Source organism: Legionella lansingensis, from assembly GCF_900187355.1.
Classification (GTDB): domain Bacteria; phylum Pseudomonadota; class Gammaproteobacteria; order Legionellales; family Legionellaceae; genus Tatlockia; species Tatlockia lansingensis.
In genome coordinates this window covers 1485001-1542671 of the sequence record NZ_LT906451.1, presented here as the reverse complement: position 1 = coordinate 1542671, position 57671 = coordinate 1485001, and the positions used below count along the sequence as shown (strand labels likewise).

Genomic DNA, 57671 nt, shown 5'->3' with positions numbered 1-57671 from the left:
GCTCATTAATTTTGCATTCTTTAAACAAAAAATTAGCAAGATTTATTATTTAGCACTCATTGTGATTCTTGTTGGCATGTTATTTTTGGTTAATGGTAGCAAACTACACTTTGATCTTATGGGGGTTGGATTAAGTCTGGTCTCGGCACTTCTCTATGCCTTTTATATTATTGTAAGTAAAAATAATACCACTCCTGCACTTGTATCTACCTTATTCATTTCTATGGGCGCCATGCTTGTTTCCTTGGCTGCCGCTTTGCTCGAGAAAACCTTTCTGCTTCCCTTAGGCACGAATGTTTGGTTCAATATTTGTGGCATTGGCATCATTTGTACAGCTCTGCCGATTGTCTTTCTGCTGGAAGGATTAAAACACATCAGCTCGCTGCAAGCGTCCATTTTATCTGTATTAGAGCCCGTGTTTGTTGTGATTTTCGGTATACTTCTCTTAGGAGAAAAAATTAATCTTATCCAGGCCTTAGGAGTAATTATTCTTCTTGCGGGAGCATTGATGTCCTTATTAAGTCATCGGTTTGAGTAGATTCACTGCAAAGTCTGTACTGCATGCAAAGCTTCATCAATGTGATTCTCATCAAACACCATCACACCATGCTTCCTTAACAAAGCAGCAGTGACGCCTTCTCCCTGCATCAATGTTCGTGTAAATGTGCCGTCATAAATCATATCCGATCCGCAAGATGGACTTTTGGCTTTTAGAATAGCAACACGAATATCATGTTTTTTAGCTAGCTCAAGTGCTTTTTGTGCCCCTTTCAGAAAAGCTTCAGTGACATCCTGATTATTATTCATTTTCACAAAAGCCATCCTATTCAACACCGCAAGGCCTGATCTTTGACCTTGAATTTCGGCCGGCGATCTCGGGGTAGGTAGGCCTCCAGCCACTTCAGGACAAACCGTGATGATTCGTTTCTCATTAGACCATTGCAGCAAAAGCGGATGGTTTTGAAAACAATCACCGCCATCATAACGAACTTTTTGCCCTAAAAGGCAAGCACTCATAAGTATTTTAGGCATTTATATTCAAGCTCTAGAGAAACATCGTGGTTTTATCCGTGCTATCAACCTCGGAGGAAGTACTTTCCTGACTGAATTGAATTTGAGTCTCATCCATTTTAGAAAAATGACTTGCCACTTGATGGTATCCCAAGACAGGTAAAGCAAGCGCCAACATCAAAGATAAACCCACAATCGTTTTGCCCAGCAAAATGGGGGCTGCAACAGCACCTGCCGCCACTCTGAGAGAAGCATGAAGATTCTCATTGACAGCAGCTCGCCATAAATAAGAAGCCATAACAGTAACCAAACTAGCATCTAATAATCCAAAAGCAAACAATCCTCTGTATTCGGAATCAAACTGTTTTCCCATAATGAGATGGTAGGCACTCTCATAACGACATCCTAAGCTTGACGAAGGTGAGAAGAATAAACTCACATGACGATAACGATTTTCACGGATAAATTCCGCTATAGTCTTTACTTTAAAATGGGTGATATCGTTTTTACTCAAAAGCTGAGACTGAATACTCTGCTCGTCTCTACTCATACGAAGCAATGCGATAGGCTTTTCATCGCTACTGGAATCAATTTCCGGAAAAGTATACTCAACCGCCTTGGCGATGAGTCGACCCATAATGGTAGAGCCTCGTTCATTAGGCTCAATTTGCATCGTATGCTTACCCCCTAAGGGATTCATAGATGAAGTTACATCAGCAAAAACAACCTCTTTACCTTTCGTGGCTACATACGTCATCAATTCTCGGTAAAGCTCTTCCATGGTGTCTTGGACTGCAGTAAAGGGATCTTGCCCTTTTCCTTCTGCACGTGCGACATGAGAAAACCCTGTGTATATAACATAAGGGGTGAATTCTGTGATTGAAGGATAATATTGCGATAGCAAGACAATGCGACTGAGTTGAGGGTTTTCCTCAACGAGCTTATCGATTATTTGTTTATACTCTTCTAATAAAGTTGCTTTTACTCGCGTAAACACCTTTTTAATCTCTGGTTTGGCATCTTTTGGTGTTATTCTTAAAAGAAGTTGCAGGTAGCTTAATTGGCTCATTAGCGTGCCTAACAAAGCTTCCCGATAATTATTACCGCCCACACTCAATACAGCGACATCCGGCCTCCATTCTTTAACAGCATCAAGTTGATGAACTATATTATCAGTGTGATCAGTATCTGTAGGTAACACTTTATTTAAATAACAATAGTGCATCAAATCATTTGTGGTAGCTCCGTCAACGGCAAAATTTCCAATCTCGTATGAACAAGATTTAGCATTGTTCGCGAGTGCTACAGCGGTTTGATGAGTTACGGTATGCGTTTTCTTGTCGTAAGGGGTCTTTTTTTGTACCCAATAACCATTGTCTAGGGTAGAGTCTCCAAGTAATGCGACCTTTTTCGTGGGCACCTCAGATGTTTCAACAATGACCTGTTTTAGCCTGCCAGTTGCGCTAGAGTACCGTGCTCCAATAGGTTGTGAAGCGTTTCGAATAAATACCATGATATATACTAACTATTGAATATAAAAAATGTGCATTCTGATTGATATTGTTTATGACGTCAACAATTACTCTTTAGGGGTAAGCCCTCGGTGAAATACACCTGCCACCCAAAAATAAAATTGCAAAATAATATAACTACCAGAGATTATAATTTCCGTTTCTCCCTCTAGCGATGTCCCTAGCTCATTCAGTGCCTCCGCATTTAATAGAAAAGACTCTTACCGAAAAATTTCCACCCAGGCAAGTTATAAGAATTTTGAAGACTACAAAAATTCATATAAACCAAGCTCCCCAACCCCGTTTAAATTGACTCCTAATCCTGGGGATATTTAAGAATTGTTTTCTATTTTAGTAAACCAAGCAGAATCTCAATAGGGTGCTGAGCTTTCAAACCAGTGAGACGTTTTACTTGCGCTCGACATGAATAACCATCAACCAAGGTATTGGAGAAACTGGTATTGTCTTTAAAGTAATTTCTCCATGATAAATCAAACAAACCATGTGACTCTAATTGATGGATCGCCTCATGCCCATAAGACCCAGCCATTCCACAACATCCTGTCTTCTCGAGAGTCAGGGTCAATCCAAAGAATTTAAAAACATCCTTCCATTGCTCTAATGCTTCACTACAATTTGCCTGTTCTGTGCAGTGACTTAGTAATAGATAATCATTAAAACTTTCCTTAGTCTGTATTTGCAGTTCCTTAGCTTCTTCACTAGCGATAACTGCAGATAACCACTCTTGAATCAACAAAATTTTACTATTGTAGCCTTTATGTGAATATTCGGGATACTCATAGCGGTAAGTTAGTACCATGATGGGATCAAGACCTACCATAGTTAACCCATGATCCGATATTTTTTGGAACAGTAGCGCATTTTTGCGTGCATTTTTTGCAAATGATTTGAGCATACCAGTGACATGTAGGGTTTTGCCATTTTCAAGCCAAGGTAATACGTAAATATCAAAACCCATTTTTTTTATAAATAAACACACTTTGCTCACAAGTTCAGCTTCATAAAAACTGGTAACCCCATCCTGCACATAAACTATCGATTTATTCTTAGAAGGTAAATGATTCAAATCCAGCCACGGTATATTTTCCTTTTTTAAGAGTGAATGAAGATTCGGATTACTGAATAATGGTGGATCAACAAGTCCAATGTATTTGCCTAAAAACCACCTCACCCACCTATGGGAGAGAACGTAATTGTTTAATTTTGGAAATAGACTTTGAAGATAACCCACGCGTTCGCTATAGGCAATGAGTAAATCTTTTAATGAGCGAGCATATCTTGTGTGGTAGGCTTGCAAAAATTTTGCTTTAAAAGAAGGTACATCAATATTAACTGGACATTGTGATTTGCATGCCTGACAACCTAAACATCCTTCCAAGGCTGCATATACTTCATGAGAAAAATCATATTGATTATGATGCTTTTTATAAGTATTTATTTGTTTTTCCAGTGGCCATGACCATCCCTGAACCTCTGAGGAGAGGCTTAATTGTCTTAGCCACTCTCTGACTAAACTTGCTCTTCCTTTAGGCGAATGAATTCGATTCCTGGTCATTTTATAAGAAGGACACATGACATCTTGGTAGTTATAATCGAAACACGCCCCATTGCCGTTACAGCTTAAGGGTAAGTGATAAGGATCCAGGAATTGATTATTAATTTGACCGTCTGAAGCAGCACGCGTTTTTTCTGAGCGTATATTTATTAGAGGCTCATCACTATTAAGTGGAATAGCTATTTTTCCAGGATTTAATTGATTATAAGGATCACAGCTGGATTTAATTTTCCTGAGTTCGGTATAAAGTTCATCCCCAAAAAACATCGGTACAAATTCGCTGCGAAATCCTTTGCCGTGCTCACCCCATAGTACACCACCGTATTCCTGGGTTAGTTTTGCAACCTTTTCTATGATTTCGTAATAGATTTGCCTATCTTTTTCTTCCATTAAATTAAATTCAGGCCGAACGTGCAGACAACCCACGTCGATGTGACCATACATCCCATAAGACAAACCATGAGAATCCAGCAACTCCCTAAATTCTTTGACATAGTTTGCCAAGTGAACAGGCGGAACAATGGTGTCTTCAACTCCAGATATCGGTTTTCTTGCACCTTTTACTTTTCCTAACAAACCAACACTGCGTTTTCTCAGTTCCCAAAGATTGGCGATATCTTCATTGTTAGTTACAAAATGAAAGTCATACCCTGTTAACGTTTGCTTAAAAGATTTTTCATATTGAGACAATGCCTTTTCTTCATGCGCAACAAATTCTATCAAGTTTATGGCGTTTATCTTGTTATCATGTCTAGAGGTTAGGAAAGACTGTACGTAATAATAAATAATATCGGTTTTAGCCAAATTCAAAATGGTTCCATCCATTGTTTCAATCGCTTCTGGCTCAAACTCAACTAAATGTTTTGCATGATCAAGAGCATCACTAAAAGAAGAATAAAGAACGACAAACAAACATCTATATTTTGGTATTGCCGTTAATTTTAATTTGATTTTGCTGACATAGGCTAAAGTGCCTTCAGAGCCGGTTAAAGCATAATTAGCATTGAACCGCTTTCCATCGTCTGAATAAATTCGGGTTAAATTATATCCCGTTATAAACCGGTGCAATTGAGGCAATTGTTTATTAATGGTCTTTTGATGCTCCTGGATAGTCTGCTCCAATTGCGCATAAAATTGACCTACAAAACCGGGCAACCTTTTCATCTTTTCCACTAAAATGACATCAATCTCTTCACTCGTATGGATTTGTCCGTCTAGATAAACTGCTGTAATTGCCAACACATGTTGACTGGTTTTGCCATATAATTTTGACCCCTTGCCACTAGCATCCGTATTTACCATGCCACCAATTGTTGCACGATTGCTTGGAGACAACGTAGGAGCAAAGAACCTGTCATATGGCTTTAAGTATTCATTTAACTGATCCAGGACCACCCCAGGCTCAACCAAAACCCACCCCTCATCAAGATTCACTTCAAGAATATGATTCATATGGCGAGAGCAATCTATAACGATGCCAGCATGCAATGATTGGCCATTAGTCCCAGTACCTCCTCCTCTTGGAGCAAAAGACAAATCACGGAACTGCTCAGTAATAGCCAATTTAAAAATCAGAGAAATATCCATTTCAGTTCTAGGGAAAATGATTGCTTCAGGGAGAACTTGATATACACTATTATCCGTTGCTAAAACAACACGACTACTTAAAGCTTCATCAATTTCTCCCTGAAAATCGGATAGTTTTTCAAGTTCTTGTAAAAAGGTTCTAACTTTGTTGGATACTGCTGTAGAAGAGGTAAGACGTGGGATCATGAGCTTGTCTCAGCTTTGTTAGTCCATTAATTGTCTTTATTGTAGTAGACAATCAGATTGCCAACACATCCTAAGCTTCAATCGCAGGTTTTTGTAGTACAATGACACACTGATTTTGACAGGTAACGATCTTGAACGAGGGGTGGCGCGGAAGGAGGGCTCCTACCTGTCTAGGCGGGCCACCGTACTAGTTGGCAAAACGATAAGCGAAGCCTAATTTTGCTTAAGCAATTCAATAATCTTAAGGTTTGCTTCTGGGAACTCATAGCTAGATAAGTCATCAATATTTGCCCAACATAAATCCATTTGTGACTCAAGACAGGCGGCAATTCCGTTGTACTCTTTGGTGCTAAAAACAAGTAGATGGACCGTTTTAGTGCCATAAGAGTGCGTAATTTCACCTAAAAAGGAATACGTCAGAATATTGAGTCCTACCTCTTCCTCTACTTCTCTCAGGAGTGCTTCCGCAGGGCTTTCGTTAAGCTCAAGTTTTCCGCCAGGGAATTCCCACATGCCCCCATGAGAAACATGCAGGGGCCTGCGAGTGATTAAGACTTTGTCTTCTGCATTAAAGATAACAGCAACGGCTACCCTCAAGCTAAACTTCCATGACATACTTTATATTTTTTGCCTGAACCGCAAGGACAAGGCTCATTGCGGCCAATTTTTTTCTCAACACGCCTAAACGTTGTATCACCAGTTTGTTGGGTGTCAGTGACCGAATCATCTTGATGAAGGAATTGCATTTTTTGCGCTTGCTCTGCACGGCGTTGCTCCTCTGCCGCATTCACGTCCGCCTCGGTTTGTACTTCAACCGAAGACAGCAAGCGGATAATGTCATACTTCAAATTATCCAGCATCATTGAAAACAACGTAAATGCTTCACGCTTATATTCTTGTTTTGGATCCTTCTGGGCGTAACCACGTAAATGAATACCCTGCCGCAAATGATCCATGGCGGCTAAATGTTCACGCCAATGATTGTCTAACGTTTGCAAAATTACAGATTTTTCGAAATTGGCAAGAATTTCTCTGCCAGTTAATTTTTCTTTTTCTTTATACCGATCGCTACAAAGAGCATAAATCCTGTCCCTAATCTGCTCTGGCTGTAAACTGTGATCGCTTTCAATCCATTCATTAATGTCGGCTTTAATTTTGAAATCTTCGAGTAAAGCTTGTGACAGTCCTTGCAGATCCCATTGATCTTCTAAGCTTTGTGGGGGAATAAAATTATCTACCAAGCTATAAATGACATCTTGACGCATCGCTTCCACGGTCTCTTGTGGATCCTTAATTGCCATGAGACCAGCACGTTGTGTATAGATAACCTTTCGTTGTTCATTAGCCACATTATCATAATCCAGCAACTGTTTCCGAACATCAAAATGATGCCCTTCAAGCTTACGCTGAGCATTCTCAATTGCTCTGGTCACCAGGTTATGTTCTATAGGCTCGCCCGGCTTCATCCCCAATCGACGCATCATTGATGCTACACGTTCTGAGGCAAAAATTCGCATGAGGTTATCGTCTAATGATAAATAAAATCGACTACTACCTGGATCCCCTTGACGGCCAGCGCGACCTCGCAGCTGATTATCAATGCGACGAGACTCATGACGCTCTGAACCAATGATCCGCAAGCCACCTGCTGCGATGACTTCTTCATGGCGCTTCTGCCAGTCTGATTTAATCGCTTGGCGTTCAATATCAGTTGCCTCTTCTGATAACGATGCGAGCTCTGCGGCTAGACTACCTCCCAACACGATATCTGTTCCTCGTCCTGCCATATTGGTTGCAATGGTCACAACACCGGGTCTACCTGCTTCAGCCACAATTTGTGCTTCTTTTTCATGAAATTTGGCGTTTAAAACCTGGTGTTTAACGCCGGCTTTTTTTAGTAACTGACTAAGTAATTCAGAAGCTTCAATAGATGCAGTTCCCACTAGGACAGGCTGCTTGCGCTTCACACAATCTTTGACATCTTCAATGACTGCTTCATATTTATCCTTTTGTGTCAGATAAACCAAATCCGGTTGATCATGACGAATCATCGGTTTGTTTGTAGGAATAACGACAACTTCGAGATTATAAATTTGTTGAAATTCATAGGCTTCCGTATCTGCAGTTCCAGTCATCCCGGATAGCTTATTGTAGAGTCTGAAATAATTCTGAAAAGTAATGGATGCCAATGTTTGGTTTTCATTTTGTATAGCAACATGTTCTTTTGCTTCAATGGCTTGATGTAACCCTTCTGACCAACGCCGACCAGACATGGTACGGCCAGTATGCTCATCCACAATAACAACTTGATTGTCTTTAACAATATAATCAACATCACGATGAAACATTGCATGCGCACGCAAAGCTGCATTCACATGATGCATCAAAATGATATTACCTGCATGATAAAGACTCTCACCTGGATCAAGTAAGTTCTTTTCAATCAGTAAATCCTCGATAAACTGATGACCTGTTTCTGTTAAATGAGCCTGCTTTTGCTTTTCATCAACAGTGTAGTGTCCACCATCCCCCTCTTCCTGTTGTTTTTTCAATTGTGGGATTAACTCATTTACTTTTCTATAAAGCTCGGAACTGCCCTCAGCTGCTCCTGAAATAATTAATGGGGTGCGGGCTTCATCGATGAGAATTGAATCCACTTCATCGACGATGGCAAAGTTCAACTCACCCTGAACCTTATCTCCTAGACTAAAAGCCATATTGTCGCGCAAATAGTCAAAACCAAACTCATTATTAGTTCCATAAACAATGTCAGATCGGTAGGCAGCTTGCTTTTCCGCATGTGGCATATCGGGATAAATCACCCCAACCGTCAAGCCTAAAAATTCATAAATAGGTTTCATCCATTGGCTATCGCGCTTTGCTAAGTAATCGTTAACAGTGACAATATGAACACCACGGTCAGTTAAAGCGTTTAGATAGGCAGGAAGTGTTGCGACCAATGTTTTACCTTCCCCTGTACGCATCTCTGCAATATTGCCCTCGTGAAGAACCATTCCACCCATTAATTGGACATCAAAATGCCTTAATCCTAATGTACGAACCGCAACTTCGCGTACCGCAGCAAATGCCTCGGCTAAGAGCTCATCCAATGTTTCACCGTCAGCGAGACGGGATTTAAAATGAGCTGTCTTAGCAGCCAATTCTTCATCAGACAGTGCTTGCATTTGCGGCTCAAATGCATTTATAGCTTGCACTGTTTTTTCCATGCGTCGCAAAGTACGTTCATTGCGGCTACCAAACATTTTTTTCATCAGGGTATTTAGCATAGCCTTGATAATCCTCTAGACAATTCGAGCTTTTAAAACCGCTTAATTTACTAAAAAATTGTTAAAAATGCCATGTAAAGCTATGGAAATAGCTTTTCAGCGGGCAATTTTAAAAACATTTTGATTGTATAATTTGTAAGTTGGACCTTGGCCCAACAACTTTAGAGCATCATATCACTTAAGTGGGGCCAAGGCCCCAACCTACTTTTCTATTGATCCGCTATACAATAATAGTGATAAATTAAGCCATAGTAACATTCTATATTATAGGTTCTGTTGTACACCTTTTCATCGATTAAAATCACAACCCCACTGTCACTTCACGTAATTCCGCAAGTTGCCGAGTTTGTTGAACTCTCAAAAGGCTCTCTTTCCAGCGTTTTGATCCCGGTAAGCCATGGGCAAAATTAAACAACGGTTTGAGTAGGATACTCAATGCTACTCCCTCAGAAAATTTTTCCTCAACATAATTTAGATATTTTTCTAAAATATCATAGCGACTAGGAAGAGCAAGGTTTGGATAATAGTAATGGTGTATAGCCGCTAACGCATAAGGATTTTGGCAAGCAAGTCTTCCAAGCATAGCACCATCTACATGTGAAAGGTGCTCCTTAATTTCCTCAAGACTATTAATATTGCCATTGATTACAATAGGTATATTGGGCAATTCTTGTTTAATTTGGTAAACAAACTGATAATGCAAAGGTGGAATGGTACGATTTTGTTTGGGGCTTAAACCATGAAGCCAAGCTTTTCGTGCATGCACAATCAATTTATCACAACCGGCACTCACTAATTTATGGGCAAATGATGCAAAGAACTCATAATTGTCACAATGATCTATTCCGATTCTCGTTTTTGCTGTCACAGGAATAGCAACAGTATTTTTCATAGCATTGATACACTCCGCTACTCGCTCAGGTTCCGCCATTAAGCAAGCCCCAAAACGCCCAGCTTGCACTTTGTCGCTGGGACAACCTAAATTTAAATTAACTTCGTTAAATCCTCGTTCCTGAGCCATCTTTGCGCATTCAATCAACTTTTCTCTATCAGCGCCACCCAATTGCAGCGCTAAGGGGTGCTCTGATGCATCAAAAAAAAGGGTCCGTGGATTGCTAATGACCGCCCCAATGGTCTGCATATCCGTATAAAGCAGCGCGCGAGGCGCAATCAAGCGCATAAATACGCGGAAATGTGTGTACGTCCAATCAATCATTGGCGCAATAGATATGGGCGAAATTAGTGCTGAAGATAACAACGAAAATACCTGATATTCTGGTCAGTTGACCTTAAATTATACAAATTAATTATACAACTGCAAAGCTTCAATCACCAATTGCAATCGGGTTCGGCCTTGATAAGTATTGATATCCAACTTATAAGCTGCATGAATCTGCTTCGCACGATAATTTGGCCAAAGGTTCACATCAATATTAAAGGCAATGGCATCAAATAGGCCACCCTCTGGATGAGCCAACGTTAATTTCAAGTGGTGTTGCCCCACCAAACGTTGGTCAATCACCTCAAAAATGTTATCGAAACAAGGCTCAGGAAATTGTTGACCCCAAGGACCTGCTTCTTGTAAAACCATCGCCGTTTCAATGTTCAAATCAGCAGCGCCCAAAGGACCATCCGTCCAAAGTTCCCCATGACATTGGGATATATCAATGTGTTTCTCTACTTCAGCAATAAAAGCCTGCTGAAAATCACTAAAGTTTGCAGGGGAGATGCTTAAGCCAGCGGCCATGGCATGCCCTCCAAATTTTGTGATTAAACCAGGATTATCTTTGTCGACAGCTGCAAGAGCATCACGGACATTTAATCCCTGTACTGAACGCGCGGAGCCTTTTAACTCAGTCTCACTTACTTTGGCAAACGCTATCACAGGCCTGTGATAGCGCTCTTTCAGACGACCCGCAAGGATCCCAATGACACCCTGATGCCAAGAGGCATCAACCAGACACAAAGCAACAGGTAACTGATGAGAGTGTTCCATTTTTTTTGTTAATTTCTCGACAGCTACCATCGCTTGCTCTTTCATCTCAGCCTCAATCACTCGTCGCTCTTGATTTAGTTCATCCAAATGAGAGGCTAACATCTGTGCTTTTTCCAAGTTGTCACTAAGAAGACATTCGATCCCTAATGACATATCATCTAATCTTCCCGCGGCATTCAACCTTGGAGCTACAGCAAAACCTAAATCACTTTCACGTAGTCGAGAACAGACGCGACCAGATATCTCAATTAACGCTTGGATTCCGGGACGACACTGACCCTGACGAATACGAGCCAGACCTTGATTAACCATAATACGGTTATTTTGATCTAAGGGAACAACATCAGCAACGGTACCAAGAGCAACTAGATCGAGGAACTGAGCCATATTGGGCTCAGTTAATCCTTGCGATGCAAACCAATTTGTTGTAATGAGCTTTCGCCTTAAAGCAAGCATGACATAAAAAATCACCCCTACCCCAGCGATGGATTTACTGGGAAAAAGATCACCCGCTTGATTAGGATTAACGATCGCACACGCTTTAGGTAAAGTGTCTCCTGGTAAATGATGATCAGTAATTAGTACATCGATACCGTGAGCGTTTGCTGCCTCAACGCCTTCAATGCTGGCGATACCATTATCAACGGTGATGATTAAATGAGGTTGCCACTTTTTTGCTATATCAATAATGGCAGGAGTTAAACCATAACCAAAATCAAAACGATTAGGCACCAGAAACTCAACCTGTGAAGCCCCCATGATACGTAATGCCGAAATGGCAAGTGCTGTTGAAGTGGCACCATCCGCATCAAAATCACCAACAATCAAGATCTTCTCTTGCGCACGTAGCGCTTCTTCTAAACGAGAAGCTGCTTTTTCGATATCAATCAATGATTGAAAAGGCAACAGGGCCTTAAGACTTCTGTCTAGCTCGACTTCATGATGAATACCACGGGACGCATAAATTCGTTGAAGGAAAGCAGGATAACTCGACAAAGAGGGAAGTACAGGTGGAACTTCTCGTTGTTTAATCCGCATATTATTATTTTCTCCATAGTCTCGACCACCACCTACGGGGTTGCTGGGAGTAACCCAAGTTATTCCAATACCAATTAACTTTATTCTTTTGCACTGTTTGCTGTAGAGCAGATAGGTCAATGTGATTGGGATATTTAATCAAAATTAGGTTATCTTTTTCCAATATTGAAAATGAAGATATCCTTTCGAATTGACCCAGTTCTCCAGCAAGATTAAGAAATACTTCATCGTCAGTAAGGATTGTTTGTTGAGTTTTAGGATAGAACTCCCCTTCCCCCCATAGCCAAAGCCCATTAATGGTTGGCTTGTTTTCGCGTTCCATGTTGAGAGGACATGAACTTAAATACATTTGGAGTTCAGTGAGCAGTCGTTGCCAAAATAGGGTTTTATCAAGAGCATTTAGGGTAGGCATTATCGATTGGTGAAGAATTGAGTAAACGGATTTACTTGTAATTCCTGGTTTACCATCTAGCTTTAGAAGCCAAGTACAAGCATCATGATAAAAGCACTCAATGTCACTCGCTTTTAAAAATTCAGCTACCCTTGCAAACCATAAATGGGACTCTTCCTTATCCAAATGAAGATCGGCATCTGCGGCCACAATCATTGCATCATTATGAGTTGCCTCCCAATGAACAGGGGAAGCAATTAACCATTGACCATCCAATTGGTGAAACAGGCGTAATACATCTGCTAAAGGTGGATTGGTTGCCTCACAACCCAAGCAAGTCAAAGCGTTGGGATAATACCCTCCATGACTCGCGAGTTGCTTACTGCCGGCGGGGGCTTGTGTTTCTCCATTGACTACGATTTGCATTTAAACAGCCTGCAAATAACCGTCTCGTTTAAATAGTGCCTTTAAATTACGTAGCGCTTGGCGTGTGCGTTGGTGATTCTCAATTAAACCAAACCGTACGTAGTTATCACCTTGTTGACCAAAACCGATACCTGGTGATACAGCTACACATGCTTCTTTTAAAAGATACTTAGAAAACTCAAGGGATCCTAAATGTCGGTAAGATGCAGGAATTGGGGCCCAAACAAACATCGTTGCCTTAGGTTTTTCAACATACCAACCCATATCTTGTAAACCATCACATAAAATATTGCGTCGCTGCTCATATAAGTTTCTAATTTCATGGATGCAATCATCAGGACCCTCAAGTGCAGCAATTGCTGCTACTTGAATAGGAGTGAATGTCCCATAATCCAGATAGGATTTAATGCGCGTAAGAGCTGCCACCAACTCTTCATTGCCACAAGCAAATCCCACTCGCCAACCAGGCATGTTATAAGATTTAGACATGGAGTACGTCTCAACTGCGACATCAATCGCACCAGGAACTTGTAGGATAGAGGGGGCCCTATAACCATCAAAAACGATATCAGCATAGGCTAAATCGTGAATAATCCATATTCCGTGGCGATGAGCCAGAGCGACGACACGCTCAAAAAAATCGTATTCAACACAATGAGTGCTGGGATTTGCGGGGAAGTTAATCACCAAAGCTTTTGGTCTTGGCCAAGTTTGTTCTATAGCTACCTCAACAGCCTCTAAGAATTGATTTTCATCAATCAAGGGAATCTGTTTAACATTCGCACCAGCAATAATAAAACCATAGGTGTGTATAGGATAAGCAGGATCGGGAACAAGAACGGTGTCACCAGGACCACTAATTGCCAATGCCAGATGGGCAAGTCCTTCCTTTGAGCCAATGGTCGTTAGAACTTGTGTTTCACTATCCAAGGTAACATCATAATTTTTCTTGTACCAAGTCGCCATGGCACGGCGCAGACGAGGAATTCCTTTCGACATGGAGTAACGATGAGTATCTGGACGTTGGACCGTTTCTATTAATTTATCAACGATGTGCTGCGGCGTTGGCTGATCAGGGTTCCCCATGCCAAAGTCAATAATGTCCTCGCCTCGCGCCCGCGCCTCAGATTTTAATTGATTTAGAGTATTAAACACATAAGGTGGCAAGCGCTTGATGCGGGGAAATTGACTCATGTTTTTCGCCTCTATGGTATACTAAACAAATAGTATAAATTATCACTCAATTAAACACCATGCATATCAACCTGGAAGCAAACGACAAATATAGCATCCAAGCTTATAGTGAACGAGAAATTCAGATTGATTCAGTCGCTTACCAAAGTAGCTTAATTATTAGCAGTCAGGAGATCATCAAAGATTGGCCCATTCGCGCTGTCAATGAGCTCGATGAAGAATCCGTATGGCCTCTTTTGCGATACCAACCAAAGATTATCATTATCGGTCATGAAAAGCAGGGCCATTTCCCTTCTTCTTTAATAATACAAACGTTAGCCAAGCGTGGAGTTGGGCTGGAGTCAATGTCCATTGGTGCAGCTTGTCGCACATTCAATGTGTTACTTAATGAACAACGCGAAGTGGTATTGGGAATAATTTTGTAGTTATTTTTTGCTTCAACCGCGGCTACAGTGAATCCCAGGGGGAATTATGCGGTTGCTAGATTGCTTTCAAGCCCATACTCTTTAGGCAAACGCTTTAAGACAATAAGTAACGAAACCAGAGCACAAAAGATAACATAATAAGCGATCATCATTGTATTAAAACGGTTAATCAACCAGGTGTTAATTGCCGGGGAAAAACCACCAACAAGTGCCATACAGATATTGTAGGCAATTGAGATCCCAGTATAACGTCCTTTGCCTGAAAACATTTCAGCCATGACAACGGGAGTAACAGCTTGTTCGGCACTATAAAAAATAATTAATGGCACCAGGACCCACCACGCTGGAATATGCTGTAACAACCAAAAGCTTGGCAGCGCAAAAATTAAATAACCGACAATAGAGAATAGTAAAACATTTTTGCGACCAACCTTATCAGAAATATAAGCAAACAAAGGTACAAACAGCAACGTAAACACAATAAATAGAGTCTGTATTTGATAGGCTTGATTAAGTGGTATATGCAGAAACTCATGCAGATAAGTAGAAAGATACCCCATTAACGTATAACTTCCACACGCACTAATGAAAAGTAATAATATGATGTGAATGACACGATGAAGCTGATGGGTGAGCACGTACTTTATTGGAAGATATCTTTCTTTAATATTTTCTTGCAGTTGTAGGAAAATATCAGACTCTGAGAGATCACGTCTTAACCACAATCCTATAATTCCCAAGAAACCACCAGAGATAAAAAGAATCCGCCAACCATAAGCAGATAAGAGATCATTACCGAACAGGTTGCTAAAAATTGTACAAGCCACAATAGCCGTCAAAACGCCTATATTGGATCCATTATTCGTCATGCTACTAACGAATGCGCGATGTTTAGCATCTGCCGACTCGGATAGATAAATCATGGAGCCTGCGAATTCACCGCCAATGCAGAATCCCTGAAGTAACCGGCAAATAATCAGCAAAACAGGAGCCAACAGCCCAGCCTGTTGATAGGTGGGTAAGAAACCGGTTAACACTGAAGAAATTGACATCAACAGGATAGTAAATTTAAGTGTTTTTGCACGACCGAACTGATCACCTAAATGTCCTAAAACAATAGAGCCTAGAGGACGTACAACAAATCCTGCAGCAAATACCAACAAGGTTGCTAATAAACTGGCGATTTTATTTGCATTTGGAAAAAACAAGCTGGCAATAACAGGGGATAAATAGGCAAATAGGCTAAATTCATACCATTCAAGGGCATTACCGATAATACAAGCTGTGATGTTGCGATACTTGTGCACTACACTTACTCGGGCCTTCCAAAAACGGCATTAAGTATACTTTCTACAATGAAACTGCAAAGGCGACATCACTACTTAATGTAGCCCGCATTAGCATAGCGTAATGCGGGAGCCATCCTGGATTACGACTTCGTCTAATCCAGGCTACTTATCTTGAAGTTAGTGCTTATTGCTTTTTCAATACACCATTAAATACGACTGCACGCTCACCTGACTCCAAATAAATTACGTGGATTTCTCCGTTCGCTTGTGGTTTTACCTTGAGAAAAGAGTGTTCTGTTGTTTCAACTAAAAAATAGGTATTACTCTTTTCATCATAAGTACCTATAAACTTTTCGTTTGCAGCACCGTGGTGCTCTTTCCCAACAGAATATTTTTTCCCTTCCTCAGCCTTCCAACTGGCAACACCGGTTACATAATTATTTTTCATTTCAGTAAATTTAAGTTGATAATCAACAGTTTCATGCTTGCCTTCCCAATTGATTAGGTCTGATTTTCCTGACCATGTGCCTATAATGGATGGCGTGGCTGCTATTGTTAATGAACTGAATGCACAGGATAAGAGTAATGCTATTGCAGTCTTCATAGTAAGTTCCTTTATGTATGTATGCGGATTCCTAAATCAAAATGGCCGTTGCTTGCGACATTTTGGTTACCAATAAAGCTCAAAGCACATTTTGCTATAACACCAATGCACTACTGAGAACTTCATTGTATATTGGGATACTCCATTCAGAAAGAGCAAAGGTTATGCAAGGAGCTAGCGCTCATCAAAAAATTGCGTATTTACTCCTCCACAAACGATTACGAGTATGGATTGTGCGTCTTTTAGCACAGAATGATTCTGGTACACCAAAGAAAGAGGAGCGCCAGCAGATAACTCCACCAAAATTCGCTTGTCTTTAGCGAAGGCTCTCGCCCCTGCTTCAGCATTTTCGTCACTTACCACGATATTTTTTATTGGGTGTTCGGCTGTCCATTGGAATAACCGTTCCGCGATTTGCTTCGCACCTAAGCTGGTTGCTTTAGAAGTAATTGTTTTTAAGACAACACGCTGTTTGGCCAGCACAGATTGGTGAAAAGCATCTGCACCTATTGTTTCAACCGCAATTAAGGGGACAGCCTCCCAATGCACTTGGTGCATGCCTTGCAATACACCACAAGCAAGCCCCCCACCGCCAACCGCTACGATGACAAGATCGGGATGCAAACCGGTGGCGCTCACTTCAGAGATCATCGATGCATGTCCCGACCATATGATTGGATGATCAAATGGAGGAATATAAGCCGCTTTATGTTCATTAACAAAAGAAAGAGCGGCTTGATGAGCATCATCCCACACAGCTCCTTCCACTATGACTTGTGCACCGTAGGATTGAATTTCATTGACATAAATTTGATGGCTACTTGTGGGAATAAAAACCGTCGTGGGTATTCCTAGTTTCATCCCAGCATAAGCCACAGCGATGCCTGCGTTACCACCAGAAGACGCAACAAAATGTGTATAACCTTGTTGCGTGTAATGTTGACATAATTTACCAATCCCCCGAATTTTGAATGAGCCTGTAGGCTGTAAAGCCTCCACCTTGAAATAAACATCTTTGCCCATCTTGTTCTTAAGATACTGCGAATAAATTAAGGGTGTTTGATGATGAAGCACTTGCGTGACCATGTGTTCTCCAAATTAGAGATTCATGAGGATTAAGTGTTTTAATTTTATATAATATACTAATAAATAGCAAGCTATGTTTTGTGTGCAATAGGATAAATGTATTATGGCCTGCTCTCATACTTTCGGTTAAGATGGATGGCTCAAACTTCAGGATCACTGTTTTTGGAGATAATGAATGAAACGGATTTTAATGGTCTTCTTTTTTCTTTTTTCAACCACATCGATGGCAACCGTCTTTAGCCCTGCCGAAGTAGAGATTTTAAAGCAAAACTTTCTCGCCAATATCACCGATGTGGGAGCTGTGATTGCTTCTCCTTCGCGATATTATCCTGATTATTATTACGATTGGGTACGTGATTCTGCTATCGCTATGAATCTTATCGAAACATGGTACGAAAAAGACAGATCCCCTGAAGATAAAGCTAGACTGTTTAATTATGTTTATTGGGTGGAAAAAACTCAGCAGCAAATCGATACCATTCCAGGACAAGATATTTTAGGTGAGCCGAAATTTTATCTGGATGGACGTGTATATGATGGAGCTTGGGGACGTCCCCAAAATGATGGACCTGCTCTTAGAGCACTAACCTTAACCCGTTTTGCAAACTCACTTCTCAAAACAAACGAAGCCGGCTATGTCCGCAAGCATCTCTACGGTGGTGGTTTAGATTCAAAAACGATGGGAGCGATTAAACGCGATCTCGAATACGTTGCTCATCATTGGCAAGATAGAAATTACGATTTGTGGGAAGAGGTTTATGGAGATCACTTTTTTACTGCCATGGTCCAAAGAAAAGCGTTGATTGAAGGAGCAAAATTAGCTCGAGGCTTAGGTGAGCCATCTGCCGCCATTTATTATGAAAGCCAAGCCGAGTTAATCAACGATCGTCTGCAACAGCATGTTGATAAAACCAATGCAATCATTCAGGCGACCTTGCCCCCTCATCCGGGCCCGCAAAAAACCTTGGAATTGGATTCTGCCGTGATGCTAGCGATATTATTAGCCCGCACGGAAGATACCCCTTTTAGCCCTCAAAATAAATATATACAAAATACTGCCGCTGCTTTAAAACAACAATTCAAAATGCTCTATCCCATTAATGACAAGCATCATCAAGCCTTGCTGTTTGGACGTTATCCTGGTGATACTTATGATGGTTATCGTAACGATAGTATAGGCAACCCTTGGTTTATTTTAACAGCGACCATGGCCGAATATTATTACACCTTGGCAGCAATGCTCCCACACTCTCTCGCTTATCAAAATGCGATCAGAAGTTATGTGGAGGAAGGAGATAGCTACTTAAAACTGATAAAACTTTATGCCCCAAACCTAAATATGAGCGAGCAAATCAATCTTAATACGGGCATCCAGCAAGGAGCCATTTCATTGACATGGAGTTATGTCGCTGTACTGCGAGCTATTGGAGCACGAGAAAAAGTGACAGTACATTAGTTCACTCCGATTAACTTAAGCGATCTCGAATTACCGGCTTGATCTAGACAGAGATGATGGACCCCGCGGTCAATGCCGCGGGGATTCGAAAAGGCAGTAGCCTCCATTAAAAAAGATAGAATATCAGGCAGCTTGCGTTGCCTGCTTTCTTATAAGGCTTCTTTATAAACCAAACTTGATTCTGGCACGTGCGTCCTGCTATCTTGCTGCCGACCAAGATAGCGTAATGGCTTTCCTTTCATTAAATAGTCTTCGATCGCTTCAAGGCTAATGTTTTTGGTTTCCGGCATGTAGTAATAGGTGTAAAACAGGCCTAGCAAACAGATGAAACCATAGAGAGCAAACGTCAATTCAATCCCAAATTCATGGTGTAAAATGGGGAAACTAAACACAGTAAGGGTATTAAAACCCCAGTTACTAATTGAAGACATCCCCATCCCCATGCCCCGAACATGTAAGGGAAAAATTTCTGACATTGCGATATGAGGAACAGGCCCGATGCTAATTGCGAAAGAAAAAATATAAGCTGTAAGGCATATGACAGATAGATAAGCCAGTAAGGCTGCATGATAGAAAGAAAAAATACTTAAAGCAGCTAAACTTATTGATGCCCCTGTGAAGCCGATTAACAGTAGCTTTCGTCTTCCGGCCTTATCAATATAAATTATTGCTGCGATGGTAACGAGGAGATTAACTACACCAATGCCCATAGTGGCTAGCATTTGTCCCACCGCATTGGTAAACCCTAAATTTTTAAAAATTTCTGGTGCAAAGTAAATAATGATATTAATTCCGCTGAGTTGTTGTAAGCAAAAAAGCATCATCCCCAATACTAAAACAGGTAATAAAGGCATCCTAAATAACAAGCGCCAATTATGGTCTTTGGGCTCATTTGCCAAGGTCGTTTGAATATCTCTAAGTTCTTCATTTGTGGATTGATTTTTACGCAATCGCTTTAAGGCTTGAGCTGCAGCATCTTCCTTCCCCACACTAACTAACCAGCGCGGCGATTCTGGCAAAAAGAAGATACCTAGAATGAGAATGAATGCCGGAACAGCGCTTGAGGCAAACATAGTACGCCATGCATGATGTTCGATGAGCAAACAATTGGCTGAGTAAGCGCAAACAATCCCAACAGTAATGGCCAGTTGATAAATAGCGACCATAGCCCCCCTAAGCTGCATAGGAGCCGTTTCTGCAAGATAGAGCGGTGTAGTAACAGCCGCAGTACCAATAGCAACCCCTAAAACTAAACGAGCCAAGATCAGTATCCATTCCTCCTCTGCCGAGGCTGTTCCTAGAGCTCCCACAAGGAAAAGAAGACCTGCCCAAAACAAAATAGACCGCCTGCCAAAGCGCTTAACAAAACGTGATGCCAACAACGCGCCGATAAACATGGAGCCAATTAAAGCGCCGAACGGTAGCGCAGAAGCGATGATTCCTACGTCGGTATGGGTGAGACCAAAATAATTTCTTATGAGACCTAAAGAACCTGCAATTATCCCTTCATCATAACCAAATAAGAAACCCGTTACTGATCCAATGATTGCTACTAACCAAGCCATGTTTTGTCCTTAAAATATGTAAATCCTAGCTTTTCCCACAGAAGCTACCACCCGAGTCCTGAGGTGCTTAGAAAGAAGTCACTTGTGCTCTCGCGTCTATAGCCAACTCCGTAATGCGATACCAAGATTTCTGTTTAATTGCCTCATTAGGTACTATCCAGGAACCTCCGACACACTCTACATTAGGTAAACTCAAATAGTCCAGAAAGTTTTTCTCATTGACACCTCCCGTTGCGCAAAAGCACAATTCTGGAAAAGGACCATGGATAGCCTTTAACATCGTTAATCCTCCCAAGGCTTCCGCGGGAAAAAATTTAAAATGTCTATAGCCTACAGCCATGCCTTCCATCAACTCCGATATGCTGGCAGCGCCAGGAATAAAGGGAATATCTTCTTCCCAAGCTGCTTGCAATAATTCTCGAGTTAATCCAGGGCTAATGGCAAACTGCGCTCCGGCTTCAATACACTGACGAAGTTGCAAAACTGAAGTTACTGTTCCCGCTCCCACCAATGCCTCTGGGATTTCCTGTCTCAACAACCGAATCGCAGCGAGCGCCGCTGGCGTTCGTAACGTAATTTCCAAGACGTTAATTCCTCCCGAAATCAAAGCCTTCGCTAGCGGCAATGCCGAAGCCAAGTCGTGAAGTACAATAACGGGAATGATGGGGCTTTGAGAGAATAAAGCACCTGGTTGCAACAACCAACGATTAGTCATGATGCTCCTTTAAGGTCTCCCTAGTTATAATTTGTTTTAAATAAACCGCCGCACCGATTAAACCAGGCTGTTCTGCAACGATCACATAGGTAGCAATTTGACGATTAAAGTAACTGGATCGCCCTTTTGCTTCGAAACGAACTCTAAACTCACTGTCTTCAATTAAGGGCAGTATTTTAGGAACGATACCTCCAGCAATGTAAACACCTCCCAAAGCCCCAAGAGTTAACGCTAAATCTCCAGCAACACTACCCAAGCAAGCAAAAAACTGCGCAACGGAAGCCTCTGCTAACTCGCACTGACCTGTTAAAGCCAGCTTAGCGATCTCTGCTGCAGAAAGAGAGCGCGCTTCTTTTTTCTGGTAAGTCGTTAGGGCTAAATAAAGACTTTCCAAACCAGGCCCTGATAACAAGCGCTCACATGACACATGACCATAGCGATCGGCTAAAAAACGCTGAATAAACCATTCTTGCTCAGTCTGGGCAGCCCACGTGGTGTGCCCTCCTTCCCCAGCTAAAGGAACAAAGCTTGTCGTCGTGGGGATTAAATGCGCCACGCCTAAACCCGTTCCAGCACCAAGAACCACCATCGGTTTGCTAGTATCAACAATACCACCACCCACTTTAGTTTTTTCATGTTCTTTTAGAATAGGAAGACTCATGGCTATCGCGGTAAAGTCATTTAGAACTTCAAGATGAAGTAACTCAAGTTCTTGTTTCGTTTGTTTGATAGAAAACTGCCAGTGAAAATTGGTCATACGCACAAAATCATTTGTAATAGGACAAGCGATAGCTATTACCACATGCTTAATGTCCCTAAGACCCTGTGATTCTTGATAAAATATTAATGCTTCAAGAAACGTTGAAAAATTGGCACAAGGATATATCGTCATGCAATCAACAACCAGATTATCCAGATTTACCCGACAAAAGCGGGCATTTGTGCCACCAATATCCATGACAATCGCATAACGATTTACGTTAGACAGATAGGGCTGACTTATCATCTACATATTCCTCAGCAAAGAATAAACCTGAAGCCCCCTGTTCTGCTCCAGTTAATTGCAAGCGAAATTTATGGAAAAGCTCTCTTCCCATTCCATATGAACACTCAGGGAACATCTGTTTTGCTGGCAAACGTTGAGCTAACTCATTCTCAGGGACCAGCACCTCAAGGAGGCCGCTTTGACTATCCACAAGAATCAAGTCACCTGTTTTAATCCGGGCAATCATTCCTCCGTCCACTGCCTCTGGTGTTACATGAATCGCTGCCGGTATTTTACCTGAAGCACCAGACATACGACCATCTGTCACCAAGGCCACTTTAAAACCACGATCTTGTAATACACCAAGTAGTGGTGTCAGTTGATGCAACTCAGGCATACCACAAGCTTTTGGTCCTTGAAAGCGTACGACAACGATGCAGTCTTTATCTAATTCACCCGCTTTAAATGCCGCATCTAACTCATGCTGACTAGAGAAAACAACGGCTGGGGCCTGAACAACTTCGGCACCTGGTGGTAAAGAGGACGTTTTAATGATGGCCCTGCCCAGATTTCCTGACAATACCTGTAACCCACCCTGCTCTTTAAAAGGTGTCGAGACAGCGGTCAGTACATCCGGATCAGTAGATTCTATTGGTCCATCTACCCACTCTAACTCGTTATCTTTTACCAGGGGTTGTTGCGTGTATTGTCGCAAACCAGACCCTACCACGGTATGAACATCGTTATGTAGCAGATGGTTATCCAATAGAGTACGAATTAAATAGGCCATACCACCAGCATTTTGAAATTGGTTGATATCTGCCTGTCCATTTGGGTAAATTCGTGCGATGAGTGGCACTGCTTTGGATAACTCTGCAAAATCATCCCAATCAATGATGATGCCGGCTGCGCGAGCTACAGCGACTAAATGCATTGTGTGGTTAGTTGATCCTCCTGTTGCTAACAAAGCAATCATGCCATTGACTATAGCTTTACTATCTATAATTTTGCTAATGGGTAAATAATTATTATCCAAATGGGTAAGAGAGCTAATCTTTCGCCCAGCTGCCTTTGTTAGCGCCTCTCGTAACTTGGTTTGAGGATTAACAAAAGACGCACCAGGTAAATGCAACCCCATCACCTCAACAATTAATTGATTTGAGTTCGCTGTGCCATAAAACGTACACGTTCCAGGAGCATGATAAGAGGCTGCTTCCACTTCAAGTAGTGCCTCCCTGCCAACGTTGCCTTGTGCATACAGTTGCCGCACCCGCGCTTTTTCTTTATTTGGAATACCCGAGGGCATAGGACCAGCTGGGACAAAGATGAACGGTAAATGCCCAAAACGAAGGGCAGCTATTAATAAACCAGGAACAATTTTGTCACAAATTCCCAGCATCAAACCACCATCAAACATATTGTGCGCTAGGGCAAGTGCCGCTGACATAGCTATAATATCACGACTCATGAGGCTAAGCTCCATGCCTGGCTGTCCTTGAGTAATGCCATCACACATAGCGGGTACGCCACCTGCAAATTGGGCTACACCTCCTGCTTCACGAATAGCTTCTTTGAGTATTAATGGGTAATTTTCATAAGGTTGATGAGCTGACAACATATCATTATAGGCAGAGATGATGGCAATATTTGGCTTGCTCATAGCGCGCAAATCTGCCTTTTCTCGAGCATGGCAAGCTGCAAATCCATGGGCTAAATTTCCACACTGAAGAACACTTCGATGAGGTCCCTTGAGACGTGCTTCTTCCATGTGTTTTAAATAATGTCCGCGAGTCTTTTTGCTACGAACAGTAATTCTTTCTGTAACTTGTTTGATAATGGGATGCATGACTTTACCTCTACTAGGGTGCAAACATCACTTGCAGATCAATCATGGGGTGATGCAAAAAGGCGCGGATAGGCATTTCTAATGCATTATTGCCACTTATCGCTTTATTCAAAACAATAAGTTTATTCTCACCCAATAGATGCAAGAAAATTGTCCTGCTATTGGCTAAACGTGTCTTAGTTAATGAAACCCGCTTATAAGGTGCCTTGGTGGGTTTTACTACTACAAAAGAAGCCTTCGTCTCCAAACCAGCACCGATCTCGGCACTACAAGGGAACAAAGAAGCAGTATGTCCATCTTCACCCATTCCAAGAATAACGACATCGAACGTAGGCAATGCGCTCAAACGATGTTCGAGAATAGTTTCACCTTCCTGCTCACAAGCTTTTTCATGATATAGACTGATAAATCCAGCTTTAGCAGCGTTATGCTGCAATAAAGTCTCTTTAACAAGCCGCTCATTACTATCCTTCTCTGTAGGTGTCAAAAGACGCTCATCTGTTAAGATGATGGTAATCTTCTCCCATTGCAAATCAGCGCGAGCTAATATGTTGAATAAACCTACCGGAGTTTTGCCGCCTGAGACCACGAAAAAAGCATGTCCACGCTTATCGATGGCTTGCGTGAGTAAAACTGTTATTTTTTGAGCAAAATGCTGGTTTAGCAGATGACTGTTTTCAAAACGATGGATTTTCATTATTCGTCCCAGTTACGCCCGTCTCTTGCTAATAAAGACGTTGCTGCAGTAGGTCCCCATGTTCCAGCCTGATAAGCCGCTGGAGGCTCATGATAGTGCCGCCAGGCTTCTAAGATACCATCTACCCATTTCCAAGCATGCTCAACTTCATCTCGACGAACAAATAGATATTGATTCCCCAACATCACTTCTAGTAAGAGGCGCTCGTAAGCATCAGCAATGCGCTGTGATTTGAAGGTTTCATCAAAACTCAAATCCAATTTGGATTGCTGCAATTGCATCTTTTCATCCAAGCCAGGCACCTTATTCATGATTTGCACTTCCACGCCTTCATCTGGTTGCAGGCGAATAATGAGCTTATTTGGCGCTAAGTATTTGTAAATTTTATGAAAAATGTTATGGGGCTGTGGTTTGAAACAAATAGCAACCTCACTATGTTTTTTAGGCATTCGCTTCCCTGTGCGCAAGTAAAAAGGCACGCCAGCCCATCGCCAATTATCAATATTTACTTTTAGGGCAACGAAGGTTTCAGTCTTGCTATTTTCGCGGGCATCTACCTCTTCTAGGTAGGCAGGTACTGGTTTGCTATTGACGAACCCTCTGATATATTGCCCACGAACGGTATTCTCCTGCACATTCGACAAATCAATAGGGCGTAATGCCTTCAAAACTTTGAGTTTTTCATCTCGGATACTACCAGCATCCAAATCCCTGGGTGGTTCCATGGCGATCAACGACAATATTTGCAAAAGATGATTTTGCACCATGTCGCGTGTTTGTCCAGCATCATCATAATATCCCCATCGTCCTTCTACCCCAACTTCTTCAGCCACGGTTATTTGCACATGATCAATAGTTGTATTGTCCCAGTTTGAGGTAAAAATTGCGTTTGCAAAACGTAACACCAATAGATTCAATACAGTTTCTTTACCAAGATAATGGTCAATACGATAGATTTGTTCTTCATTAAAATAGCGAGACACTTCGTTATTGATCACAATGGAAGAAGCCAGATCATGGCCGATAGGCTTTTCTAGCACAACACGTGCAGGATCTTGTGCAAGACCTACCATAGAGAGACCCTGACTTATATTTCCGAATAAAGACGGGGGTGTAGCAAAATAGCTCACTGGGATACGCAATTCAGGTTGCGTTAGCGCAGCCAGTTTTTGATAATCTACCGCTTGGGTGAGTTCAATTTTTGCATATTGCAGTTTTTGTTGTAAGCGGTACCACACATCCGTTTCTAAGGGTGTGTTAAGAAATTGTTCTAGCCTGGATTCAACAACCTGTATGTAGCTCGCAGTAGCTAAATCGTCACGTGCCACACCAATAATCCTGCTATCGGGAGATAATAGACCAGATTTCTCCAATTGATACAAGGCGGGTAGTAACTTGCGACCAGCAAGGTCACCTAAAGTACCAAATAAAATCAAATCGCAAGCTTTATTAGCGCCTGATATTCTCGTCATGTCTAATCCTTGACTTTAATGCCCCAATTCTACAGAACTAAAGATTAGCGTCAACTTATTTGAGCTACTTATCAATCAATCGTAGCCATAGAATGGAGGCAATAATAAGAACCAAAAAGATCGACAAGGTAATGAGCGTAGCTACAAAAAAATGCGTAACTCTTCTGCCTGCGACGATAGTACTTTGCAAATGCTCATCCAGGAGTTTTTTCAAGTATTGAATGGTTCTCTGAGTGTTTTGAAGTTCCTTTTCATGATTGACACTAAATAATATATCTCTTGCTGTCTGCAGTTTTTCCGCATCAGTCATAATCTCTTGTGCACCTGACAAGCGGTAAGCAGCAATCTTAGGATGAATAACTTCTTCGGGGATATGGTATGCAGAAAAAATAAGTTTTAACACAGCAATTTCCTGAAGTCTCAATTTGTCATCTGAGGCTTTAATCTTTTTAAGTACTGAAGTATACGGAGTATATTGAGACAATTGTGCAAGAATTCTATCGAAGACGTGTTCCGTTTCAAGTTGACGCCAATACTCTTGTAAGTACCTAGAGTCCATAGTAAATACATATTTTTGAATCAAACCGGGTATAAGATTGGAAACGTTTGTAAGTTCCATGATCTGCGTGTGTAATTTTCCTACGGAAATAACTCTCTGAACAATCCTATGGACCTGAATATTGATCACGAGCATTAATACTAGATTCAAAGCCGCGATAAAAAAAGCCAAGCTCCATAATATAGTCGCTATTTTTCTTTTTTGTGCATCCCTTGTGATAGCCATATTTAATGAAGTATGTATTGTAATATCAAAAAGGTGGATATAAACCCTGATATGACCATTAATACAAAGAATATAGAGAAAAAGAAACTTTCTTTTTTAATTTCTTTAAACTCTGCCTGGAAACCAAAGATACCCCCCAACATGATTAAACTAGTATATAAAACACTGATTGGAAAATAAAATATATACCGTAGAACGAAATTTTTCTCAATCACCTTACTGCCTGACTGCACATTAAGAAACGGGATATGATAAACACCATGTTCTAATCTACTGTAGAAAAAATTATTGATAATACTAAAAAATAAAATAAGATAAACAACAATTAAGATGAGACGAGATTTCTCAAAACCAAAATACCATATATTTTTATCAAAAAAATATCGGATATAGTCACGATTAGCCATATAGTCATACGTCTTAAATTCTACTGAGAGTTTTTTATAGCCGTCAGTAAATTCATTATCTTTTTGAACCTTAAGTAAATTCTCGTAAACATCCCTTATCTGACTGTCATTCGCCTCGGAGGGGAAATACAGTGTAAAAAAATTATAGTCGAGCTTCACTTTACTAATATCTGTGCCTATTAAATTAATATAAGTTATTTTTTCGATGGTTTTGTTAATGTTATTCAACTCGATGGGTTGTGCAATTTCCATGATATGGGAGAAATCAAGGTAATCTGGAAGTTGAGTATTGTAAAAGAGGGTATTCCCCCGAAATCGACTGAAGGAGAAATTAGCGACTTTGCCAAATTTCGCTCTACTAAAATTAACGTCACTGTTGAATATTACGCGAGCAAAACCAGCTCTTTCGCCAAAAGTAACATCATTAAAAACAGCATTTTTAGCAAAATCCACATCCATAAAATCGACTATTGTAGCAAACCTTGTGCGGCTAAAAGCGGCAATACCATTAAAATTAGCATCCGTAAAATTAGCTGTGTGATTAAATTTTACAGAATAAAAATCAACATCGTCTGAGAAAACAGTTTGATAAAAGTTGGCCATATAATCAAATTTGCTATAAGAAAAAGAAGCATTTTCTTTAAAAATCGCCCACTCGAAATTACTCATTGCTTCAAAGCTAACATCAGAAAAAATAACGGGCTTAGTAAAAACACACAAAATGAAACTAACAGGTTGATTAAAGCGAGTTAAAAAAAACTTAACTTCTTGCTTAAATGTTGTTTGGCTAAAATCCTTCGTTATATTGTAAATGGTCTTTTCTTCATGGACTTCTTGATTGTTAACATAATAATGACGTTGGACCTGCTTCAACTGTTTTTCTAATGGATAGCTGTCAATGCGTTCTTGAATAATTTGCAATTGTTGGGGCGTAGGCCACGTTGGTGCCTTAGTATTTGTTTTTGTTGAGGTTGTTGCTTGGGAAGAAACAGAAATACACGGGCACAGATAGATGAATGCAAAAAAGAATAAAAAGAAGAGTAGACCCTGATGAGAATAACGATTAGCGGGTTTCCATGGTTCTTTTACAGCCGAAGATAGCAAAAATTGCTTCATATGGCCTCTGGTCTGTAAATTTACCCCAACTAATTAAAAAATATAGATAAAATAAATCTAGTCCACTTTTGGTATAAAAGAAAGCCGACAATGTATTATCAAAACACATCATCCCACAAACTCAATTGCTTTCCCTGCTCTATCTTTCTGAATTTTTCAACACTCAACTCAGACGACGGTTTAGTGTTTAAGTTGAAACGCTTACAAGCTAATTTGAAACGAGTTTCTATCAAGTTCGCAAATTCCCCCTCCCCTCTCATCCGTTTACCAAAAGTCGAATCATAGTCTTTGCCACCACGCATTTGGCGAATCAGGCTCATGATATGTTCGGCCCTTTGCGGGAAATGCTTGGCAAGCCATTCTTTAAAAAGATCTTTGACTTCATAAGGCAGACGGATTAACACATAACTAGCATAAGTAGCCCCCGCTTCGCTTGCCGCCTGCATAATTTTTTCCATTTCCACATCATTAATCATTGGGATAATAGGTGCAACCATTACTCGTACAGGAATTGCATTTTGGGATAGATGTTTTACGGCACGTAATCTTGCGCAAGGTGCAGACGTGCGTGGCTCCATAATGTATTTAAGTTCTCGTGATAATGATGTGATACTTACAGCCGCTTTAACTAAATTGTCTTTTGCCATTTCGGCCAAGATATCGATGTCGCGCTCGATTAGAGAGTTTTTGGTAATAATAACTACTGGATGACGGTGTTCCTGCAATACTTCCAAAATACTACGGGTAATTTTTAACTTTGACTCTGCTGGTTGATATGGGTCCGTGTTTGCTCCCAACATAATTGGTTTACAGATATATTTGGACTTGTTGAGTTCCTGAGTTAGTAGCTTTGCGGCATCAACTTTGTAGAAAATTTTTGTTTCGAAATCAAGACCCGGTGACAAATTCATGTAAGCATGGCTTGGGCGTGCATAGCAATATATACAACCATGTTCACAACCACGGTAAGGATTAATGGACTGTTCAAAGCCAATATCTGGGGAATCATTACGAGAAATCACTGATTTTGATGCTTCAGGCAGGAGGAACGTCTCTAGAGGAGGAAGGATATCTTCTTCAAGCCCCCAACCATCATCAAAAGCCTCATAAGCTGTCGTTTCAAATCGTCCCTCAGGATTGCTAATGGCTCCTCTGTTTTTGGTTGTGAATTTATTGTTCGCTGCCATTTTTAGCCCCTCAAGCATTTAACAAAGCGACAATAGCATATTTCACCCCCAGTGCATGGGAAATTTCTCTAAAAGTCGGGTCTGTCAAATTTTAATAAAAATTTTCTTACGATAAAAAAAGCAAAGGACAAAAAACCAAAGTAAGGTGTAAGTTAAAGCATAAAACAAGGAAGCATTTTTTAAACTAGCCCAACCAAACAATTCCTGAGTGATGAACGTACGCAGATTTCCAGAAGGCATGGGAATCATCGCTTGAATTTTTAAGAAAACAACGTGCAGGACAAAAACGGCAAGCGCGTTTACCCCAAAAATTTCGAAGGGCTTGCACCATTTCCGCCATCCTTTTATATCTATCAGCCAGTAACAGCCTCCTAAAATAAAAAGCGCGAGCCCCGCTGTCCATAAAACATAAGAACTCGTCCACAATATCTTGTTAACAGGAAATTCCAGCCCCCATAACCATCCAATCATCATGCTTATGATAGCTGCAACCCATAAAACCTTTAGTTTTTTTAAAGGATCATGCGCTGAAAGCAGCCACGCCCCAGTGAGATTGCCAATCAAAGCAGTTGCAATCGCAGGCAAAGTGCTAAGAATACCTTCAGGATCCCAGGTTTTTGCCCATAAATGGTTTGAACCTAAAAGCAGCCTATCGACATAAGCCGCAAGATTATTTTCTGCTGTCAGATGATTTAAATTAACACCAGGGACCGGTATTTGGGTCAACGCAAGCCAGTAACCAATTAACAGCATGAGCAAAATGATGAATTGGGTACGTAGATCGGTGAATAAAAATAATAGAGAAGCAGAAAAATAACAAATGGCAATCCGTTGCAATACTCCGTGTATCCTAAGCGAATCCAAGCCATGATAGGGGAAGGCATTAAGACATAGACCAATAAGAAAAATAATCAAACTGCGCCGCAAAATTTTTGAGAATAATTGCACTGATGTAAATCCTTTCTCTTTCGATTTTGCTATCGAAAAAACAGAAGAAACACCAACAATAAAAACAAAAAATGGGAAAACAACATCTGCTATGGTACATCCATTCCAAAGCGAATGCTCTAACCAGGCATAAGACGTTTTATTACCCGCACTATTGACCAAAATCATTAAAGCAATCGTTAAGCCGCGGAAGACATCAAGTGATAATAATCTTGAGAATTTGGTTGCTGCACCTGTCATTTTTCTAAACTACCACAGGGTAAGGTACTATAGTAACATCCTAATTTTGACAGGTAACGATCTTAAACGAGGGGTGGCGCGGAAGGAGGGCTCCTGCCGCGCGCAGCTTGGGAGCACGGTGGGATACCTGCAGCGACAGGACCCCGAGGCGATGAATCCTCTTTGAAAAACGATTAAAAAGAAACCTTTTTTACCTGTCAAAATTAGGCGACAACTGTAGTACAGAAGAAATCTAGGCGAGCAGCATACCTTATTATGAGAAAATTAGAAACCCAATGGCTATTCGTTACATAAAATTCCCAACAAATATAACCCCCGCTCAATATCGTCAGGCATCGTTGGTCGTGATAATAAGTACTCTCCTGTATGATTCGTCCACTCTTGTGTTGCAATATGTAAGGCATCTTCCCATTCATCCTTCATATAATCACCTCTTCCTAGGTACATAAGAGCGACTAACGTTGCCTGCTGATCAGGGCGTAAGTTATTAATGGCATGAATGACTTCTTGATATGACAAATCATCAGCGTGATCAGCAAGGACATAGGATGCATCCATATCATCTGTTACATCCGGGAAACTAACTCCTTCTTTAGCTTGAAATTGGCGGGCTTTAAGAATAATGTCACAAATTATCCCTGAGTTAAGGTTAAGCATATAACCCTCCTTAGCCTCCTAGTCCTTCCAATAAGACAAGAGAGAAATTATTTATCAAAGTAGTTTCCTACGTTAATTAATTCCCCATCTCTTTAGTGCTTCTTAAACCACGAACCGGAATATCTATGTCATAGACATAGTGTTGGATGATTTGCTTTGCTTGTTCACTTGTTAGAGGTTTGGTCAGAGCACCTTCCATAAAGTAATCAACACAGTCGTATTTGACCACGTCAGCTTCAAAGCCAGTAAGCGCAATGATAGGCACACGATGGCCGGAATCCTGTTCCTTCTTTCTTATTTGTTTTGAGACTACATAGCCAGAGGTGCCTTCCAAGCCGATGTCCATAAAAACTAAATCATATTTTCCTGGCTCAAACATAGCGATAGCTCTGTCACCCGATTCAGCTACATCGACATGGCAGTCTAATTGCATTAATAATGCCTGGGTAGCTTTCTGAGCCACTGTATTATCCTCAACCATCAGAATTTTCGGTATTTTATTGTTCTGAGGCAGTAAATGTTCTGTTTTTATGCTCTGAGGCTTGGCATTGCTTAATTGTAACTGCTCTTTAATTTTAGCCAATTGCTCTTCAAGCGCTTTACGTTCACTAACATCCGTTAAAATGACTACCAGACCCACAACGTTTTTATCTTCATCAAGTAGCGGTACGCGAGTCCCCAAAAAATAAACAACGTTCTCTCCACTAGTATCGATAAGAGGTGCTTCAGGAACATTTTCAACTTTTTCGCCAGAAAGTAAGACATTGATATCTGCATTCTTAAACATTTGCAAACGCTCTTCAGACCATGGTAGATAACTTGCAATTTGTTTATATGTTTTACCTATCAAGTCCTCAAGTTTGTTTAAGCCTAGTAGTTTAAGAAAATTATCATTGGCCCCAATAAACGTGCAGTTTTTGTCCAATATATAAACAAGATTGGGGAGGCACGCAATGATATCTTTATAGTACTGAGGAACGACCTTGAATTCTTCCCTATTTTTCATAGACATATCTATACTCTTCCTAAGATGATGATTACAAAGAAAGTATAGTACATAGATGCAAAAATAGTGGTATATGGTCAGGACACCTAGTCCACAATCTCGCCCTTATACCACTTGTGAGTTTCACTTCTAGGTAAAGCTGTTACCCCATGCGCTTCGATGAAAGCCACAATAGCCCATCTTGCAAAAGGTTTACCGACTAGCGTGTCATCTAGTTGTATCACATCGTGCCAACCGGCAAACATATCATCTGTGTCCATCACTTGTTTAAAATTGCTTGATAGCATAAAGATCGCGTGCCCAAGTTTATGCTCCACTAGCCTTAAATTTTCAGGACAGCTTCCTATTCTTAACCCTGGTGAACTTTCAGCAATGGCCAACGTAAACGACCCTGCATCAAAATGGGGTTTAGCCAGGTATTTCCCTGACTCTTGCCAATCATACTTGAGAAATCTTAACAGCAAATGTGGATACTCCGCGTCGAACACTTTACTAACTACCCCAGGAAATTTCTTTTCGAGAGAAAACAAAACATCATAAACTGTTTTGTAGGCTAAATCCCAAATGGGTTTTGCTTTAGATACAAAGTCAAAAACAACTGGGTTTGCGCTTAAGAAATCAGTATATTTGGCAAATAAAGCTGGATGAAAATGGAAAAAATCCTTTGAATCATTATAAAGATGGTCGCCAGCCTCCCGATGTTTGAAACCAACATCACCTCGTCGATGTTGAGGTGCGATGGTGAAATCAATATAGTTTTTAATATGAGATGGTTCTTGCAAAAACTTAAGGAAAGCTTCGATTGCTTGCACGAAAATTGTCTGCTCCATAGGAAAAGGAACCTGTGCATAGAATTGTTTTTGCAGCAATGGAAAAATGAGTTCAGAAGATAACATGTGTGGGCTCTACTTCTCTTGTAAAGGAAATTACATCGTTCTTGCTAATGATAGCAAAAGAAAAGAGCGAATGACGAATTGGGCAATAACGATTAAATCTGCTTGATTTGCTCTCAGCGTTTCGTTAAGATATTCCTTATTTGTTTAAAAAAAGGACAAATAAAGAAGGCAGATCTGCCAAGGATTTACGACCCAGCTAACTAACGAGGATGTTTCCATGTCTGTTAATGAAATAACAGTAGTAATACCTGAGACAGAACTTCAGGTTTCAAAGTGGCAAAAACAAGACAGGGTATGGATGCTAAGTCTTTATGGCACAGCGATTGGTGCTGGTACATTGTTTTTACCTATAAATGCCGGATTAAATGGCATTTGGCCTTTAATTATCATGACATTATTGGCCTTTCCTATGACCTATTTCTCCCATAAAGCCTTGTGTCGGTTTGTGCTCTCAGGTTCCTCTCCAAAGGCAGATATTACCACAGTCGTAGATGAACACTTCGGCAGAAATGCCGGTAGAATTTTAACTTTTTTATATTTCTTTGCTATTTATCCCATTTTGTTGATGTATAGCGTAGCTATCACCAATACCACTGAAAGTTTTATTGTCAATCAGATCGGTATGCAAGCCCCACCTCGAGCTCTTTTGGCAATCATCCTTATTCTTGCTCTAATGGCCATCGTACGTTTTGGTCAAGACATCATTGTGAAGTCTATGAGCATGTTAGTATACCCTTTTGTTAGTATCTTGATCGTACTCTCTCTTTATTTAATCCCTCATTGGAATGATGCCATTTTTCAACAGAGCAATGCTGTAAATGGGACCGGTGCACATGGTCTATTAATGACTTTATGGCTTGTCATCCCTGTGATGGTTTTCTCTTTTAATCACTCCCCAATCATTTCTTCGTTTGCAGTGACGCAGAAACAACGGTTTGGTGTGGATGCTGATAAGAAAAGCTCAGACATTTTAAAATATAGTCATATTATGATGGTGATTACGGTCATGTTTTTCGTATTTAGCTGTGTACTCAGTCTTTCTCCGCAAGATCTCGCACTAGCTAAACAACAAAATATTTCGATTTTATCTTATTTGGCGAATCATTTTCATACCCCTATTATGGCCTACATTGCGCCATTCATAGCCTTTATTGCTATTGCCAAATCTTTTCTTGGGCATTACCTCGGTGCCAGTGAAGGTTTACAGGGGTTAATCATAAAAAGCCTGGAAGGTCGTGGCAAAACCATAACACCTCGAAACCTGCGTCACCTGATTGAAGGATTTATGGTAATGACCTGCTGGATCGTTGCCACACTCAACCCAAGCATTTTAGGCATGATCGAGACGTTGGGTGGTCCTGTCATAGCAGTCATTTTATTTTTGATGCCCATGTATGCAATACTAACAGTGCCTGCCATGAAGAAATTTCGCAGCCCCATAAGCAATATTTTTGTTACTTTGATTGGTCTAGTAGCCATTTCAGCAATATTGTATGGGTTATTTCATTTATAAATTGAGTTAAAACTCAATCTGATATATGAATCATCTAAAGAGTTACAATTTGCTATGCTTGTTGATATTGGAGTTTTTTAATCCCTTATTAGGCGTCTCTAGCAGAGAGACTCCCTGAAAAATGAAGAAAAGTACCATTAAAAGTTTAACCCTTTACTTTGGGACTCGGAAGAGAAGCCTCTGCTATAGGTTCAATCTCAGTAAGACCTTCAGCGTTTTCCTTTATGATTAAATTATTTTCAGTTTCCAATCTTTTGGCTTTATCTTCTGTGCGCCATACCTCGTCAATAAACTTCTGGGCACTATCTCCCGCTTTTTTTGTGAAAAACTTTGACTTCATGTTGGTACTCCTCCTTGGAACCATAATATGTATAAACTAGCACAATATTTACCATGATGCAAAAGAAGAGTCCAGCATAAATTTTATTTTATCTACTATCTGTTCTAAAATAGAACAAAACTGCCCAGATTAGTGGGGTTCATCATGGAAAGAAAATATGAAGTTCCAGGTAGATATATTGTCCCTCGTATTACGCTAGATTCCCAATTAAGGACATCAACGCGTGCTTTTAGTATTTTATCAACCTCCAGGGCTACCATAGAAGAGCTTACAGCCGCATGGGCAGTGTATAAAGGTAAAGGGGTTGAATTTAGAGACATTGTTCCTTTAACCCCAGATAGAGTTATACTTCATGAGCTAGCCGCTGTAATGCAATGTTTTATAAAGCAAGAGTTGGATCCTGGTAAAGGAGAAGAGGTATTTAAAGAGATGGTGCTCAAAGCTTTTATAAAGTTAAAAGATGGCAGCATCCCCGAATATGGTGAAGCAATAAAAAAAATGGATAAAGACTATGAAGAATTGAATGATTCAATCATTGATTATATAAAAAATCCTAATATTCCAGGCGTCCTAACTTCTGATGAACAAGCTTTAGTAGGTGAACTGCTAAAAAAAGCGAAAGGAAACCGAGACGAGCTACCTAACGCTGAAAAAGATGGAGTCATTGCGGGGATTAGGGCAATTCTTTATATGCAAAGGGCACGGCAATATGCCTATCATCTAGCACGTACAGTGTTAGTAGAACAATCTTCTTTATCTCAGCTTCCACTATTATCAAAACAAAAAGATTCCATCGCTATTTTTACTGTAGGAGGACCTGCTTCCGGAAAGACATCCTCGTTAGTAAAAATTGCGGAATCTATAGAGTCTACATATGGTATAAAGTGGGATGAGATAGCTCATCATAATTTAGATCGAGCCCGTACCATTTTGCTTGAGCCAGAGAAAGACTCATTGGATTTTGGCAGTTTAACCTCAGACGAAGCGAGATTAGTAAAAGAAAGAGAATTGAAGCTAATGATTACGCTATCTGCCACTGAAGGAAAATTTCGTCATCAATTATACGATGGAAGTGAAATTGATTCCAAAGCATTCAAGCAACACGCAATGCATGGAAAAGCGACGATGGTATGTCTTGTTTCTACTCATTTTGAAACCGCACTGGAACGAGCCTATTTGCGAGGTCAATCTGAAAATAGATATGTTCCAATAGATAGTTTATTACAAACTCATAAAAATGGCCCTCAATCTCTTATTAAAGCGCTTGATCAAGACGGTATTGAGGGTACTAATACAACGGTTTTAATGTATGACAATAATGTTGAGCGTGGGAAAGACTCTATTCTTTTCGGCACAATTAATGCTCAAACAAAAGAGATAATCATAAAAGACCCAGAGAAAATGAAATCTTGGTTAAAAAAATCCAACCTGAATACGAGCATCGATTTTCCTAAGGTGTATTCTCCAGATGCGGTACATTCTATAGAGCTTTATACTGGAGAAGAAATGACCATAGAAAAATATTTTGAGCCGCTAGTAAAGCGAGGATACAAACTAACGATGGAACCAACACCTCAAGTCACTTACACTGGGATGGTGTAGCGTATTTTAATATTTTGATAGCAAATTTAAGGGTCGCACGCGACCCCATATCCAGACAAAATAAAATATCAATGAAATCTCTTTAATTTCTCATTCAAATAATCTAATAATTCATTCTGATTTAAGTGCATCATATTTTTCTGAATATTTTTCTTGATCATTGCTTTGACGTTCTTATTAAGATGGTGAAGCAATAGGCCATCCATTTCCGGTGCCATAATAAAAACTAACTCATCATAGTCATGGTGATTTCTTGCCTCATCTAGCTCACTGGCCACTGCTCTAGCAAACTTATTAATTTGCACTTCTTCAGGAAGCGTTTCTTGAGTATAGGTGCCTCCTATAGGGCCTCTTGCCTTATAGCGGCCAGGCTTTCCAGCAACAAGTTCACTTGTTTTTAGTTTGCTTTTAGGGGAGTTAATTTCCTTGATGAGTTTTAGTTCGTGAGATTTTTGCTCATAATCATAAATACGACATTGATTCGTATTTGCAGTTACTATCCATTTCATATTTCTCTCCCTTTCATACAATGAAATATCAAACCTTTGTAATATAAGTCGACTGCTATTTTTTAGGAATTTGCTAAACATCTATATGCTAAAATTATAGTCATAAGCTCCACAAAATACGCAAAAAGTGGAGATAAAATTTTAAATTTTAATGGGTTGTATGCAAGGTGAAGTCAAAAAAATTTCTGACATAAATTGCTAAATTATCGATAATAATCTTCACCAAAATTAAATGTCAGCTCGGTGTAAATGGAGAGCAATTATGGAGAAGTTTATTAATCGACATGAGGCAGGAAGAATTCTTGCAGATCAACTCAAATCGTATGCTAATAATCCTAATGTCATTGTCTTAGCCTTACCTCGTGGTGGTGTACCCGTAGGTTATGAAGTAGCAAAAGCACTTTCTGTCCCTCTTGATGTCTTTATCGTGCGCAAACTGGGTGTGCCTGATCATGAAGAATTGGCAATGGGCGCAATTGCCTCTGGAGGCGTAACCGTTTTCAATCAAGACATTGTCGATACATTATCTATTTCCCAGGAAAATATTGAAAAAATAATTGCTAAAGAAGAGCAGGAGCTCAAACGTCGCGAGGATATGTATCGACACAATTTACCTTTTCCTGATCTTGAAAATAAAATCGTTATCTTAGTGGATGATGGTATCGCAACAGGTGCTACGATGCGTGCTGCCATTAAAGCATTAAGACAGCAAAATCCAGCCCAACTCATCATGGCAATACCCGTAGCTGCATTTTCAACCTATCAAGAAATGGGAAAACTTGTTGATGAAATAGTTTGTCCACTGCAACCTTTAAATTTTTATGCTGTAGGACTGTGGTACGAAGATTTCCAGCAAACATCCGATGCAGAAGTCTCAGAACTCTTAAAAAAAAGGAGTGGTAATCAGATTGATACTGGTATGTCTCCAGTCGTCTGAGTTGATTAGACCTTCTTTCCAAACTCCACCGGAGTAGAGTTGGGGGAAGCCTAGTAAAGGGAGGTGCTATGAATTTTTCCCTAGATACAGAGCACACCGTTACGATCACCAATGGAGGTGTGTCTCTTAATGGATTCTTATATATTCCCCAAGACGCCTTAGGCATTGTTTTGTTTGTCCACGGTAGTGGCAGTAGCCGTTTTAGTGTTCGCAATCATTTTGTTGCCAAGATCTTAAATAAAGGGCGACTTGCTTCTTTGTTGTTTGATCTATTGACCCCAGATGAAGAAGCAGTTGACGTGCATACACGAGAGTTTCGCTTTAATATCAATCTCCTATCGTCACGATTACTGGAAGCAACCAACTGGTGTCTGAAAGAAGAGCTTAATTTGCCTACCGCTTATTTTGGATCCAGTACAGGAGCAGCAGCCGCCTTAATCGCGGCGTCAGAGCGCCCCGATATCATACAAGCGGTAGTATCACGTGGAGGTCGTCCAGACTTGGCAGGAGATTTTTTGCCTTCTGTCCAAGCCCCAACCTTGTTAATTGTGGGAAGTCATGACGACGTTGTAATCGAATTGAATGAAGAAGCACTTGCAAGAATGCAATGCACCAAGCAATTAGAAATTGTCCCCGGAGCTACTCATTTATTTGAAGAACCAGGCACGCTGGAACAGGCTGCCAATCTGGCAAGAGATTGGTTCCTCCATTACTTGCACCTATTTTAGCTAACCTTGTCAAGCAATCATAAGGAGTTTCTATGATCAACCATACACATCAGAAACTAATTCACGCCTTAGATGAGGTAATAGAACCGATATCACCTAATACCACAAACTATAAGACTCTTTTAGATAAAATAGGAGATGCGCATTTTGTCATGATTGGCGAAGCCACTCATGGAACTTATGAGTTCTATCAAGCACGTATTGAGATCACTCGTCAGCTCATTCAAGAAAAAGGGTTTATGGCAGTCGCCATTGAGGGTGACTGGCCTGATGCTTATAACATTCATCGTTATATACAAGACAAAGGTGATGGGGCAGCTGAGCAGGCCTTGGAGAGTTTTAAACGTTTTCCAATGTGGATGTGGCGTAACACCACCATGCCTCCTTTTCTAAGATGGCTCCACGAGCATAATCAAGGATTGCCCCCGGTGCGAAGAATCGGCTTTTACGGACTTGATCTATATAGCTTACATGCGTCCATGCAAGCCGTAATCGCTTATCTGATGAAAATCGATCCAGAGGCAGCTCAACGAGCAAGAAAACGCTATGCCTGTTTTGATCATACAAGTGTTGATCCACAAACTTATGGCTATTTAACCAATATCGGAATAAAAAAATCTTGTATTAATGAAGCCGTCGCCGTTTTAGTTGAACTACAACATCATTCCTTTGAATATATTCGAAAAAATGGTATCGCGGCCGAAGACGAATATTTCTTTGCTACCCAGAACGCGCGTTTGGTAAAAGATGCAGAAACCTATTATCGTTCAATATTTGAAGGCCGCTCCTCCTCTTGGAACGTTCGTGATAAGCACATGGCAGAGACATTGAATATCTTGGTTGATCACTTAGAAAATCGTTTTGATAAACCGGCCAAAATAATTATTTGGGCTCACAATTCTCACATAGGAGATGCGCGAGCGACAGAAATGAGTGAATATGATGAAATAAATATTGGCCAATTGGTTCGTGAACAGCACGATAGACATAGTTACTCCATTGGTTTTTCTACTTATGAAGGGTTTGTAACCGCTGCGCCAGAATGGGGTGAACCCCCTGAACGCAAGCGAATCAACCCTGGCCTTGAAGGAAGCTACGAAGCATTATTTCATGAATTAAAATACAAAAATTTTCTTTTAGATTTAAGAGATAATACTGAGTTAGAGCACTACCTACAAATTCCTCGGTTGCAACGAGCAATTGGAGTCATTTATCGCCCGGAATCTGAACGCCATGCACATTACTTCTTTACTCATCTATCATTCCAATTTGATACTATCATCCATTTCGACAACACAACGGCTCTTCAACCTCTGGATGAGCACTTATAAATTTTTAATTAGTCGCTGTCGCGAAATTAAATTTTACACACTCATCGTCACCCTCCGCGAAAGCGGAGGGTCCAGAAGAGCCTTGCCAATACGGGATCCCCCGCTTTCGCGGAGGATGACGTAATTACAAAGCGGAGGTGATGTAATTACAAAGAAGATGTATTTTAGTCATTTCGCGACAGCGACTAATTAGGCGCGTTGATAATTGCTCCACAATGCCAACATGCCGTGGGTTGTCCAGCGGGACGTTGGCTCTGGGCTCTGAGGTGAAATGTCAACAGATCCTAATAAAATCGCACTTTTAATTAAATCAGCTGTTCCCTTCTTAACAATTTTTCGTCAAAGATTTGAATTTTCTCTAAACAATCTTGAATTTTTAAGATAAAATAGGTCGTTTATTAAGCTGATGTAGTCATAATGCCGATCTCCCATATCTTTTTAGCCCTGTTAGTAGCCTTCGTTTGGGGAGTTAATTTTCTCTTCGTTAAAATTGGTTTGGAGGAAATTTCTCCTTTACTTCTATGCACATTACGGTTTACTTTGGCGAGTGTGCCAGCCATTTTTTTCATAAAACCGCCTGCTATACCCTTTAAATTGGTCGTCAGCTATGGTTTATTTATGTTTGCTTTCCAATTTGCCCTTCTTTTTCTGGGCATGCATGCTGGAATGACACCTGGTATGGCATCGCTTCTTATTCAGGTGCAAGTTTTCTTTAGCATGTTCTTTGCCACGGTTTTCTTAAAGGAGCAGCCCAATCCTTGGCAAATTATAGGAGCATTGGTTTCCTTTATTGGTATCGGTGTGGTAGCACTTCATTTTGATAACAATATTTCGGTACTGGGTTTTATTTTAATTTTGAGTTCTGCTGCCACTTGGGGCCTTGGCAATCTTATTACCAAAAAAGCCACGAATATCAATATGATGGCACTTGTCGTTTGGGGAAGCTTTGTTGCTATCGTGCCTATGCTAGCACTCAGCCTTATTTTTGAAGGCTATGACAGTATTGTTACTAGCTACCATCACTTAAGTCGGCGAGGCGCTGCCGCTTTGCTTTATATCGTATATATTTCCACTTGGGTAGGCTATGGTGTATGGAATTGGCTAATGAGTCGTTATCCTGTTGGCATGATTGTACCATTTACTTTACTGGTTCCTGTGGTAGGTATTTTAAGTTCTGTGCTTATATTGGGTGAACCATTGCAATCCTGGAAGCTGGTAGCTGGCTTATTTGTGATTAGCGGGCTATGTATTAATATTCTCAGTGCTCGCTTCTTGGCCATGAGAACACCACAGAATGAGCCTGTTCTTCAATAAGGTTAATGCGCTTAAAGGAGGATTTTTCTTCCCCCCTATTTTTATCGTCTATAATCCAAAGTATCCAAGGAAGGACTCTGAGTCAGAGAGCATCATAGAGCTTTGACTCTCACACAAGGAGCGGTGTTGGGCCAGCTTCCGTGCTGGTTCGCCGAATAACGATGAAAATACCAGTCCAATTAAAAAATTTAGGTGGCAATATCCCTGAAAATGAGATTGCATTACACGTCTCCTACTTTATTAAATCCGAAAATGGAGAGTTACGTCCTCAAAGCGATATCTATCCCTCTCCTTCTTCAGGTGAAATCGCCATTAATTTGGGGAATAATCTTGTCAAAACCAAAGACGTTTTCTTTTTAATTACCTTAAAAAAAACCAATATCCTGGCACAAAGCTCAACCTCTGCCACTAATCTTAAAGAGGATGCCCCCGTTGCTTTGGAATTTGATTATAACCCGCTTGTATTGTCCGACCCTGATACTGAAATGATTGCTCCCCAACCATTATTTGTTTATGGGCGCCTGCTTGAAAAAAATGGCAAAAAAAAGCTCGAGGATGTGCAAATCATTTTTGAGGCGACCCGCGCTAATGACGGAGGGGTTCAACCTATTGCTAGTGTGCGGACAGAAGCAAATGGTTATTTCTTTATTGAATACCCGCAAGGCTACTTTGTTGATGCAACTGCTCGTATAGGTTTGCAAATTCGAGAAAATCCAATTCCAATCCGACTTGAGGAAGTCGTTATCGACGATGAAGCCACAATGAACGTCTTTCCAAGGAACATCATTCTCGTCGCTGACCTGATGGAAGCTACAGAAGAAATTACAGAAACGGAATGTGGTTGTGAGGCGCTGGACGTTCATGAGAACAAACGAATTTTAGAAGAATACTCGTTTTTTAGTTTAGTGCGCACCACAGAACCTGAAATTTTAGGTTATGTACTGGAAGAAGAAGACGATATTACTCTGGATGACATTTTAACTCATCATCCTATTCGGATTTGGGAAATCATTGATCCTATTATTAAATTACCTGCCTTTAGTCATCTTGCAACCCGTGCAAGAGTGAATTTACCTGAAGTCACTGAGAGAAGCACACGCACTGAAATAACAACCAGAAATTCTCGTGATCGCTCCACTGAAACGCCTCAAGACAATGAATTGGCCGAGACGCTAAAACAAATAAAAATTAATCGTACAGTCTTGAACAATTTTTTACAGCGTGAGATCAGCGTTACCAAAGATAACATTATTGATCTCATTGAAATGAATGAAAGCTATCGCTTCAAACGCAGAATGGATCAACTGAAAACGAAACCACTTGGAAGAGTTGTTTTGAATGTGGAAAATACGGTTGACTGGGATTTAGAACCCACATTATATCAAGCAGTCTCTGTTGCTCACGGACATTTACTCCATTTCAAATCCGAATGGATTGCTGATGGCTATTCTCTTGGCGATCTGCTTTACAGCCTACCTCTGGCCCCAGGTCAAAAGAAACAAATTGTCGTTTTTGATTGGGAACGACGAGAATCGGCTACTAATATTCAATCGTTGGAATATGAAGAAAGCCTTTACAACTCCCTAAGTCGCGACAGAGATATTTTTGAGATTACCAAAGGGGTCATCGAGGAGAATATTTCTGGTAAATCCAGTGCGACAACCGCAAGTGCTAGTGCTGGTATTGGGGGGGTGATAGGTGGTCTTCTCTTTGGTGTTTCTGGCGGTGTAGGCCATTCAGGCTCTACAGCTTCGCAGAAAAGTTTGCGTCAAACGACCGCCAGTGACTTACAAAAAATCAGAGATCGTATTGTCCAGTCTGCGAATGCCATCCGCAGTCAACGCTCTTCTGTCATTCAAACCGTTTCACAAGGAGAACGTTTCGAAGTTTCCTCAGAAACCGTCGCTAACTACAACCATTGCCATGCGATGACCATCCAATATTTCGAGGTGCTACGTCATTTTAAAGTTCGTCAACGCTTTGCAGAGGCACGAGAATGCCTATTCGTGCCACTTCTTATGAGTCAATTTGAATTAAACAAGTTATTACGTTGGCGGGAAAGCCTTGAACTCAGTTTGCTGAACCGTACCTTATTAAAAGGTTTTGCGGCAGCAGAAAGGGTAAAAAATAAATGGCTTGATAGCAATTTCCCCGCCGGTACCTTTGCTTCTGAAAAAATTCTCAATGCCTCAGGTAATTTTCAAATTAAATTTATTATTCGCAGACCTGACGATAAGATGGTGGAGGTCGATGATTATTCCAAGCCCATTTATGGTGGGCAAAATATGATTGTCGGCTATCAAAAGAAAACCATTGAGGACATTAATGAGTCAAACTGGCAGAGTTTAATTCCTTTTCTTGGCGCCGATACTCCCAGAGGCTTCTATGATCATCATTTGAAGAATGCGAAAAATAAAGACGAGGTCTTTCATCGTTTACTGGGAGAAAAAATTGCCACCGCCTTTGTTGGTGCACTCACCTTTCATGTTGCTGATGAAACGGGAAACGAAATTTCCTCCATGGCATTTGATACCACCCTAACGTCCCGATATAGAAAAGAAGGGGTGTTAAATGTTTCTGTTCGCTTTATGGGGCCTTCGCAATTCAGCCGGGACAAAGTGCACTACATTAAAATTCGCTGCGGAACGAACAATATTTTACCCGACTTTTCCTCAATCATCGTGACTTCTGGATTTATTCGCTACAGGACCAATCATTATGAAGGCTTCTTATGTAGGTTCCAGAGTATTTATGACGACTTGTCACCCAGTGATGGAGTAACACTTTATGCCGGACCTAGTTTAGATGAATTGCGTGACCCACGCAAAGAGGATATCGCGCTTGTCAATGCCCTCATCGATCACCTTAATGACAATTTAGAGTATTACCACAAAGCAATCTGGCGAAGGATGTCACCGGAGAGACGGTTCTTACTGTTGGACGGTATTATATTGCCTGGAAATAAAGGATTGGGGCGAAGTCTGGCCTCTTTAGTAGAAAATGAACTCATCGGTATTGTTGGCAACAGCCTTATTTTCCCAGTTGCTCAAGGGTTAAATCTTGACCCCAATTTTGGTTCTTCTGACTCCTTGACAGATTACTACATGGTAGCAGCCGGTGATCCCATTAACATCACCGTGCCTACCAAAGGTGTCTATGCTGAAGCAATGATGGGGCATTGCAATTCTTGTGAAGAAAAAGACGAGAGCCGTTTCTGGCGTTGGGAAGAATCACCGATTCCCGATAGTCCCACAGCAATTAATCCTATAAGCACAGAAAGCCGAAGAGCCGAGCCAGGCAACTTACAGCCGACTGCATTTCCTAATCCCATGGTTAATATCCAAAATGCACCCAATGCACCCGATCCAACAGGCTTGGCTGGTACTCTTTCATTGCTGGGTAAAGCAGACTCCTTTAGGGATATAACTGGTCTTGCGCAAAATCAAACCAACGCCTTAGAGGCTTTAAAAGCATCTTTTGATGCCACTAAAACGTTTGGTCAAGAAGCTGCAAAATTGGAAATTCAAAAAATGATGGATAAACGATTGGATAATGCGATCAAGGCCATTAATAACAACCCCAACCTTGATGCAAAACAAAAAATGGAACTGACAGAAAAGGCGCTGAATGCCTATCTCGGTGCGGGCGCTAACACCACTCAACCACCCAAAGATGGTAACGCAGATAAATTACAGGAAGGTATTAATAAGAATATCGATAAAGTAAATAGTAGCAAGACGGGTGAAGTGGCGATAACCAAACCAGATGGTACCAAAGTCAGTACAAAATTTGATGGAGGTACCTCAGGCCCCGTCATTGAAACCAAAATAGGTAAAGGCGGCATTACTCCCATAAAGCAGGAAAATACCAATGCTTGTTGGGCTACGGTTGCTACCATGATGATGCGTTGGAAAGATGGCAAAAATTATACAATTGAAGACGTTCTAACAAAAGCCGGTGCGCAATACCTCAATTATTATAATCAGAAACAAGGCTTGCCTTACACAGAAAAGCAAAATTTTATTACTTCGCTTGGTATGAAGGGTGAACCGTTAGGCACCTATACGGCACAAAATTATCGCGATTGGCTGGTTGAATATGGTCCTTTATGGGTCACGACAGATGCTGATCAGACAAAAGGATTCTCAGCGCATGCGTTGATCATTTCAGGTATTAGCTCTGATTTAAAATCTTTGGAAATTATTGACCCTGTACAAGGTAAAAAGCTCGTACAATCCTTCGAAGAATTTTCCAATGCTTTTAAGGCGCTAATTACCGATAGTGAGTTACTACCGACAACACAGGTCGTTCACTTCTTGCAAAAAATCAAGGCCACTGAAGGTAACCCATCGGAAGCAGATATCGTTAAAGAATTAAATGAATATGATCCTGCAAGCTCTGAAACGTTAGTGCTTAACCGGGTTGAATTCAATACAGGGATATCTGGGATTACCAATTATAAAAATTGGAGTACTGACTCTTCAGTTATCCATAACCAACACAAGAATCCCTACAGAGAACCGTTTGGCATTAGACATCTCGTCTTACACGAGACCGCTGCTGATACAGGTGATGGCTTCGATGACTCTCATAATGAAACCTCGCACATGTCAGTTAAACGAGATGCTACCATTTTGCAATTTAATGACTTAGTAGAGTGGGAGCACCATGGCTCAGCCATGAACGCCACCAGTATCGGGATTGAATTTGTCAACCGCGGCTGGCTTTCTTCTTCCACTGATGACGGTGGCGAAGGGATCCCGGCAAAAGAGTCTTCTCTCACAGAAGCCCAAAAAGAAACTTATAAAGAGGCAAACGGATATTTATGGGCATTCTGGGGATATGGCTTTAATATCTATCGTGTTCCACCATCTATGGATCAACTCGAGAAAGAAGTTGAGGTCGTGAAATGGTTAACAGTGGATTTGCCAACAAAATTACAATCAATAAGTGGTATTTCCATTTATAATCTCTTTCCCTCTATTGATGACACCTGGTTACAGCTGGTCTCCTACGATGAAGTAAAAGACGTTTGGACATTTAAAGAGGAAGATGTCCCGCCGGAAGCTCAAAGAACTGAAAAAAATCTCTTTATCTTTACCACAGGGTATGAATTTTTAGAGCCTGCTAATTTAACCGATAAAAGTGGCATCATCTCACATAACGCCTTTTATTCAGGTCATAGCGACGGTTCTTTCTTAACTTTATACACTTGGCTGCGTTTAGAAAAAGGAAAAACCAAAGCGAAGGCTTATGATCTTTGCAAAACACTTATGAAAAATCACCACATTCGGGTTTCATTGACCAGTGATACAACGAAAAAGATCTTTGTATTGAATGTGAAGGATAGTAATCTGACATAGGCGGGTTATAATTCTGAGAACTCTCAAATAGTATTAGAGAACGTCCCTAATACCCCATAGATATTCGTATGGTCATTAAATGGGATAATTAATGCATAGTCTACCCATAATCACAACTCTTGCAACAGCACTTGGTTTGGCCCTGATAATGGGATTTATTGCCGTAAAACTTAAGCTTCCAGCATTGGTTGGATACTTATTAGCCGGTGTAATCATTGGTCCATTTACTCCTGGATTTGTAGCTAATGTTGATATAGCAGCAGAATTTGCTGAGATAGGAGTAATGCTATTAATGTTTGGCGTTGGTCTTCATTTTTCTTTAGATAACTTGCTTGAGACACGCAAAATTGCATTACCAGGTGCCCTCTTACAGATTATCGTAGCTACATCTCTGGGGACCGGTGTTGCGATTTTCTGGGGTTGGGAATTAAGTCATGCGTTGATATTGGGTCTTGCGTTATCCGTCGCTAGTACAGTCGTATTAATTAGGGCTCTAGAAACGCAAGGTTTACTGGGATCTACTAATGGACAAATTGCAGTTGGATGGTTAATTGTCGAAGACATTGCCATGATTATTGTGCTTGTATTTTTACCTTTTATGGCTCAATGGTTTGATGGAACCAGCGTAGAAAATGCAGGTAAAAATGTATGGGTCCTTTTGGGAATTACGCTTTTTAAAATTTCATCTTTTATTATTCTAATGTTGCTAGTTGGTCGCTGGATGTTGCCTAAATTTCTATGGCAGATTACACGAACTGGCTCACGAGAACTTTTTACTTTATGTGTTATAGCTGTATCCATAGGTATTGCTTTTGGCGCATCAAAATTATTTGGGATATCATTAGCCCTAGGTGCTTTTTTTGCAGGAATGATAATAAGGGAATCTAAATTCAGTCGTCGTGCTGCAGAAGAATCATTGCCATTTAGAGATGCCTTCGCTGTACTATTCTTTGTGTCCGTTGGTATGTTGTTTAATCCGCATATCTTTGTCGAACAGCCATTTCGAGTCCTTGTGGTGGTTGGCATTATTGTTGTTGGAAAATCCATTGCAGCAGCAATGTTAGTGCTTGCCTTTCGTTACCCCTTAAATACGGCACTAACTGTATCAGCTAGTTTGGCCCAGATTGGGGAGTTTTCGTTTATCCTTGCCGGCCATGGCGTGCAACTAAAATTATTATCAGGAGAAGGACAAGGATTAATTCTTGCGGGAGCTTTAATCTCTATAGCCATTAATCCTCTTATATTTAAAACAATCGCGCCATTTCAAGTCTGGCTTCGTACAAGATCGTCATGGGTTCAAATTTTTGAGCGTCCTGAAGATCCGCTAGCGGAGTTACCGATTACAACAGATGAGAAATATTTGTCAGGTCATGTGGTTTTAATTGGATATGGTCAGGTCGGAAAACGCATTGGAATAATATTGACCGAACACGGCATTCCCTATGTGGTTATTGATCAAAACCGTGAACTCGTTGAGCAATTGAGAACTGATAAAATGGCAGCGGTATTTGGAAGCGGCTCTGAACCATCAGCACTTATTCAAGCCCATATTGCGCGAGCAGGCATGTTAGTCGTAGCGACCTCTGATGCGTTTGATATTAGACAGATGTTAAATATAGCTCAAAAGATAAACTCCAAAATTGAAGTGGCTATCCGAGTGCAAAACGAAGAGGAAGAAGCCTTACTAAGTCAGGAAATTGATGGGGCTTTCTTTTTAAGTGAAGAAGAGCTAGCCAAAGGCATTAGTGAATATATATTGAATCGATTTGGAATGTCTACTTTAAAAAAGAAATTAAAGAAGTAATATTGATGCTTCTCTAGATTTCTTATTCCGGAAGTTTGCGGAAGCTAACTGCCAAGCGGTTCCAGCTGTTAATTGTAATAATTGACATTGTAAGCTCAATGGTTTCTTTTTCACTAAAATATTTTGAGACTTCCTTATAGATATCATCAGGAGCATGCGTTTCTGATAATAAAGTCACTGCTTCAGTCCAAGCCAAAGCTGCTCGCTCACGATCAGTAAAAAAAGGAGATTCTTTCCATACCACTACCGCATGGAGTCGACGCTCAGATTCACCTTTTTTTCTTGCCTCAGCAGTGTGCATATCAACACAATAAGCACAACTGTTGATTTGCGAAGCACGAAGTTTAACCAGTTCAAGAAGTGACTTTTCTAACCCGCATTTATTGACATAACCCTCAAGATTTAGAATTGCTTTAACTGCATCAGGGGCAAGTTTGTTATAATCAATTCTCATTGTAATTCTCCTAAATTTTAGTATTGTCCACACAAGTCAATGAGCTAGGATTCATCAGTAATCAATACTCTATATCTGTGAACCTCATCTAAATAATTTTGAACACTGCTTCTTAATGTAGAATTTTCGGGTAATGTTGTGAGTAATTGTGCTGCTTCCTTAATCCTTTTTCTCTCTGATTTTCGCTCTTCTTTGCCACAATAAGTATCCAAATTATGCACATGGGGTAGTTGACTCTTATAGTTATCATGTCCATGGACATACCAAATATGGTAATCATGCAACTCAGCAGGTCGTGCATCCTGTGTCTCTTTTGCGGCATCCCAGCGATTCCAGGTGACGTATATTAAAGGCCATTGGGCTATTTCTGCTGCCGACAGATTCTCCACTATTATATTCCAGGGAATATTGAAAAATTCATGCACTTTATTATCTTTGACCGCAAGCTTAAAGGAGTGATTTATGTTATCGATTGTTCCGGCTAAAGCTTCTTTATTCGCCTCTTCGTAAACAACACCGAAATAATCAGCAAGAGACTTGATCACATCAAACCGAGTAGGAGCATGGCTAAATATGCCAATGCTATCCGCAGTCAAGGTATAGTCCAGGATTTTTAAAGTTGGCTTATAAGCTATTTGTACGAGTTCTTTAACTTCAGTTTCAGAAATCACTTCCTCATCAAGTAACAATTTCAAACCAAAAAAAGAGTATTTTTGCTCATTAATAATGAAATTCAGTGAGCGAAGCTCATTGGTAATAAACAGATGTTCGTAGGCAGCAATAAATTCACTGTTATGGTTAGAAATTAAAATGGTGACTTTCACGTCGTTTTCATGCAGAAATCGTATTAATCGTAGTGTGAAATAATCGCAGCTCCCTCTATCTGCCACTTCATCACCAATTAAGCGAACCAAAATTTTATTTTTGATTTCCAATTGACACATAAAATCATTGAATTGCTGTACTAACTCAGTAAGGGCTTCTCTAATATAAGGTCGTTGAAGATGCAATTTAGCCAGTTCCCCGAAGGTTTCGTATATATGAACGAGCACGTTATATCCTGCAATGGGATCAATACCAGACTTGAATTGAATAACCCCATGTCTTAGCAGAAATTGCGCGAGCTTAACCACGTTACCATGGAGATCTCCAATGGTTATTGAATGCGAATTTTCTTCAAGTTCCGTAGGATATTGATAGATATCAACGGATTTTTCTATAATTTTCATCGTGATTTATTCAGTTTCAGTACTCCCTACAAGTCAAGATGAACTTTTTTGCCCTTCCATAGGTCGCTGTCACCCCATAATTGCAGGCGCCATGCATTAAATTCCACGATATTCTTTGCATTCATCATTAAATTAATATCATAACTGACATTCTTTAAGTACCATTTGAAGGTTTTTCGGGCTTCATCATCTTCTGGAGACACCTCGAACATTAGTTTGTCTACCCCAAATTTATCGATTAGGGCAAAGATAATATCCTTACGCCAATCATCTGGATTTGGTATTCCTTCAGTAATCCCCTCAGATTCAACCATTAGCATGAAAGCTCCTGCATCAAAAAAGCGCTCAGCTTCTTCCAACATTTGGGCTAAGGATTTCGTAGGTTTTGCTTTTTGCTGATAATCAAACTCTTGTATCCCCCCACCTACTCCGCTCATGATAGTGATTTCAGGTTTTGCTTTTAAGCCCAGTTTTTCAATTTTTTGCACAAGCTTAATTTGATCAGCCAAACTAAAACAATCCGGGTGTTCGAACATACCACTCGAAACTTCCACGACATCAAACCCTAACGCCCTGGTTTCTCGAAGATAGTGATCGACATTTTTGGGATCTTGAATGACAATACGCTCAATAAAACCGCCTGTATTTACATAAACGCTATGTTCATGCGCAAGCTGGGTAAATTCTTTAACTGTTGTTGGCGCGAGTAAAGCCTGCACTCCACCGGCAAATTTCAATCCATCAATATAGTAACCCCATGTACTCAACAGCTCTTTAAATTGTCCGACAGTAAACGCTTCATAATAAGCACCGCGAATTTCAGTTAAGCTGGTATCGCGAGGCTTAGGAGGCAATAGCTTCAAGTCAACAAAGTTGAAGGCTCGATGAAAATCATTGTTAGACATGTGTATTCTCCTCACTATGCTAGACTTTTGCGCGTGACTCAAACAGCTTAATCATCGCTTCGTTAAATTGCGGGATATCATCAGGCTTGCGGCTAGTTAACAGTTGCTCATCACAGACAACTGGGGCGTCAACCCATTCTGCTCCAGCATTAATGAGATCAAGTTTGATAGAATACCACGAAGTTACCTTATGACCCTTTGCTACTTCTGCGTTAATCAGCATCCAGGGGCCATGACAAATAGCAGCAATAGGTTTATGTTGCTCGCTCATTTCCTTTACGAAAGCAGCAGCTTCAGGGAAAGTACGTAATCGATCAGGGTTAATAACACCACCAGGTAGAAGTAAGGCATCAAAGTTATCCGCTTTTGCCTTGGTAAGCGGAACATCAACAGAAAAAGTATCGCCCTTCTCCAAATGATGCCAACCTTGGACATAATCTTTTTCGGGGGAAATTAAAAAGGTTTCAGCACCTTCGTTTTCTAATGCTTTACGTGGCTTTTCCATTTCCACTTGTTCGAATCCATTAGCTGCCAAAATGGCAACTTTAATTCCTTTTAATCTTTCCATGATTTAGCCTATTTGAGTTGAGTCCTTTACCTAATTTAATTATAGTTAAAGTTGTTCCTTTTCGAATCTCCGCGGCATCGACCGCAGAGTCCATCGTGTCAGTCGGGTTATGGATACCGCGGTAATTCGTTTATTTGATCACTTTTTATAATTTTAGCTCCTTTTGCCAACAATTCTTCTCTAATTTTTTTGAACGCCTCGGGATCCAGGGGATGAGTTGCATCTTCAATCAAAAAGCAGTCGAATCCTTCTCTTAAACCATCTTTAATCGAAAAATAAACACAAATATCTGCACATAATCCGCAGAAATATAACTTTTTTGCCCCTTTTTCTCGCAGATAACCCGCCAGGCCCGTGCTTTGATTGTGACCATTATCAAAAAAACCGCTGTAGCTATCTATTTCTGGATCAGTCCCTTTGCGAAAAATCGCTTCAATGTCGTTCGTCTTAAGTTGTGGATGAAAAGCCGCTCCCTTTGTACCTTGTACACAATGATCTGGCCAAAGAATTTGTTCTATCTCGTGCAGGACAATTTTATCAAAAGGCTTTTTCCCTGGATGATTGGACGCAAACGATTTATGGTTAGCAGGATGCCAGTCCTGTGTTGCTACAACAAGATCAAATTTCGGTTGCAGGCCATTAATGACAGGCACAATGATATCGCCATCAGGAACTGCCAAAGCGCCTCCTGGCATAAAATCATTTTGCACATCCAGAATAACTAAGGTATTCATAACTTTTTTGTATAGTATTGAATTAATTGATCACGTTTGTCTTTAAGTGCCGTACTTAATCCCACTTTATAAATATGAGGATTATTAAAGCGTTTATATTCATTGGGTAAATGACTTAGGCGTTCTTGTGAATACTGTCTGAGTTCACTAACGTTCGAATTTACGGACAAGCCTTTACCTTTCTCCATAACTTTTTGAAGCATGGCTTCTTTTTTGCATCCACTAAGGCTTAATGATTTGGACGATTCAAAGGAATGATGCATAAGGTTAATTTCCTTTTCACTCTTTAGAGCAATAACATCTGCCCCCCAAAACGTGCCATCGTCAGCTAAGATTCGGTAAACTTGCTTTCTATCAGGTAAATTAATCTTACTAAGACTTTCAGAGAGCTTAATACATGGCTTCTCGTTTGCCAGTGCAAGCTTATATACCCCATCAAGAGCACCATCAGGATGCCCAATAACTAGATTTGTGCCGACACCGAACATATCAATAGGAGCTTTTTGATCAAGCAAACTTTTAATAACATGTTCGTCCAGTTGGTTAGACGCGATAATTTTGATATATTGCATACCTGCCTCATCCAGCCTCTGTCGAGCTACTTTCGCCAGGTAGGCTAAATCCCCGCTATCTAGGCGGATTCCCTGTAAGCGGTGTCCGCGCTGCTCCATTTCCTTTGCTACTGTAATGGCATTCGGTAAACCACTGTCTAGAGTATGATAGGTATCGACCAATAAAACACAACTATCAGGCCACAACTCAGCAAAATCTCGAAAAGCGGCTAATTCATCGTTATAGCTTTGTACAAATGAATGAGCCATAGTACCTGAAGTAGGAATGTGATAATCACGGCCGCTACTTAGGTTACTTGTAGCATCAAAACCACCAATCACAGCAGCACGACTTGCATAGTAGCCGCCAACAGCCTGTGCTCTGCGCAAGCCAAAGTCAATTAGCACCCTTTGTCCAGCAGCTTGGCGTATTCGACTAGCCTTAGTTGCAATAAGCGTCTGAAAATTAACTATATTCAGAAGAAGGGTTTCAATGATTTGTGCCTCAATGATATTCGCTTCTATGGTTATCACCGGACAATAAGGGAAGACAACTTCTCCCTCCTGACACGAATATACATTGCCTTTAAAGCGGAAATCTTTTAGATAGTTCAAAAATTGGGAATCAAAGCCTTGCTGCTGCAAAAATCTTATGTCTGTCTTATCAAAATGGATATTTTCCAAAATGTCCAACAAATCGTGCAAACCAGCAAAAACAGCATAGCCTCCTGCAAAGGGGAGTTTGCGGAAAAAATAATCAAAAATGGCAATATGATCTTTTTGTCCTTTTAAAAAGTACACTTGTGCCATTGTTAATTGGTATTTATCGGTATAGAGACCTGTATAGTTGAACATTTTATGGCAGTCCTTACTCAAATCTCATGATAGCCAAGAAAAAAAAAGCGGCACGAGGGCCGCTAGTAAAAAGCCCTGGCGATGACCTACTTTCACATGAGGAAACCTCACACTATCATCGGCGCTGGTCTGTTTCACTACTGAGTTCGAGATGGAGTCAGGTGGTTCCAAACCGCTATGGTCGCCAGGAAAAACGGTATTCTGCTGGTTTAATCACCAGTCAGGTTGGTAAAGATAATATTCGGTAACACAAGCTTTTCTTCTGTCTTTTATTGTTTGGCCATACACCCAAAGCAATTCAGGTTATATGGTCAAGACAATCAGCCAATTAGTACGAGTTAGCTTCACACATTACTGTGCTTCCACACCTCGCCTATCAACGTCGTCGTCTTCAACGGGCTTCAGGGGAAAACTCATCTTGAGGGAGGCTTCCCGCTTAGATGCTTTCAGCGGTTATCCCGTCCGAACTTAGCTACCCGGCAATGCAACTGGCGTCACAACCGGTACACCAGAGGTTCGTCCACTCCGGTCCTCTCGTACTAGGAGCAGCTCCTCTCAATTTTCCTACGCCCACGGCAGATAGGGACCGAACTGTCTCACGACGTTCTAAACCCAGCTCGCGTACCACTTTAAATGGCGAACAGCCATACCCTTGGGACCTGCTTCAGCCCCAGGATGTGATGAGCCGACATCGAGGTGCCAAACACCGCCGTCGATATGAACTCTTGGGCGGTATCAGCCTGTTATCCCCGGAGTACCTTTTATCCGTTGAGCGATGGCCCTTCCATTCAGAACCACCGGATCACTAAGACCTACTTTCGTACCTGCTCGACCCGTCAGTCTCGCAGTCAAGCACCCTTTTGCCTTTACACTCTTGGTACGATGTCCGACCGTACCGAGGGTACCTTTGTGCTCCTCCGTTACTCTTTGGGAGGAGACCGCCCCAGTCAAACTACCCACCATACACTGTCCTCATCCAGGATTACTGGACCAAGTTAGAACCTCAATAATAACAGGGTGGTATTTCAAGGTCGGCTCCATGCGAACTAGCGTCCGCACTTCTTAGCCTCCCACCTATCCTACACAGTCATCATCAAAGTCCAGTGCAAAGCTGTAGTAAAGGTTCACGGGGTCTTTCCGTCTAGCCGCGGGTACACTGCATCTTCACAGCGATTTCAATTTCACTGAGTCTCGGGTGGAGACAGCGTGGCCATCGTTACGCCATTCGTGCAGGTCGGAACTTACCCGACAAGGAATTTCGCTACCTTAGGACCGTTATAGTTACGGCCGCCGTTTACCGGGGCTTCGATCAAGAGCTTCTCCGAAGATAACCCCATCAATTAACCTTCCGGCACCGGGCAGGCGTCACACCCTATACGTCTTCTTTCGAATTGGCAGAGTGCTGTGTTTTTAATAAACAGTCGCAGCCACCTGGTCTCTGCGGCCTTCTTCAGCTCATTGCGCAGGCAACTCACCAAAAAAGGCGTACCTTCTCCCGAAGTTACGGTACCATTTTGCCTAGTTCCTTCACCCGAGTTCTCTCATGCGCCTTAGTATTCTCTACTTGTCTACCTGTGTCGGTTTGCGGTACGGTTCTCTATAAGTTATGGCTAGCAGCTTTTCCTGGAAGCAGGGCATCAATGACTTCTCTGCACCCCGAAGGGTCAGAACCACTCAGCACCTCAGCGTTAACAAGAAACCGGATTTGCCAGGTCTCTCCGCCTACATGCCAGTACCGGGACAACCACCGCCCGGCTCACCTAGCCTTCTTCGTCCCCACATCACCACTTATAGAAAGTCCAGGAATATTAACCTGGTTCCCATCAGCTACGCTCTTCAGCCTCACCTTAGGGGCCGACTCACCCTGCTCCGATTAACGTCGTGCAGGAATCCTCAGACTTCCGGCGAGAGGGTTTTTCACCCCCTTTATCGTTACTCATGTCAGCATTCGCACTTCTGATACCTCCAGCAAACTTCTCAATCTGCCTTCATCAGCCTACAGAACGCTCCCCTACCACGTGTATCTCTACACATCCGCAGCTTCGGTGGATGGTTTTAGCCCCGTTACATCTTCCGCGCAGGCCGACTCGACCAGTGAGCTATTACGCTTTCTTTAAAGGATGGCTGCTTCTAAGCCAACCTCCTGGCTGTCTATGCCTTCCCACATCGTTTCCCACTTAACCATCACTTCGGGACCTTAGCTGGCGGTCTGGGTTGTTTCCCTCTTCACGACGGACGTTAGCACCCGCCGTGTGTCTCCTGTGGTTCAATTGGCCGGTATTCGGAGTTTGCATCGGTTTGGTAAGCCATGACAGCCCCCTAGCCGAAACAGTGCTCTACCCCCAGCAATCACCCACAAGGCGCTACCTAAATAGCTTTCGGGGAGAACCAGCTATCTCCGGGCTTGATTAGCCTTTCACTCCTAGCCACACCTCATCCGATAATTTTTCAACATTACCCGGTTCGGACCTCCAGTTGGTGTTACCCAACCTTCATCCTGGACATGGCTAGATCGCCCGGTTTCGGGTCTACTCCCAGCGACTTGCGCCCTATTCAGACTCGATTTCTCTACGGCTCCCCTATTCGGTTAACCTCGCCACTGAAAGTAACTCGCTGACCCATTATACAAAAGGTACGCAGTCACACGCCCAAAAGCATGCTCCCACTGCTTGTACGCAAACGGTTTCAGGTTCTATTTCACTCCCCTCTCCGGGGTTCTTTTCGCCTTTCCCTCACGGTACTGGTTCACTATCGGTCAGTAAGGAGTATTTAGCCTTGGATGATGGTCCACCCATCTTCAACCAGGATTTCTCGTGTCCCGGCCTACTTGTTCGTATGCTTAGTTCCTCATCAATGCTACGTATACGGGACTGTCACCCTCTACGGTCAGCCTTCCCAGACTGTTCTACTTCCATCAATGATAAATCATACCAGGCTCTTCCCCTTTCGCTCGCCGCTACTCAGAGAATCTCGCTTGATTTCTTTTCCTTCGGGTACTTAGATGTTTCAGTTCCCCGAGTTCGCCTCTACAACCTATGTATTCAGCTGCAGATAACCTACTCTCGTAAGTCGGGTTCCCCCATTCGGACATCTCCGGATCAACGCACGTTTCCAACTCCCCAGAGCTTTTCGCAGGATTCCACGTCCTTCTTCGCCTCTTACTGCCTAGGCATCCACCGTTTGCGCTTCTCTTCTTGACCATATAACCTGAATTCCCTCTTTGCGGCAGCTTTTTCGCTACTCTTCGTTATCTCCATTCCCTCGCTCAGTCACATACTAATGTATGCTCCTTCACTCGCGCATGAAGATGCCTCAATTAGCAAAAAAATCCTTGCAAAGTATCCTTACTG

44 protein-coding genes and 2 rRNA genes (1 of these 46 running past the window's edge) are annotated in these 57671 nt (G+C 41.2%); 11 read left to right on the top strand and 35 right to left on the bottom strand.

Annotation, left to right across the window (positions count from 1 at the left end):
* Positions 1-538: the 3' portion of a DMT family transporter gene (locus CKV79_RS06970; protein WP_035915571.1), read on the top strand. 329 nt of this gene lie to the left of the window's left edge; 538 of the gene's 867 nt are visible here — the last part of the coding sequence; its start codon lies beyond the left edge, outside the window; the stop codon is at positions 536-538.
* A gap of 2 nt (positions 539-540) precedes the next feature.
* Here the strand turns inward: CKV79_RS06970 and CKV79_RS06965 are convergent, their stop codons facing one another.
* The 9 genes from CKV79_RS06965 to alaC all read right to left on the bottom strand — a co-directional run bounded on the left by CKV79_RS06965 (position 541) and on the right by alaC (position 14203).
* Positions 541-1032, bottom strand: a complete 492-nt coding sequence (locus CKV79_RS06965) for a DUF523 domain-containing protein (protein ID WP_028373362.1) — start codon at positions 1030-1032, stop codon at positions 541-543.
* 13 nt (positions 1033-1045) lie between these two features.
* Positions 1046-2524, bottom strand: a complete 1479-nt coding sequence (locus CKV79_RS06960) for an SGNH/GDSL hydrolase family protein (protein WP_065236351.1) — start codon at positions 2522-2524, stop codon at positions 1046-1048.
* A 344-nt stretch (positions 2525-2868) separates the two neighbouring features.
* Entirely contained in the window at positions 2869-5871 is a 3003-nt protein-coding gene (locus CKV79_RS06955; protein ID WP_028373363.1) for an FAD-binding and (Fe-S)-binding domain-containing protein, read from the bottom strand.
* A gap of 213 nt (positions 5872-6084) precedes the next feature.
* On the bottom strand, positions 6085-6486 hold the full coding sequence (gene mutT, locus CKV79_RS06950; protein ID WP_035915574.1) for an 8-oxo-dGTP diphosphatase MutT: 402 nt from the start codon (positions 6484-6486) through the stop codon (positions 6085-6087).
* Positions 6465-9158: a preprotein translocase subunit SecA gene (gene secA / locus CKV79_RS06945; protein ID WP_028373365.1), complete on the bottom strand. Its 2694-nt coding sequence runs from the start codon at positions 9156-9158 to the stop codon at positions 6465-6467. The genes mutT and secA overlap by 22 nt, the downstream gene beginning before the upstream one ends.
* 301 nt (positions 9159-9459) lie before the next feature.
* Positions 9460-10374 carry a tRNA dihydrouridine(20/20a) synthase DusA gene (gene dusA, locus CKV79_RS06940; RefSeq protein WP_081778078.1) on the bottom strand — a complete coding sequence of 305 codons (915 nt, stop codon included), beginning with the start codon at positions 10372-10374 and terminating at the stop codon, positions 9460-9462.
* A gap of 87 nt (positions 10375-10461) precedes the next feature.
* Positions 10462-12192: a single-stranded-DNA-specific exonuclease RecJ gene (gene recJ / locus CKV79_RS06935; protein ID WP_028373367.1), complete on the bottom strand. Its 1731-nt coding sequence runs from the start codon at positions 12190-12192 to the stop codon at positions 10462-10464.
* Positions 12193-12196: 4 nt separating this feature from the next.
* Positions 12197-13009 carry a hypothetical protein gene (locus CKV79_RS06930; protein ID WP_028373368.1) on the bottom strand — a complete coding sequence of 271 codons (813 nt, stop codon included), beginning with the start codon at positions 13007-13009 and terminating at the stop codon, positions 12197-12199.
* Positions 13010-14203, bottom strand: coding sequence for an alanine transaminase (alaC, locus tag CKV79_RS06925; protein WP_028373369.1), 1194 nt, complete (start codon positions 14201-14203; stop codon positions 13010-13012). It lies immediately after the preceding gene.
* A gap of 59 nt (positions 14204-14262) precedes the next feature.
* Between alaC and CKV79_RS06920 the strand changes: the two genes are divergently transcribed.
* Entirely contained in the window at positions 14263-14628 is a 366-nt protein-coding gene (locus CKV79_RS06920; protein ID WP_028373370.1) for an Mth938-like domain-containing protein, read from the top strand.
* A 44-nt stretch (positions 14629-14672) separates the two neighbouring features.
* Here the strand turns inward: CKV79_RS06920 and CKV79_RS06915 are convergent, their stop codons facing one another.
* The 3 genes from CKV79_RS06915 to CKV79_RS06905 all read right to left on the bottom strand — a co-directional run bounded on the left by CKV79_RS06915 (position 14673) and on the right by CKV79_RS06905 (position 17607).
* Entirely contained in the window at positions 14673-15935 is a 1263-nt protein-coding gene (locus CKV79_RS06915; RefSeq protein ID WP_028373371.1) for an MFS transporter, read from the bottom strand.
* A gap of 166 nt (positions 15936-16101) precedes the next feature.
* On the bottom strand, positions 16102-16521 hold the full coding sequence (locus CKV79_RS06910; protein WP_028373372.1) for a hypothetical protein: 420 nt from the start codon (positions 16519-16521) through the stop codon (positions 16102-16104).
* Positions 16522-16695: 174 nt separating this feature from the next.
* Positions 16696-17607, bottom strand: a complete 912-nt coding sequence (locus CKV79_RS06905; RefSeq protein WP_028373373.1) for a pyridoxal-phosphate dependent enzyme — start codon at positions 17605-17607, stop codon at positions 16696-16698.
* A 175-nt stretch (positions 17608-17782) separates the two neighbouring features.
* On the opposite strand from CKV79_RS06905, the gene CKV79_RS06900 reads away from it, so the two are divergent.
* Positions 17783-19063 carry a glycoside hydrolase family 15 protein gene (locus CKV79_RS06900; RefSeq protein WP_231950057.1) on the top strand — a complete coding sequence of 427 codons (1281 nt, stop codon included), beginning with the start codon at positions 17783-17785 and terminating at the stop codon, positions 19061-19063.
* Between the two features lie 149 nt (positions 19064-19212).
* Here CKV79_RS06900 and CKV79_RS06895 read toward each other — a convergent pair whose 3' ends face one another.
* From CKV79_RS06895 to CKV79_RS06835, 13 genes are all read right to left on the bottom strand, one after another.
* Positions 19213-20628 carry a sugar porter family MFS transporter gene (locus tag CKV79_RS06895; protein WP_028373375.1) on the bottom strand — a complete coding sequence of 472 codons (1416 nt, stop codon included), beginning with the start codon at positions 20626-20628 and terminating at the stop codon, positions 19213-19215.
* Between the two features lie 67 nt (positions 20629-20695).
* A complete protein-coding gene (locus CKV79_RS06890) occupies positions 20696-21346 on the bottom strand; it encodes a bifunctional 4-hydroxy-2-oxoglutarate aldolase/2-dehydro-3-deoxy-phosphogluconate aldolase (RefSeq protein WP_408606923.1) in 651 nt (216 codons plus the stop codon).
* A complete protein-coding gene (glk, locus tag CKV79_RS06885; RefSeq protein ID WP_035915581.1) occupies positions 21336-22349 on the bottom strand; it encodes a glucokinase in 1014 nt (337 codons plus the stop codon). The genes CKV79_RS06890 and glk overlap by 11 nt, the downstream gene beginning before the upstream one ends.
* Positions 22324-24174 carry a phosphogluconate dehydratase gene (gene edd, locus CKV79_RS06880; protein ID WP_028373378.1) on the bottom strand — a complete coding sequence of 617 codons (1851 nt, stop codon included), beginning with the start codon at positions 24172-24174 and terminating at the stop codon, positions 22324-22326. Before edd ends, glk begins: the two co-directional genes overlap by 26 nt.
* 13 nt (positions 24175-24187) lie before the next feature.
* Positions 24188-24871, bottom strand: coding sequence for a 6-phosphogluconolactonase (gene pgl, locus CKV79_RS06875; protein ID WP_028373379.1), 684 nt, complete (start codon positions 24869-24871; stop codon positions 24188-24190).
* A complete protein-coding gene (gene zwf, locus CKV79_RS06870) occupies positions 24871-26343 on the bottom strand; it encodes a glucose-6-phosphate dehydrogenase (RefSeq protein ID WP_028373380.1) in 1473 nt (490 codons plus the stop codon). The genes pgl and zwf overlap by 1 nt, the downstream gene beginning before the upstream one ends.
* 64 nt (positions 26344-26407) lie before the next feature.
* Positions 26408-26902 (bottom strand): hypothetical protein, encoded by a 495-nt coding sequence (locus CKV79_RS06865; RefSeq protein WP_131796078.1) that lies wholly within the window; start codon positions 26900-26902, stop codon positions 26408-26410.
* A 227-nt stretch (positions 26903-27129) separates the two neighbouring features.
* Positions 27130-28650, bottom strand: coding sequence for a pentapeptide repeat-containing protein (locus CKV79_RS06860; RefSeq protein ID WP_028373382.1), 1521 nt, complete (start codon positions 28648-28650; stop codon positions 27130-27132).
* Between the two features lie 98 nt (positions 28651-28748).
* Positions 28749-29837: a PA0069 family radical SAM protein gene (locus CKV79_RS06855; RefSeq protein WP_028373383.1), complete on the bottom strand. Its 1089-nt coding sequence runs from the start codon at positions 29835-29837 to the stop codon at positions 28749-28751.
* Between the two features lie 84 nt (positions 29838-29921).
* Positions 29922-31025: an acyltransferase family protein gene (locus CKV79_RS06850; RefSeq protein WP_028373384.1), complete on the bottom strand. Its 1104-nt coding sequence runs from the start codon at positions 31023-31025 to the stop codon at positions 29922-29924.
* 279 nt (positions 31026-31304) lie between these two features.
* Entirely contained in the window at positions 31305-31682 is a 378-nt protein-coding gene (locus CKV79_RS06845) for a DUF3775 domain-containing protein (RefSeq protein WP_028373385.1), read from the bottom strand.
* Between the two features lie 76 nt (positions 31683-31758).
* A complete protein-coding gene (locus tag CKV79_RS06840) occupies positions 31759-32688 on the bottom strand; it encodes a response regulator (RefSeq protein ID WP_231950055.1) in 930 nt (309 codons plus the stop codon).
* A gap of 86 nt (positions 32689-32774) precedes the next feature.
* Positions 32775-33584 carry a hypothetical protein gene (locus tag CKV79_RS06835; RefSeq protein ID WP_028373387.1) on the bottom strand — a complete coding sequence of 270 codons (810 nt, stop codon included), beginning with the start codon at positions 33582-33584 and terminating at the stop codon, positions 32775-32777.
* A gap of 217 nt (positions 33585-33801) precedes the next feature.
* Between CKV79_RS06835 and CKV79_RS06830 the strand changes: the two genes are divergently transcribed.
* Entirely contained in the window at positions 33802-35097 is a 1296-nt protein-coding gene (locus CKV79_RS06830) for a serine/threonine transporter (RefSeq protein WP_028373388.1), read from the top strand.
* Positions 35098-35242: 145 nt separating this feature from the next.
* Here CKV79_RS06830 and CKV79_RS06825 read toward each other — a convergent pair whose 3' ends face one another.
* Complete coding sequence (locus tag CKV79_RS06825) at positions 35243-35437, bottom strand: hypothetical protein (protein ID WP_028373389.1); 195 nt, start codon at positions 35435-35437, stop codon at positions 35243-35245.
* Between the two features lie 144 nt (positions 35438-35581).
* Between CKV79_RS06825 and CKV79_RS06820 the strand changes: the two genes are divergently transcribed.
* Positions 35582-37039 (top strand): zeta toxin family protein, encoded by a 1458-nt coding sequence (locus CKV79_RS06820; RefSeq protein WP_028373390.1) that lies wholly within the window; start codon positions 35582-35584, stop codon positions 37037-37039.
* Positions 37040-37107: 68 nt separating this feature from the next.
* On the opposite strand, the gene CKV79_RS06815 is transcribed toward CKV79_RS06820, so the two are convergent.
* Positions 37108-37548 (bottom strand): host attachment protein, encoded by a 441-nt coding sequence (locus CKV79_RS06815; protein WP_035915586.1) that lies wholly within the window; start codon positions 37546-37548, stop codon positions 37108-37110.
* Between the two features lie 262 nt (positions 37549-37810).
* On the opposite strand from CKV79_RS06815, the gene CKV79_RS06810 reads away from it, so the two are divergent.
* The 6 genes from CKV79_RS06810 (at position 37811) to CKV79_RS06785 (ending at position 49025) form a co-directional block, all read left to right on the top strand.
* Complete coding sequence (locus CKV79_RS06810; protein WP_028373392.1) at positions 37811-38485, top strand: phosphoribosyltransferase; 675 nt, start codon at positions 37811-37813, stop codon at positions 38483-38485.
* Between the two features lie 68 nt (positions 38486-38553).
* Positions 38554-39213, top strand: coding sequence for a dienelactone hydrolase family protein (locus tag CKV79_RS06805; protein ID WP_028373393.1), 660 nt, complete (start codon positions 38554-38556; stop codon positions 39211-39213).
* 32 nt (positions 39214-39245) lie between these two features.
* The gene (locus CKV79_RS06800; RefSeq protein WP_028373394.1) at positions 39246-40544 is read left to right on the top strand and encodes an erythromycin esterase family protein; all 1299 of its coding nucleotides are present in this window, start codon (positions 39246-39248) and stop codon (positions 40542-40544) included.
* A 417-nt stretch (positions 40545-40961) separates the two neighbouring features.
* Complete coding sequence (locus CKV79_RS06795) at positions 40962-41858, top strand: EamA family transporter (protein ID WP_028373395.1); 897 nt, start codon at positions 40962-40964, stop codon at positions 41856-41858.
* Positions 41859-42019: 161 nt separating this feature from the next.
* A complete protein-coding gene (locus CKV79_RS06790; protein WP_028373396.1) occupies positions 42020-47221 on the top strand; it encodes a papain-like cysteine protease family protein in 5202 nt (1733 codons plus the stop codon).
* Between the two features lie 91 nt (positions 47222-47312).
* Positions 47313-49025 carry a cation:proton antiporter gene (locus CKV79_RS06785; RefSeq protein WP_028373397.1) on the top strand — a complete coding sequence of 571 codons (1713 nt, stop codon included), beginning with the start codon at positions 47313-47315 and terminating at the stop codon, positions 49023-49025.
* Between the two features lie 22 nt (positions 49026-49047).
* On the opposite strand, the gene CKV79_RS06780 is transcribed toward CKV79_RS06785, so the two are convergent.
* The 8 genes from CKV79_RS06780 to CKV79_RS06745 form a co-directional block, all read right to left on the bottom strand.
* Entirely contained in the window at positions 49048-49479 is a 432-nt protein-coding gene (locus CKV79_RS06780) for a carboxymuconolactone decarboxylase family protein (protein WP_035915590.1), read from the bottom strand.
* 44 nt (positions 49480-49523) lie between these two features.
* Complete coding sequence (gene wip / locus CKV79_RS06775; RefSeq protein WP_051546164.1) at positions 49524-50708, bottom strand: Dot/Icm T4SS effector Wip; 1185 nt, start codon at positions 50706-50708, stop codon at positions 49524-49526.
* Positions 50709-50734: 26 nt separating this feature from the next.
* Positions 50735-51613 (bottom strand): phosphosulfolactate synthase, encoded by an 879-nt coding sequence (locus tag CKV79_RS06770; protein ID WP_028373399.1) that lies wholly within the window; start codon positions 51611-51613, stop codon positions 50735-50737.
* Between the two features lie 19 nt (positions 51614-51632).
* Complete coding sequence (locus CKV79_RS06765) at positions 51633-52181, bottom strand: type 1 glutamine amidotransferase domain-containing protein (protein WP_028373400.1); 549 nt, start codon at positions 52179-52181, stop codon at positions 51633-51635.
* Between the two features lie 107 nt (positions 52182-52288).
* Positions 52289-52915, bottom strand: a complete 627-nt coding sequence (gene pncA / locus CKV79_RS06760) for a bifunctional nicotinamidase/pyrazinamidase (RefSeq protein ID WP_028373401.1) — start codon at positions 52913-52915, stop codon at positions 52289-52291.
* Entirely contained in the window at positions 52912-54321 is a 1410-nt protein-coding gene (locus tag CKV79_RS06755) for a nicotinate phosphoribosyltransferase (protein ID WP_028373402.1), read from the bottom strand. The genes pncA and CKV79_RS06755 overlap by 4 nt, the downstream gene beginning before the upstream one ends.
* Positions 54322-54394: 73 nt before the next feature.
* A 5S ribosomal RNA gene (rrf, locus tag CKV79_RS06750) occupies positions 54395-54510 on the bottom strand.
* Between the two features lie 118 nt (positions 54511-54628).
* Positions 54629-57521: ribosomal RNA gene (locus tag CKV79_RS06745) — 23S ribosomal RNA — on the bottom strand.
* Positions 57522-57671: the final 150 nt, after the last annotated feature.

What these genes read in the sequence shown, in the direction of transcription:
- CKV79_RS06900 (WP_231950057.1), top strand. Translation starts at nt 17,783, where the DNA reads ATGAAACGGATTTTAATGGTCTTCTTTTTTCTTTTTTCAACCACATCG.
- CKV79_RS06965 (WP_028373362.1), bottom strand. Translation starts at nt 1,032, where the DNA reads ATGCCTAAAATACTTATGAGTGCTTGCCTTTTAGGGCAAAAAGTTCGT.
- recJ (WP_028373367.1), bottom strand. Translation starts at nt 12,192, where the DNA reads ATGCGGATTAAACAACGAGAAGTTCCACCTGTACTTCCCTCTTTGTCG.
- CKV79_RS06835 (WP_028373387.1), bottom strand. Translation starts at nt 33,584, where the DNA reads ATGTTATCTTCTGAACTCATTTTTCCATTGCTGCAAAAACAATTCTAT.
- CKV79_RS06955 (WP_028373363.1), bottom strand. Translation starts at nt 5,871, where the DNA reads ATGATCCCACGTCTTACCTCTTCTACAGCAGTATCCAACAAAGTTAGA.
- secA (WP_028373365.1), bottom strand. Translation starts at nt 9,158, where the DNA reads ATGCTAAATACCCTGATGAAAAAAATGTTTGGTAGCCGCAATGAACGT.
- CKV79_RS06855 (WP_028373383.1), bottom strand. Translation starts at nt 29,837, where the DNA reads ATGGCAGCGAACAATAAATTCACAACCAAAAACAGAGGAGCCATTAGC.
- CKV79_RS06905 (WP_028373373.1), bottom strand. Translation starts at nt 17,607, where the DNA reads ATGGTCACGCAAGTGCTTCATCATCAAACACCCTTAATTTATTCGCAG.
- dusA (WP_081778078.1), bottom strand. Translation starts at nt 10,374, where the DNA reads ATGATTGATTGGACGTACACACATTTCCGCGTATTTATGCGCTTGATT.
- CKV79_RS06785 (WP_028373397.1), top strand. Translation starts at nt 47,313, where the DNA reads ATGCATAGTCTACCCATAATCACAACTCTTGCAACAGCACTTGGTTTG.
- CKV79_RS06825 (WP_028373389.1), bottom strand. Translation starts at nt 35,437, where the DNA reads ATGAAGTCAAAGTTTTTCACAAAAAAAGCGGGAGATAGTGCCCAGAAG.
- edd (WP_028373378.1), bottom strand. Translation starts at nt 24,174, where the DNA reads ATGCATCCCATTATCAAACAAGTTACAGAAAGAATTACTGTTCGTAGC.
- CKV79_RS06800 (WP_028373394.1), top strand. Translation starts at nt 39,246, where the DNA reads ATGATCAACCATACACATCAGAAACTAATTCACGCCTTAGATGAGGTA.
- pgl (WP_028373379.1), bottom strand. Translation starts at nt 24,871, where the DNA reads ATGAAAATCCATCGTTTTGAAAACAGTCATCTGCTAAACCAGCATTTT.
- CKV79_RS06780 (WP_035915590.1), bottom strand. Translation starts at nt 49,479, where the DNA reads ATGAGAATTGATTATAACAAACTTGCCCCTGATGCAGTTAAAGCAATT.
- alaC (WP_028373369.1), bottom strand. Translation starts at nt 14,203, where the DNA reads ATGAGTCAATTTCCCCGCATCAAGCGCTTGCCACCTTATGTGTTTAAT.
- CKV79_RS06865 (WP_131796078.1), bottom strand. Translation starts at nt 26,902, where the DNA reads ATGGACTCTAGGTACTTACAAGAGTATTGGCGTCAACTTGAAACGGAA.
- CKV79_RS06895 (WP_028373375.1), bottom strand. Translation starts at nt 20,628, where the DNA reads ATGGCTTGGTTAGTAGCAATCATTGGATCAGTAACGGGTTTCTTATTT.
- glk (WP_035915581.1), bottom strand. Translation starts at nt 22,349, where the DNA reads ATGATAAGTCAGCCCTATCTGTCTAACGTAAATCGTTATGCGATTGTC.
- CKV79_RS06930 (WP_028373368.1), bottom strand. Translation starts at nt 13,009, where the DNA reads ATGCAAATCGTAGTCAATGGAGAAACACAAGCCCCCGCCGGCAGTAAG.
- pncA (WP_028373401.1), bottom strand. Translation starts at nt 52,915, where the DNA reads ATGAATACCTTAGTTATTCTGGATGTGCAAAATGATTTTATGCCAGGA.
- CKV79_RS06795 (WP_028373395.1), top strand. Translation starts at nt 40,962, where the DNA reads ATGCCGATCTCCCATATCTTTTTAGCCCTGTTAGTAGCCTTCGTTTGG.
- CKV79_RS06770 (WP_028373399.1), bottom strand. Translation starts at nt 51,613, where the DNA reads ATGTCTAACAATGATTTTCATCGAGCCTTCAACTTTGTTGACTTGAAG.
- CKV79_RS06845 (WP_028373385.1), bottom strand. Translation starts at nt 31,682, where the DNA reads ATGCTTAACCTTAACTCAGGGATAATTTGTGACATTATTCTTAAAGCC.
- CKV79_RS06815 (WP_035915586.1), bottom strand. Translation starts at nt 37,548, where the DNA reads ATGAAATGGATAGTAACTGCAAATACGAATCAATGTCGTATTTATGAT.
- CKV79_RS06840 (WP_231950055.1), bottom strand. Translation starts at nt 32,688, where the DNA reads ATGAAAAATAGGGAAGAATTCAAGGTCGTTCCTCAGTACTATAAAGAT.
- CKV79_RS06810 (WP_028373392.1), top strand. Translation starts at nt 37,811, where the DNA reads ATGGAGAAGTTTATTAATCGACATGAGGCAGGAAGAATTCTTGCAGAT.
- CKV79_RS06805 (WP_028373393.1), top strand. Translation starts at nt 38,554, where the DNA reads ATGAATTTTTCCCTAGATACAGAGCACACCGTTACGATCACCAATGGA.
- CKV79_RS06755 (WP_028373402.1), bottom strand. Translation starts at nt 54,321, where the DNA reads ATGTTCAACTATACAGGTCTCTATACCGATAAATACCAATTAACAATG.
- CKV79_RS06850 (WP_028373384.1), bottom strand. Translation starts at nt 31,025, where the DNA reads ATGACAGGTGCAGCAACCAAATTCTCAAGATTATTATCACTTGATGTC.
- CKV79_RS06790 (WP_028373396.1), top strand. Translation starts at nt 42,020, where the DNA reads ATGAAAATACCAGTCCAATTAAAAAATTTAGGTGGCAATATCCCTGAA.
- CKV79_RS06920 (WP_028373370.1), top strand. Translation starts at nt 14,263, where the DNA reads ATGCATATCAACCTGGAAGCAAACGACAAATATAGCATCCAAGCTTAT.
- CKV79_RS06960 (WP_065236351.1), bottom strand. Translation starts at nt 2,524, where the DNA reads ATGGTATTTATTCGAAACGCTTCACAACCTATTGGAGCACGGTACTCT.
- CKV79_RS06820 (WP_028373390.1), top strand. Translation starts at nt 35,582, where the DNA reads ATGGAAAGAAAATATGAAGTTCCAGGTAGATATATTGTCCCTCGTATT.
- wip (WP_051546164.1), bottom strand. Translation starts at nt 50,708, where the DNA reads ATGAAAATTATAGAAAAATCCGTTGATATCTATCAATATCCTACGGAA.
- CKV79_RS06910 (WP_028373372.1), bottom strand. Translation starts at nt 16,521, where the DNA reads ATGAAGACTGCAATAGCATTACTCTTATCCTGTGCATTCAGTTCATTA.
- CKV79_RS06830 (WP_028373388.1), top strand. Translation starts at nt 33,802, where the DNA reads ATGTCTGTTAATGAAATAACAGTAGTAATACCTGAGACAGAACTTCAG.
- mutT (WP_035915574.1), bottom strand. Translation starts at nt 6,486, where the DNA reads ATGTCATGGAAGTTTAGCTTGAGGGTAGCCGTTGCTGTTATCTTTAAT.
- zwf (WP_028373380.1), bottom strand. Translation starts at nt 26,343, where the DNA reads ATGACGAGAATATCAGGCGCTAATAAAGCTTGCGATTTGATTTTATTT.
- CKV79_RS06860 (WP_028373382.1), bottom strand. Translation starts at nt 28,650, where the DNA reads ATGAAGCAATTTTTGCTATCTTCGGCTGTAAAAGAACCATGGAAACCC.
- CKV79_RS06765 (WP_028373400.1), bottom strand. Translation starts at nt 52,181, where the DNA reads ATGGAAAGATTAAAAGGAATTAAAGTTGCCATTTTGGCAGCTAATGGA.